Origin of the sequence: Streptomyces sp. NBC_00984 (assembly GCF_045162475.1) — a bacterium.
Taxonomy (GTDB): domain Bacteria; phylum Actinomycetota; class Actinomycetes; order Streptomycetales; family Streptomycetaceae; genus Streptomyces.
The window spans coordinates 4519977-4577647 of record NZ_CP108734.1; the positions used below are offsets into that span (position 1 = coordinate 4519977).

Annotated in this window: 54 protein-coding genes, 1 pseudogene and 1 riboswitch (1 of these 56 only partly in view); of the genes and pseudogenes, 28 read left to right on the plus strand and 27 right to left on the minus strand. The window is 68.3% G+C overall.

Annotated features, from left to right (window positions below):
- Positions 1-215: 215 nt before the first annotated feature.
- From OG520_RS20060 to OG520_RS20070, 3 genes are all read left to right on the plus strand, one after another.
- Complete coding sequence (locus OG520_RS20060; RefSeq protein WP_266416741.1) at positions 216-1328, plus strand: LacI family DNA-binding transcriptional regulator; 1113 nt, start codon at positions 216-218, stop codon at positions 1326-1328.
- A 173-nt stretch (positions 1329-1501) separates the two neighbouring features.
- Positions 1502-2560, plus strand: coding sequence for a metallophosphoesterase (locus OG520_RS20065; protein WP_406014070.1), 1059 nt, complete (start codon positions 1502-1504; stop codon positions 2558-2560).
- Positions 2561-2742: 182 nt separating this feature from the next.
- Positions 2743-3564: a hypothetical protein gene (locus OG520_RS20070; protein ID WP_406014071.1), complete on the plus strand. Its 822-nt coding sequence runs from the start codon at positions 2743-2745 to the stop codon at positions 3562-3564.
- An 83-nt stretch (positions 3565-3647) separates the two neighbouring features.
- Here the strand turns inward: OG520_RS20070 and thiC are convergent, their stop codons facing one another.
- Positions 3648-5423 carry a phosphomethylpyrimidine synthase ThiC gene (thiC, locus tag OG520_RS20075; RefSeq protein WP_399328713.1) on the minus strand — a complete coding sequence of 592 codons (1776 nt, stop codon included), beginning with the start codon at positions 5421-5423 and terminating at the stop codon, positions 3648-3650.
- Positions 5416-5549, minus strand: a riboswitch (TPP riboswitch). (Overlaps the previous gene by 8 nt.)
- A gap of 31 nt (positions 5550-5580) precedes the next feature.
- On the opposite strand from thiC, the gene OG520_RS20080 reads away from it, so the two are divergent.
- Positions 5581-6942, plus strand: a complete 1362-nt coding sequence (locus OG520_RS20080; RefSeq protein ID WP_406014072.1) for a YibE/F family protein — start codon at positions 5581-5583, stop codon at positions 6940-6942.
- Positions 6943-7022: 80 nt separating this feature from the next.
- Here the strand turns inward: OG520_RS20080 and OG520_RS20085 are convergent, their stop codons facing one another.
- The 4 genes from OG520_RS20085 to OG520_RS20100 form a co-directional block, all read right to left on the minus strand.
- A complete protein-coding gene (locus OG520_RS20085) occupies positions 7023-7460 on the minus strand; it encodes an SsgA family sporulation/cell division regulator (protein ID WP_072488197.1) in 438 nt (145 codons plus the stop codon).
- Between the two features lie 101 nt (positions 7461-7561).
- Complete coding sequence (locus tag OG520_RS20090) at positions 7562-8332, minus strand: IclR family transcriptional regulator (RefSeq protein WP_399328711.1); 771 nt, start codon at positions 8330-8332, stop codon at positions 7562-7564.
- Positions 8333-8575: 243 nt separating this feature from the next.
- The gene (locus tag OG520_RS20095; protein WP_399328768.1) at positions 8576-8788 is read right to left on the minus strand and encodes a DUF5326 family protein; all 213 of its coding nucleotides are present in this window, start codon (positions 8786-8788) and stop codon (positions 8576-8578) included.
- A 148-nt stretch (positions 8789-8936) separates the two neighbouring features.
- Positions 8937-9254 carry a cupin domain-containing protein gene (locus OG520_RS20100; protein ID WP_124719911.1) on the minus strand — a complete coding sequence of 106 codons (318 nt, stop codon included), beginning with the start codon at positions 9252-9254 and terminating at the stop codon, positions 8937-8939.
- Between the two features lie 68 nt (positions 9255-9322).
- Between OG520_RS20100 and OG520_RS20105 the strand changes: the two genes are divergently transcribed.
- The 4 genes from OG520_RS20105 (at position 9323) to OG520_RS20120 (ending at position 12527) form a co-directional block, all read left to right on the plus strand.
- A complete protein-coding gene (locus tag OG520_RS20105) occupies positions 9323-9700 on the plus strand; it encodes a phage holin family protein (RefSeq protein ID WP_266416748.1) in 378 nt (125 codons plus the stop codon).
- 68 nt (positions 9701-9768) lie between these two features.
- Entirely contained in the window at positions 9769-10899 is a 1131-nt protein-coding gene (locus OG520_RS20110; RefSeq protein WP_406014073.1) for a cystathionine gamma-lyase, read from the plus strand.
- Positions 10900-11087: 188 nt separating this feature from the next.
- Positions 11088-11984: a LysR family transcriptional regulator gene (locus OG520_RS20115; protein WP_406014074.1), complete on the plus strand. Its 897-nt coding sequence runs from the start codon at positions 11088-11090 to the stop codon at positions 11982-11984.
- A gap of 63 nt (positions 11985-12047) precedes the next feature.
- Positions 12048-12527, plus strand: a complete 480-nt coding sequence (locus OG520_RS20120) for an NUDIX domain-containing protein (protein ID WP_399328708.1) — start codon at positions 12048-12050, stop codon at positions 12525-12527.
- A 36-nt stretch (positions 12528-12563) separates the two neighbouring features.
- On the opposite strand, the gene OG520_RS20125 is transcribed toward OG520_RS20120, so the two are convergent.
- Positions 12564-13745, minus strand: coding sequence for a globin domain-containing protein (locus OG520_RS20125; protein WP_406014075.1), 1182 nt, complete (start codon positions 13743-13745; stop codon positions 12564-12566).
- Between the two features lie 324 nt (positions 13746-14069).
- Here OG520_RS20125 and OG520_RS20130 point away from each other — a divergent pair.
- Both OG520_RS20130 and OG520_RS20135 read left to right on the plus strand, forming a co-directional pair.
- Positions 14070-14609 (plus strand): annotated as a pseudogene (locus OG520_RS20130) (DUF2269 domain-containing protein).
- 5 nt (positions 14610-14614) lie between these two features.
- Positions 14615-15484, plus strand: a complete 870-nt coding sequence (locus OG520_RS20135) for a GNAT family N-acetyltransferase (protein WP_406014076.1) — start codon at positions 14615-14617, stop codon at positions 15482-15484.
- Between the two features lie 70 nt (positions 15485-15554).
- Here the strand turns inward: OG520_RS20135 and OG520_RS20140 are convergent, their stop codons facing one another.
- Positions 15555-15980, minus strand: coding sequence for a heme-binding protein (locus OG520_RS20140; protein ID WP_406014077.1), 426 nt, complete (start codon positions 15978-15980; stop codon positions 15555-15557).
- A gap of 75 nt (positions 15981-16055) precedes the next feature.
- Positions 16056-17267 carry an MFS transporter gene (locus OG520_RS20145; RefSeq protein WP_406014078.1) on the minus strand — a complete coding sequence of 404 codons (1212 nt, stop codon included), beginning with the start codon at positions 17265-17267 and terminating at the stop codon, positions 16056-16058.
- Positions 17268-17408: 141 nt separating this feature from the next.
- On the opposite strand from OG520_RS20145, the gene OG520_RS20150 reads away from it, so the two are divergent.
- On the plus strand, positions 17409-17876 hold the full coding sequence (locus tag OG520_RS20150; protein WP_399328702.1) for a MarR family winged helix-turn-helix transcriptional regulator: 468 nt from the start codon (positions 17409-17411) through the stop codon (positions 17874-17876).
- Between the two features lie 79 nt (positions 17877-17955).
- Positions 17956-18408 (plus strand): GNAT family N-acetyltransferase, encoded by a 453-nt coding sequence (locus OG520_RS20155; RefSeq protein ID WP_399328701.1) that lies wholly within the window; start codon positions 17956-17958, stop codon positions 18406-18408.
- Between the two features lie 260 nt (positions 18409-18668).
- Here the strand turns inward: OG520_RS20155 and OG520_RS20160 are convergent, their stop codons facing one another.
- Positions 18669-20051, minus strand: coding sequence for a serine hydrolase domain-containing protein (locus tag OG520_RS20160; RefSeq protein WP_406014079.1), 1383 nt, complete (start codon positions 20049-20051; stop codon positions 18669-18671).
- Positions 20052-20374: 323 nt separating this feature from the next.
- A complete protein-coding gene (locus OG520_RS20165; RefSeq protein WP_406014080.1) occupies positions 20375-20860 on the minus strand; it encodes a carboxymuconolactone decarboxylase family protein in 486 nt (161 codons plus the stop codon).
- 196 nt (positions 20861-21056) lie between these two features.
- Between OG520_RS20165 and OG520_RS20170 the strand changes: the two genes are divergently transcribed.
- Positions 21057-21983 (plus strand): RNA polymerase sigma-70 factor, encoded by a 927-nt coding sequence (locus OG520_RS20170; RefSeq protein ID WP_406016527.1) that lies wholly within the window; start codon positions 21057-21059, stop codon positions 21981-21983.
- Positions 21984-22234: 251 nt separating this feature from the next.
- Positions 22235-22981, plus strand: coding sequence for a dienelactone hydrolase family protein (locus OG520_RS20175; RefSeq protein ID WP_406016528.1), 747 nt, complete (start codon positions 22235-22237; stop codon positions 22979-22981).
- 64 nt (positions 22982-23045) lie between these two features.
- Here OG520_RS20175 and dnaB read toward each other — a convergent pair whose 3' ends face one another.
- Complete coding sequence (dnaB, locus tag OG520_RS20180; protein WP_266425630.1) at positions 23046-24506, minus strand: replicative DNA helicase; 1461 nt, start codon at positions 24504-24506, stop codon at positions 23046-23048.
- A gap of 476 nt (positions 24507-24982) precedes the next feature.
- Here dnaB and OG520_RS20185 point away from each other — a divergent pair, with 476 nt between their 5' ends.
- The gene (locus OG520_RS20185; RefSeq protein WP_406014081.1) at positions 24983-26320 is read left to right on the plus strand and encodes an MATE family efflux transporter; all 1338 of its coding nucleotides are present in this window, start codon (positions 24983-24985) and stop codon (positions 26318-26320) included.
- Between the two features lie 173 nt (positions 26321-26493).
- Here OG520_RS20185 and rplI read toward each other — a convergent pair whose 3' ends face one another.
- The 4 genes from rplI to rpsF form a co-directional block, all read right to left on the minus strand.
- On the minus strand, positions 26494-26940 hold the full coding sequence (gene rplI, locus OG520_RS20190; protein ID WP_072487612.1) for a 50S ribosomal protein L9: 447 nt from the start codon (positions 26938-26940) through the stop codon (positions 26494-26496).
- Between the two features lie 18 nt (positions 26941-26958).
- On the minus strand, positions 26959-27195 hold the full coding sequence (rpsR, locus tag OG520_RS20195) for a 30S ribosomal protein S18 (RefSeq protein ID WP_003967857.1): 237 nt from the start codon (positions 27193-27195) through the stop codon (positions 26959-26961).
- A gap of 43 nt (positions 27196-27238) precedes the next feature.
- Positions 27239-27853, minus strand: a complete 615-nt coding sequence (locus OG520_RS20200; protein WP_266416786.1) for a single-stranded DNA-binding protein — start codon at positions 27851-27853, stop codon at positions 27239-27241.
- Positions 27854-27927: 74 nt separating this feature from the next.
- On the minus strand, positions 27928-28218 hold the full coding sequence (rpsF, locus tag OG520_RS20205; protein WP_266416788.1) for a 30S ribosomal protein S6: 291 nt from the start codon (positions 28216-28218) through the stop codon (positions 27928-27930).
- 277 nt (positions 28219-28495) lie between these two features.
- Here rpsF and OG520_RS20210 point away from each other — a divergent pair, with 277 nt between their 5' ends.
- The 3 genes from OG520_RS20210 to OG520_RS20220 all read left to right on the plus strand — a co-directional run bounded on the left by OG520_RS20210 (position 28496) and on the right by OG520_RS20220 (position 31313).
- On the plus strand, positions 28496-28810 hold the full coding sequence (locus OG520_RS20210; RefSeq protein WP_266416790.1) for a hypothetical protein: 315 nt from the start codon (positions 28496-28498) through the stop codon (positions 28808-28810).
- Between the two features lie 235 nt (positions 28811-29045).
- A complete protein-coding gene (locus OG520_RS20215; protein WP_266416792.1) occupies positions 29046-30164 on the plus strand; it encodes a peptidoglycan bridge formation glycyltransferase FemA/FemB family protein in 1119 nt (372 codons plus the stop codon).
- Positions 30165-30281: 117 nt separating this feature from the next.
- Positions 30282-31313: an alanine racemase gene (locus tag OG520_RS20220; RefSeq protein WP_266416795.1), complete on the plus strand. Its 1032-nt coding sequence runs from the start codon at positions 30282-30284 to the stop codon at positions 31311-31313.
- A gap of 48 nt (positions 31314-31361) precedes the next feature.
- Here OG520_RS20220 and OG520_RS20225 read toward each other — a convergent pair whose 3' ends face one another.
- Both OG520_RS20225 and OG520_RS20230 read right to left on the minus strand, forming a co-directional pair.
- Positions 31362-32861 (minus strand): glycosyltransferase family 87 protein, encoded by a 1500-nt coding sequence (locus OG520_RS20225; protein WP_406014082.1) that lies wholly within the window; start codon positions 32859-32861, stop codon positions 31362-31364.
- 101 nt (positions 32862-32962) lie between these two features.
- Positions 32963-35680 carry a transglycosylase domain-containing protein gene (locus tag OG520_RS20230; protein WP_406014083.1) on the minus strand — a complete coding sequence of 906 codons (2718 nt, stop codon included), beginning with the start codon at positions 35678-35680 and terminating at the stop codon, positions 32963-32965.
- 389 nt (positions 35681-36069) lie between these two features.
- On the opposite strand from OG520_RS20230, the gene OG520_RS20235 reads away from it, so the two are divergent.
- From OG520_RS20235 to OG520_RS20245, 3 genes are all read left to right on the plus strand, one after another.
- Entirely contained in the window at positions 36070-36777 is a 708-nt protein-coding gene (locus OG520_RS20235; protein ID WP_266416801.1) for a PadR family transcriptional regulator, read from the plus strand.
- 62 nt (positions 36778-36839) lie between these two features.
- The gene (locus OG520_RS20240) at positions 36840-37922 is read left to right on the plus strand and encodes an inositol-3-phosphate synthase (RefSeq protein ID WP_266416802.1); all 1083 of its coding nucleotides are present in this window, start codon (positions 36840-36842) and stop codon (positions 37920-37922) included.
- Between the two features lie 124 nt (positions 37923-38046).
- Positions 38047-39315, plus strand: a complete 1269-nt coding sequence (locus tag OG520_RS20245) for an MFS transporter (RefSeq protein WP_406014084.1) — start codon at positions 38047-38049, stop codon at positions 39313-39315.
- A 142-nt stretch (positions 39316-39457) separates the two neighbouring features.
- Here the strand turns inward: OG520_RS20245 and OG520_RS20250 are convergent, their stop codons facing one another.
- Positions 39458-40900 (minus strand): CCA tRNA nucleotidyltransferase, encoded by a 1443-nt coding sequence (locus OG520_RS20250; RefSeq protein WP_406014085.1) that lies wholly within the window; start codon positions 40898-40900, stop codon positions 39458-39460.
- A 183-nt stretch (positions 40901-41083) separates the two neighbouring features.
- Between OG520_RS20250 and OG520_RS20255 the strand changes: the two genes are divergently transcribed.
- From OG520_RS20255 to trxA, 7 genes are all read left to right on the plus strand, one after another.
- A complete protein-coding gene (locus OG520_RS20255; RefSeq protein ID WP_399328690.1) occupies positions 41084-43381 on the plus strand; it encodes a DUF6049 family protein in 2298 nt (765 codons plus the stop codon).
- A gap of 49 nt (positions 43382-43430) precedes the next feature.
- A complete protein-coding gene (murJ, locus tag OG520_RS20260; RefSeq protein ID WP_406014086.1) occupies positions 43431-45590 on the plus strand; it encodes a murein biosynthesis integral membrane protein MurJ in 2160 nt (719 codons plus the stop codon).
- A gap of 127 nt (positions 45591-45717) precedes the next feature.
- Positions 45718-47421 (plus strand): protein kinase family protein, encoded by a 1704-nt coding sequence (locus OG520_RS20265; RefSeq protein WP_406014087.1) that lies wholly within the window; start codon positions 45718-45720, stop codon positions 47419-47421.
- Between the two features lie 168 nt (positions 47422-47589).
- Positions 47590-48288 carry an RNA polymerase sigma factor SigM gene (gene sigM / locus OG520_RS20270; RefSeq protein ID WP_399328687.1) on the plus strand — a complete coding sequence of 233 codons (699 nt, stop codon included), beginning with the start codon at positions 47590-47592 and terminating at the stop codon, positions 48286-48288.
- Positions 48285-49241: an anti-sigma factor family protein gene (locus OG520_RS20275; RefSeq protein WP_406014088.1), complete on the plus strand. Its 957-nt coding sequence runs from the start codon at positions 48285-48287 to the stop codon at positions 49239-49241. The genes sigM and OG520_RS20275 overlap by 4 nt, the downstream gene beginning before the upstream one ends.
- A 134-nt stretch (positions 49242-49375) precedes the next feature.
- Positions 49376-50338, plus strand: coding sequence for a thioredoxin-disulfide reductase (trxB, locus tag OG520_RS20280; RefSeq protein ID WP_399328685.1), 963 nt, complete (start codon positions 49376-49378; stop codon positions 50336-50338).
- Between the two features lie 47 nt (positions 50339-50385).
- Entirely contained in the window at positions 50386-50718 is a 333-nt protein-coding gene (trxA, locus tag OG520_RS20285; protein WP_266416822.1) for a thioredoxin, read from the plus strand.
- Positions 50719-50797: 79 nt separating this feature from the next.
- On the opposite strand, the gene OG520_RS20290 is transcribed toward trxA, so the two are convergent.
- The 9 genes from OG520_RS20290 to rpmH form a co-directional block, all read right to left on the minus strand.
- Entirely contained in the window at positions 50798-51415 is a 618-nt protein-coding gene (locus tag OG520_RS20290) for a GNAT family N-acetyltransferase (protein ID WP_385337500.1), read from the minus strand.
- Positions 51416-51715: 300 nt separating this feature from the next.
- Entirely contained in the window at positions 51716-52816 is a 1101-nt protein-coding gene (locus OG520_RS20295; RefSeq protein ID WP_406014089.1) for a ParB/RepB/Spo0J family partition protein, read from the minus strand.
- The gene (locus tag OG520_RS20300; RefSeq protein WP_406016529.1) at positions 52813-53889 is read right to left on the minus strand and encodes a ParA family protein; all 1077 of its coding nucleotides are present in this window, start codon (positions 53887-53889) and stop codon (positions 52813-52815) included. Before OG520_RS20300 ends, OG520_RS20295 begins: the two co-directional genes overlap by 4 nt.
- A 291-nt stretch (positions 53890-54180) precedes the next feature.
- A complete protein-coding gene (gene rsmG / locus OG520_RS20305) occupies positions 54181-54897 on the minus strand; it encodes a 16S rRNA (guanine(527)-N(7))-methyltransferase RsmG (RefSeq protein WP_399328682.1) in 717 nt (238 codons plus the stop codon).
- Positions 54898-55006: 109 nt separating this feature from the next.
- Positions 55007-55516 carry a R3H domain-containing nucleic acid-binding protein gene (locus tag OG520_RS20310; RefSeq protein ID WP_124719874.1) on the minus strand — a complete coding sequence of 170 codons (510 nt, stop codon included), beginning with the start codon at positions 55514-55516 and terminating at the stop codon, positions 55007-55009.
- Positions 55517-55530: 14 nt separating this feature from the next.
- The gene (yidC, locus tag OG520_RS20315) at positions 55531-56793 is read right to left on the minus strand and encodes a membrane protein insertase YidC (protein ID WP_406014090.1); all 1263 of its coding nucleotides are present in this window, start codon (positions 56791-56793) and stop codon (positions 55531-55533) included.
- 3 nt (positions 56794-56796) lie between these two features.
- Complete coding sequence (gene yidD, locus OG520_RS20320; RefSeq protein ID WP_266416835.1) at positions 56797-57156, minus strand: membrane protein insertion efficiency factor YidD; 360 nt, start codon at positions 57154-57156, stop codon at positions 56797-56799.
- Positions 57153-57524 (minus strand): ribonuclease P protein component, encoded by a 372-nt coding sequence (gene rnpA / locus OG520_RS20325; RefSeq protein ID WP_399328679.1) that lies wholly within the window; start codon positions 57522-57524, stop codon positions 57153-57155. Before rnpA ends, yidD begins: the two co-directional genes overlap by 4 nt.
- A gap of 18 nt (positions 57525-57542) precedes the next feature.
- Positions 57543-57671, minus strand: partial view of a 50S ribosomal protein L34 gene (gene rpmH, locus OG520_RS20330; protein ID WP_030930485.1) — the 3' portion only. It continues 9 nt past the right edge of the window; 129 of the gene's 138 nt are visible here — the last part of the coding sequence; its start codon lies off the right edge, out of view; its stop codon occupies positions 57543-57545.

Sequence of the window (57671 nt, forward strand, 5' to 3'; positions counted from 1 at the left end):
CGCGCATCCCTCGAAGAGGTGAGATGAGACCTCTTCGAGACATCGACCCTTTAGTAGGCCCATCGACTTCGACACATGACACACTACGGTCAGGCCCCTCAACATCCTTGGTTTGCAAGGCATTTGCCTCTGAATGATCATGCAAAAACGTGCCTGTCAACGAGTGAATATGCGACCAGGCCAACCGCCCTTCCGAGCCCTACTATCGGCTCGCCATGACAGCAGCAGGGAAGCACCAGGTGAGCCGGACGGACACACCCCGGCGCGGCGGCCGACAGGGACGAGCGGGAATCCGGGACGTGGCCGCCGCGGCCGGAGTCTCCATCACGACCGTCTCCGACGCGCTCAACGGCAAGGGCAGGCTCCCGGACGCCACCCGCCGCCATGTCCGCGAGGTCGCAGAGCGCCTGGGCTACCGCCCTTCCGCCGCGGCCCGAACCCTCCGTACCGGCAAGTCCGGCCTCATCGGCCTGACCGTGACGACCTACGGGGACGAACCCTTCACCTTCACCGAATTCGCGTACTTCGCCGAGATGGCCAGAGCGGCCACCTCCGCCGCGCTCGCCCGCGGCTACGCCCTCGTCATCCTGCCCGCCACCTCACGCCACGACGTCTGGTCGAACGTCGCCCTCGACGGCACCGTCGTGATCGACCCCTCCGACCAGGACCCGGTCGTCACGGAACTCGTACGCCAGGGGCTGCCCGTCGTCTCGGACGGACGTCCGGCCGGCACCCTCCCGGTCACCGCCTGGGTCGACAACGACCACCGGGCCGCCGTGCTCGATCTGCTCGACCATCTCGCCGCTGCCGGAGCCCGCCGCATCGGCCTGCTCACCGGCACCACCACCGACACGTACACCCGCCTCTCCACCACCGCGTACCTCCACTGGTGCGAGCGCGTGGGACAGGACCCGGTGTACGAGTCGTACCCCGCCCACGACCCGTGCGCGGGCGCGGTCGCCGCCGACCGCCTGCTCGCCCGCCCTGACCGGCCCGACGCCGTCTACGGGCTCTTCGACCCCAACGGCACCGATCTGCTGGCGGCGGCCCGCCGGTACGGCCTGCGTGTCCCCGAGGACCTGCTGCTGGTCTGCTGCAGCGAGTCCACCGTGTACGCGACGACCGAGCCCCCCATCACCACCCTCTCGCTCAAGCCGCGCAGAATCGGCACGGCGGTCGTCCAGCTCCTGATCGACGCCATCGAGGGCGTGGATCAGGACGGACCGGTGGAGCAGGTCATACCGACCGAACTCATCGTGCGGACCTCCTCGCAACGCCGTCCACCCCGCACCACGGTCAGCGCACCCCGCTCTCCGGCAGGGGATTGATCAGGCGATTTCGGACCAATCGGCCGGTGAACCCGACGTGCGTCCGGATTCACCACCCCTGGTGCGTCACAGAGCACGATCCGCATTCCTATGATGGGCGCACGACACCGCGGACCACCCCGACCAGCAGGGCCCGTCAGGTGTACGGCGGCGCGACGGTGGTGGAGGGGTCGATGACACAGGGGGCCGGTCAGGAACCCGTGGTGCGGACTGCGACGTTGCGCGACTTCCGCGTACCGCCCTATGCCCAGAACCCGGTGCCGCCATCGGCACCGCACCCGGGCAATGCCGTCCCCGGTGCCGAGCCGCCGGAGGGGTACACCCCCACCGCGCGCGATCTTCCCGTGATCAACCGCGGTGACACCCTGCAGGTCGCGGCCGTCCCCGACCCCCGGCCCGTCCCGGACCAGGGCCTCGGACCGCTGTACGTCGTCGGCGACGTCCACGGCTATCTGGACGAGCTCCACGCCGCCCTCGCCGAACAGGGCCTCATCGACGCCGACGGCAAATGGTCGGCGGGCAATGCCCGGCTCTGGTTCCTCGGCGACTTCACCGACCGGGGCCCCGACGGCATCGGGGTCATCGACCTCGTGATGCGCCTGTCCGCCGAGGCCGCGGCCGCCGGCGGCTACTGCAAGGCCCTGATGGGCAATCACGAACTGCTGCTCCTCGGCGCGAAGCGGTTCAGCGACACCCCGGTCAACTCCGGCGCGGGCACCGCCACTTTCCAGGCGGCCTGGCTGCTCAACGGCGGCCAGAAGAACGACATGGAGCGGCTCCAGGACGTCCACCTCCAGTGGATGTCCCGGCTCGACGCGATCGTCGAGGAGGACGGGCATCTGCTGATGCACTCCGACACGACGGCCTACCTCGAATACGGCACCACCATCGAGGACGTCAACGACACCGTGCACGCCATCCTCACGCGTAACGACGCCGATGAGTGCTGGGACCTCTTCCGGAAGCTCACCAAGCGGTTCGCCTTCCGTGACGAGTCGGGTCCGCAGGCGGTCCGGGAGCTGATGTCGGCCTACGGCGGACAGCGCATCGTCCATGGCCACAGCCCCATTCCGTACCTCCTCGGAGAGGTCGGTTCGGAGGACGGCGAGGACGGCTCCGGCCCCGTGGTCGAAGGTCCGCACGTATACGCGGACGGGCTCGCCATCGCCATGGACGGCGGAGTGACCATGGCCGGAAAGCTGCTGGTCGTCCAACTGCCCCTGCATGACTGACGTTCTTCTGGGCAGACGCATCCACGAACCGACCACGCCGTCCACTGCGCCTATTTCCGGAAACCCCCTGTCACCCCGTGCCGTGGGCGCTCTACCATCGGCGTATCAGTAGCAGGCTCTCCTCCGTTTCCGCCCAACTGCCCGTTCCGAGCGGGCATTCAGGCCCTACGGAGCATCGGGGGATGCACATGAACAGCGCTCCGCACCTGCTGGCCGAGGACCGCCCCGAGTACGAGCGGATCCTCGACGACGCACTGCGCCATGCCCATGAACGGCCGGATCTGGCCGCGGTCGGCGAGCGGCTCAACGCCGTGCAGCTGCGCACCATGGCGCTGGACGCCACGGAGCTGATCACCTCGACGGCCGCCACCGAGTACAGGCACTATGTGCAGGCCCGCGAGGAACTGCGCGGCCCCGCGGAAGAGGCGGACCAGGACACGGGCCCCGGGTCCGACACCACCCGTCCGCATCAGTCGGGCGCCGGCGTAGGAGCCGTCGTCACGGTCCTGGCACCCGTGCTCGCCGGAACCGCCGCGTTCGTATTCCTGCTGGCGGGCTACCTGCTGAGGCTGCTCGACCCGCCGCCGTCCTTCGCCTCCGCCATGGTCTCCGCGGGCTGGTTCTTCGCGGCGGTCACGGCCGCCGCCATCCTGGTCGCCGCCGCCGGGCTGCTCATCACCGCGCTGCGCAACGGATCGACGTCGCAGCCCGTCGAGGACCCCGAGGAAGAATTGCCGGAGGACGTGGCACGGGCCAGAGAGGCGTGGCGCCACGCCCTGCTGGAGCGCGGCATACTGCCGTTCCTGCGGGACGCGCTCGCCGATCCCGGAGCCGCTCCCGCCTCCCGCACACCGCTCCGCTCGGCGAACCGCATCCCGAAGATCGGCTACAGCCGGCCGGACTTCTCCAGCCCGGACGACGGCCCGGCGGGCCCCCGCCCGACGTTCACCTCACCGGACTTCACCAGCCCCGACTTCGGCGGTCCCGAGCACGAACTGGACTGACCGGGCCCACACACCGGCCGGACGGCAGGAGCGGTCGCCCCGGAGACAGGAGTCCCCGGGGCGATACCTCCTCCCGGATACGGTCAGTCCGCAATCGGCAGATAGACCCGGTTGCCGGCCGCCGCGAACTCCTTGGACTTCTCCGCCATGCCCGCCTCGATCTCCGTCTGCGAACCGCCGTGCTCGCGCCGGATGTCCTGGGAGATCTTCATCGAACAGAACTTCGGACCGCACATCGAGCAGAAGTGCGCCGTCTTCGCCGGCTCGGCGGGCAGTGTCTCGTCGTGGAACTCCCGTGCGGTGTCCGGGTCGAGAGCCAGATTGAACTGGTCCTCCCAGCGGAACTCGAAACGGGCGTCGGAGAGGGCGTCGTCCCAGTCCTGCGCCCCCGGGTGCCCCTTGGCGAGGTCCGCCGCATGCGCCGCGATCTTGTAGGTGATGACGCCGGTCTTCACATCGTCCCGGTTGGGCAGGCCGAGGTGCTCCTTCGGCGTGACGTAGCAGAGCATCGCCGTCCCCCACCACGCGATCATCGCCGCGCCGATGCCCGAGGTGATGTGGTCGTACGCCGGAGCGACATCGGTGGTCAGCGGGCCGAGCGTGTAGAACGGCGCCTCCTCGCAGATCTCCTGCTGAAGGTCGATGTTCTCCTTGATCTTGTGCATCGGGACATGGCCCGGCCCCTCGATCATGGTCTGGACGCCGAACCGCTTGGCGACCGTGTTCAGCTCGCCGAGCGTGCGCAGTTCGGCGAACTGGGCCTCGTCATTGGCGTCGGCGATCGAGCCGGGACGCAGCCCGTCGCCCAGCGAGTACGTCACGTCGTAGGTCGCGAGGATCTCGCAGAGCTCCTCGAAGTGCTCGTACAGGAAGGACTCCTTGTGGTGCGCGAGGCACCACGCCGCCATGATCGAGCCGCCGCGGGAAACGATGCCGGTCTTGCGGCGGGCGGTCAGCGGTACGTACGGCAGGCGCACGCCGGCGTGGACCGTCATGTAGTCGACGCCCTGCTCGGCCTGTTCGATGACGGTGTCCTTGTAGATCTCCCACGTCAGTTCCTCCGCCCGGCCGTCGACCTTTTCAAGGGCCTGGTAGAGCGGAACCGTGCCGATCGGCACGGGTGAATTGCGCAGAACCCACTCACGGGTGGTGTGAATGTTGCGGCCGGTGGACAGATCCATGACGGTGTCGGCGCCCCAGCGCGTCGCCCACGTCATCTTCTCCACCTCCTCCTCGATGGAGGACGTCACCGCGGAGTTGCCGATGTTGGCATTGACCTTCACCAGGAACCGCTTGCCGATGATCATCGGCTCGATCTCGGGGTGGTTGACGTTGGCCGGCAGCACGGCCCGGCCGGCCGCGATCTCCTCGCGCACCACCTCGGGCTCGACGTTCTCCCGGATGGCCACGTACTCCATCTCCGGGGTGATCTCGCCCCGGCGGGCGTACGCGAGCTGGGTCACCGGCTGCCCGTCCCGGCTGCGGCGCGGCAGGCGCGGGCGGCCGGGGAAGACCGCGTCGAGGTTGCGCAGTCCACCGCGCGGCGAGGTGTGCTTGAGCCCGTCGTCCTCGGGGCGGGCGGGGCGGCCCGGATACTCCTCGGTGTCACCGCGGGCGACGATCCAGTTCTCCCGCAGCGGTGCGAGCCCGCGGCGGACATCGGTCTCGACGGTGGGATCGGTGTACGGCCCCGACGTGTCGTACAGCGTCACGTCCTTGCCGTTGGTGAGGTGCACCTGACGGACCGGCACCCGGAGGTCCGGGCGCGAGCCCTGGACGTACCCCTTGTGCCAGCCGATGGACTTCCCGGCCTCGTCGCTCTGGTTCGAGGCAGGCGTGCGTGCGTCCGCTGTGGTCATGAGACCTACTCCCTACGCCGGCATTACCCGGTAACAGGTTCGGCGGTCGGCGCAGCCTGTCCCGTACGGACGTACGGATATCAGCGCCCTCTCAGCCCGGTGCTCCGAGCTCCCGCGTGTGCAAAGGTTCCTCCACGCTAGCGCCCCGTCCGGCGTAATGAACAGAGGGCCCGTCCCTTCTTGCGATGATCGGCCGGTGACGTCCCTCGATATCGAGCATGAACCGCAGGGCCATCAGCACGGCCACTCGCACAGCCACGGCCCTGCCGCGCCCGTCTCCAAACATCTGCGCAAGGTCATCGCGGCCGTACTGATCCCGTTCGCCACCGCCGTCGTCGTCGGTCTGGTGGCGCTCTGGCCGGGTGGTGCGCCGCCGCACGAGCGGACCGGCGTCGGATTCGACCGGCAGACCCAGCAGGGAAAGGTGGTGAATGTCGACATGGTGGGCTGCAAGGACGTGAACGTGGTCCAGATGCCCGTCGGCGGGGACACCTCACCGCCCTCGGGAAGCGGAAAGGGACTGTGCAAGAAGTCCACGATCGAGGTGACGACCGGTCACGACAAGGGCCGGACCTTCACCGAGGTCGTCCCGCCGGACGCACCGCGCCAGTTGCGCGAGGGTCAGGGCGTGGTCGTGGCGTACGCCCCCGACGCGCCCCATGATCTGCAGTATTCGGTGACGGACGTGAACCGGAAGTTCCCGATGGCCCTGCTGGCCGGGATCTTCGCCCTGGTCGTGGTCGCGGTGGGCCGCATGCGCGGGGTGATGGCGCTGGTCGCGCTCGCCGTGTCCTTCGCCGTGCTGACCCTGTTCATCCTCCCGGCCATTCTCCAGGGCTCGAATCCGCTGCTCGTCGCGGTGGTCGGGGCCAGCGCGATCATGCTGATCGCGCTCTACACGTGCCACGGCCTGACCGCCCGCACCTCGGTCGCGGTGATCGGCACGCTGATCTCGCTGCTGCTGATCGGGCTGCTCGGATCGCTCTTCATCGGCTGGGCGAGCCTGACCGGCAACACCGACGACAACACCGGCCTCATCCACGGCCTGTACCCGCACATCGACATGAGCGGTCTGCTGCTGGCCGGTGTCATCATCGGTTCGCTCGGCGTCCTCGACGATGTGACCGTGACCCAGACATCGGCGGTCTGGGAACTGCACCAGGCGAACCCGACGTTGGGTGTGCGGGGCCTCTACCGGGCAGGCATCAGGATCGGACGGGACCACATCGCCTCGGTCGTCAATACGCTGGTGCTCGCCTACGCGGGCGCCGCAATGCCGTTGCTGCTGCTGTTCTCCATCGCGCAGAGCAGCGTGGGGACGGTGGCCAACAGCGAGCTGGTGGCGGAGGAGATCATACGAACGCTGGTCGGCTCGATCGGACTGGTCGCCTCGGTGCCGGTGACGACGGTGCTCGCTGCGCTGGTCGTCTCCGCGGACCGCACAGGGCTCGGCGCGGAAGCCGGAGCTTCGGCACCCGTACGGGCCGGGAAAGGCCGTCGTCGTAGGACGAAGCCTTGAACGTCTCCGTCAGGTGAACAATTCACCCATTCGGCAGGTACCGTGTTCGACCGGCGAGCCGGTCGGCGGCGCCGTTCTTGTCAGCCGGCGTTCTGTTCCTCGGCAAGGATCCGGCCCAGGGCGTCCTCCAGGTTGCCCTCGAAGTCACCCAGCGTGCACTCCTGCCCAAGCGGCACAAGCTTGTCGGTCCGGTCGAGAAACGCCACAAGTGGTGCCGTACCGGCCCTGAAGAGGGCCCGGTCCTCGCCGACCTGGAGCCGGATATGTACGTCGGAAAGCCCCTCGGGCTCGGTGGGTCCGATGTGCACATCACCGTCACCACTGGGGCTGTTGAGGCCGTCGAGCAGCAGCTCACGGCCGAATGCCCAGGTGACGGGGGCGTCACCGGGCAGATGGAAGGTCATCCGGATCGCATACGGATCGCAGACCTCGTACCGGAGCTCCACCGGGATCCGGAAAGAGAGCTCCTCGGAGACGAGGAAGCTCATCATGACCTCAGCTTGAACCGACTCGCGCATCGTTCAACCCCGCAGTAGATGAATCTGGCCAGGAATGATCCCCCGTGGCCCTATTGACGCCATCGTGGTGCACGCGATAGCAGATCACAAGGAGTGATTTTTCAGATACTGATAGAGAACACGAGCGAACGCAAGAGGTTGGCCACTTCGCCACGTAGTTGTTCGACTGCGGGGAGCAACCGGCTTTCCTGTTCCAAGGGTACGGAAATCGCCATCGCGGCGGCGGTGAATCCGGCTGTGATCGGGATGGCCGCACAGACCGTGCCCAAGGCGTATTCCTGCCGCTCGATGACGGGTTCCATCCGTTTCATCGAGCGCAGTCGTTCCAGGAGCGCCGCACGGTCCTTCACCGAGTAGCGGGTGAGCGGACGCACAGGGTGACGGTCCAGGTGGTCCTCGCGGGCCTTCTCGTCGAGTTGGCTCAGCAGACACTGGCCGATCGCGTGGGCATGCCCGGTCTCCCGGAAGGACGCCCACTCGTCGACGGCGGGGTTGGCGGGGGTGTCGGCGACCGCGATGAGTTCGATCTCGCCCTCGCGGTAGACGGCGCAGTACACCGGTGCGCCGATGATGTCGCGCCAGCGGCCGAGCGACTCGGCCATTCTGCCGCGGCGACTCTGCAGCGTCCTTTCCCCGACCAGGCGTTCGGCCGCGGTCCCGATGAGGAAGACGCCGTTCTCCCGGCGCAGATAGCCCTCATGCGTCAGGGTGCGCAGCAGATGGTAGGCCGTGGGAAGAGGAAGGCCCGCTTCCCTGGCCAGTTGCTTCGCGGGCGCCCCGTCACGATGGGCGACCACGGCTTCCAGCAGCCTCAGCGCTCGCTGCACCGAACCGATCAGCGTCGGGGCAGCAGTGCTCGATGCCGTGGTCAACAGTCACCCCCAGGCATGGTGACGGGTGGTCAGCCCGCCTGTGGGGGCCGCCCCCACGGGCTGCCGCATGGCTGGGGTCCGGAGACCGAACGCCGTACAAACCACTGGTCAGCGTGGTGACGGACTGTTAATTCCCAGGTGGTGGCAGCGAACTGCCACTGTATCGGCCGGGTCCGCGAGGGGCGTCGTTTCGCCTTCCGCTTAGCTCAGCTGGGCTAACGCCCCGGCCGGTCTCCGATCGTCCTACCAGTCGCCGCGCGAAGAGGACGACGACATGAACTTGCGTACGACGAAGACGAGCCCACCGATCAGGATCACGAAGATCAGGACCTTGAAGAGCAGCCCGATCACGAACCCGATCACGCTGGCGATCAGACCGCCGAACACGACGATCGCGATGACCGGCACCGCGATCCACTTCACCCACCAGGGCATCCCAGCGAATATCTCCCGCACGGCCATCGTCGCTACCTCTTCTCCTTGGGTTCCTGCTTCGATGCTAGAGCCGCGGAGGGGGCCGACGGGGGCCGCGCAGCCCTTGAAGTCCCCTGACCGACCCCTGAGGGATCCCTGAGACCGGACCCCCGCCCTCCGGCGGTTCGGCTCAGCTCTCCGGCGGGGAGAAGACCACCATCACCCGCAGGTCCTCGGTGATGTGGTGGAACTTGTGGGCGGCACCGGCCGGTACGTACACCACGCTTCCTCTGCCCACCTGCGTGGTTTCCATGCCGACCGTGATCGAGGCGCGGCCGCTGACGACGAGGTAGACCTCGTCCTGGTTGTGCGGCTGCTGCGGGTCGAGTTCACCGGCGTCCAGCGCGTACAGGCCGACGGACATGTTCCGTTCCTTCACGAACTGCAGATACGCGCCGTCGTTGGCGGCCCGTTCCGCCTCCAGCTCGTCCAGTCTGAATGCCTTCATGGCCTGTCCGCCCCTTGCCTCTGTACTGCCGGTGTCCGCCACCGATCACGTCTGCCACGATCAGACACATGAAGAATTTCGTAGTCAAGACGATCGCCAACGCAGGTGCGCTGGCCGTGGCCATCTGGCTGATCCAGGACATCACGCTGACCGGTGGCAGCACCGGGCGCAAGGCGCTCACGCTGGTCGTGGTCGCCCTGCTCTTCGGCCTGGTGAATTTCGTGGTCAAGCCGATCGTGAAGCTGCTGACCCTGCCACTCTTCATCCTCACGCTCGGGCTGATCACGCTGGTGGTCAACGCGCTCATGCTGCTGCTGACCTCCTGGCTGGCCGGGCTGTTCGACCTGAGCTTCCATGTCGAGGGCTTCTGGACCGCCGTGCTCGGCGGCCTGATCATCTCGATCGTGTCGTGGGCCCTGAACGTGGTCCTGCCCGACGAGGACTGACCCGGCACCTACTGGAACAGTGCAGGCAGGACCCGGTGGCACGCCGGAGAGAGAAGTGAGGAAGCGGTATGAGCACCATGGGTGACGGAACCCGGGCGGTACGGGCCGGGCTGCCCGAACCGGAGCAGTTCGAGCCCACCCTGCCCGGTCCGGTCTTCGCCGCGCACTTCCACCTCTCCGGTGAACCGACCGGTCCGTACACCTACGGCCGGGACACCAATCCGACCTGGACCCTTCTGGAACGCGCCATCGGTGAACTGGAGGCACCGGGGGAGCCCGTCGAGACCACGGTCTTCGCCTCCGGGATGGCGGCGATCTCGGCCGTGCTGCTGTCCCGGGCACGTACCGGCGACGTGGTCGTGCTGCCCGACGACGGCTATCAGGCACTGCCGCTGGTGCGGGCGCAGCTGGAGGCGTACGGCGTCGAGGTGCGGACCGCGCCGACCGGTGGCGATGCCCAGCTCGCGGTCCTCGAAGGCGCGAAGCTGCTGTGGATCGAGACCCCGTCCAATCCGGGGCTCGACGTCTGCGACGTGCGCCGGCTCGTCGAGGCGGCGCACTCGGCCGGCACTCTGGTGGCCGTCGACAACACCCTCGCCACACCGCTCGGCCAGCGCCCGCTGGAGCTGGGGGCCGATTTCTCGGTGGCCAGTGACACCAAGGGCCTGACCGGACACGGGGACATCCTGCTCGGCCATGTGACCTGCCGTGATCCGGAGCTGGCAGCGGGAGTACGGCGCTGGCGCAAGGTGGTCGGCGCCATCCCGGGCCCCATGGAGGCCTGGCTCGCGCACCGGTCGCTGGCCACGCTGGAGCTGCGGATCGACCGGCAGTGCGCCACAGCCCTGACGCTGGCGGAGGCACTCGGCAAACGGCCGGAGGTGACCGGGCTGCGGTATCCCGGGCTGCCCACCGACCCTTCGTATCCGAAGGCCGTGCGGCAGATGCGGCGCTTCGGCTCCGTGGTGTCGTTCGTCCTGCCCGACCGCGAACGGGCCGAGCGCTTCCTGACCGAGCTGCGGCTGGTCGACGACGCGACGAGCTTCGGTGGTGTGCGCTCCACCGCCGAGCGCCGGGCGCGCTGGGGCGGTGACGCCGTACCCGAGGGCTTCATCCGCCTCTCGGTCGGCGCGGAGAGCCCGGCGGACCTGGTGGCGGATGTGGAACGGGCGCTGGACGCGGCGCTGGGCGAGCACTGAACGACCCGGGTACGGCGGTCCGAGCCTCCCCCCTCGTGGCTCGGACCGCCCCGGTTCCTCCTGCGAAGAACCGCCTGAACCAGGCTAGTTGACTCTCCGTCAGTGTCCAATCACGGTAGCGACAGCGACCTATCGACATATTTATAGTTGTACGGGTCCGAAGCGTCGCGAGGGTGGGAGGACAGGACATGGACCTGGCCCTGCTGCGCACGTTCGTCACGGTGCACCGGGCCGGCTCCTTCACCCGGGCCGCTGCCCTGCTCGGTCTCTCCCAGCCCGCGGTCACCTCGCAGATCCGGACCCTGGAGCGGCAGCTGGGCCGCCCCCTCTTCCTGCGCAGGGCCCGCGGCGTGACCCCGACGACCATCGGCGACGAGCTCGCACACCGGGCAGCGCCGCATCTGGACGCGCTGATCGAGATCACCGAGACGGAGCTGGACGAGGAGTCGGGCGTACGGACCCTGCATCTGGCCGGACCTCCCGAGTTCACCTCGATGCGCGCCCTGCCCGCGCTCACCCCGCTCGTCGGCCAGGGCCTGGCTCTGCGCAGTTCGTTCTTCGCCGACGCCGAGGAGACGCTGGAGGGGCTGGCCGCCGGACACCATGATCTGGCCATCGCGACGACCCGCCCGCGCGGTGGGCTGCTCACCGCGACTCCGCTCTGCGACGAGGAACACGTCCTGGTCGCCGCGCCGCGCTGGGCCGGGCGCCTCGGGCCCGGGACCCTGCGGCACAAGGGACCCGTGGTGCTGGACCAGCTGCCGATCGTGGAGGTCCACGAGAGCCTGCCGCTCGTCTCCCGCTACTGGGCCGCCGTCTTCGAGAGCCGGCCCGCCGTCGCGGGGACCGTCATCGTGCCGGACCTCCGGGCGGTCCTGGAGTGCACCGCGGCGGGCGCCGGGCTCGCCGTGCTGCCGCGCTATCTGTGCGAGAGGGCACTGGAGCGGGGTGAGGTCGTGGCCCTCCTGGACCCTCCCGTACCTCCCCTGCGCACCTACTTCCTGGCCGTGCGGACCGGCACGCTCGCGCTGCCCCACATCGCGCGGGCGCACGAGTGGCTGCTGCGCGCCGCCGCCGACTGGTGAGCGCAGGACGGCCCGGCACCGGTCCGGTGTTTCAGAACCGGTCCCGCGGGCCACGCTCTTGCCATGACCGAACGTCCTGTGGTCAAGCGCACCGCACGCGCCATCCTGCTCGACGGCAACGACCTGATCCTCATCAAGCGCACCAAGCCCGGGGTGGATCCCTACTGGCTCACGCCCGGTGGCGGGGTCGAGCCCGAGGACGCGACCGTGGTCGACGCCCTGCACCGCGAGGTGGACGAGGAGCTCGGCGCCAAGATCACCGATGTGGTCCCCTGCTTCGTCGACACCGTGGAGCACATCGAGGGCGGCGGGGTGAAGGGCGTGAAGGTCCAGCACTTCTTCGTCTGCCGGCTGGACTCGATGGACCCGTCCCGGCGTCACGGCCCCGAGATCGACGCTCCCTGCGGGGAGTACGACATCGTGCGGGTGCCGTTCAGCCGGGTGGGCATCGCCGCCGTCCACCTCGTGCCGCTGTCGCTGCGGCACTACCTGGACGGCAACATCGAGGGCGTACGCGCGATGCACGCGCCCGACCTGGGCTGACCGCCGCCGCTCCGGGGCCGATGACAGCCGCCGCGGTCAGGCGGGGCCGGTCGCGGCCAGGTCCTCCACGAAGTCGTGCCGGATGCGCTCGGCCGGCATGCCGATGCCTCTGAGCGTGTCGACGCCGCTGCGGATCATGCCGGGCGGGCCCGAGAGATAGGCCTCGTACTCGTGCCACGGGCCGCACTCCCGCACCGCCTCGGGCAGCAGTCCCCTCATCAGGCCCCCTCCCGTTCGCGGTCCGGTGGAGACCACCGGCCGCACCGCGAGCCAGGGATAGGTGCTCTGGAGCCGCATCATCGTGTCGATGTCGTACAGGTCGTGATCGCTGCGTGCCCCGTAGAAGACCTCCACGGGGCGCCGGTCGCCATGCTCCGCGACATCCTCGACGAGCGCCTTGATGGGTGCGATGCCCGTGCCTCCGCCCAGGCAGAGCAGACCGTTGTGGGTGGAGTGGTCGACCGTCATCGATCCTGTGGGCGGGCCGAGTCGCAGGATGTCCCCGGGCCGGGCCCGGTGCACCAGGGCGTTGGAGACCCAGCCGGCCGAGACCGCCTTGATGTGGAAGGTGAGCAGACCGTCGGGGCGGGGTGCCGAGGCGAAGGAATAGTGCCGCCAGTTCCGGGGCCACCACGGGGTCTCCACGGCCGTGTACTGGCCTGCGAGGAAGGGGTAGGCCTGGTCGGGGCGGAGCGTGAGCACCGCTATGTCACGGGTCCTGAGGTCGTGGGACACCACTTCCGCGTGCCACCAGGCAGGGGCCTGCTGCTCGTCCTCGGCGGCGGCGTCGATCATGATCTGCGATATCGCGGTGTAGGCGCGCGCCCATGCCGCTTCGGTCTCCCCGTCCCAAGTGGTGGTCGCGTAGCGGCTCAGGGCGCCCATGAGCGCCTCCCCCACTGCGGGATAGTGCACGGGCGACGTGCCGTACTTGCGGTGCCCCCGGCCCAGTTCGCCGAGGTACTCGGCCAGCGCTCGCGGATCGTCCAGCCGGTCGGCCGCGGTGAGGATCGCGCGGAGAAGGCGGTCGCGCTGAACGTCCATCGCTACCGGGAACAGGTCACGCAGCTCCGGGTGCCGCACGAAGAGCAGCGCGTAGAAGTACGAGGTCGCCTGATCCGCTACGGGCGATATCTCGGTCAGGGTGCGATGGATCAGGGCCGCGTCGGGAGATCTGTCCGTTCCGTCTTCGGTCCACCCGGTGGCCGGAGCATCCATACTGTGCCTCGCCTCGTACATCTCGTGATCGCCTTACGCACCAGCGCGGCCCGCAGCCCCCTTGCCCGCGGACGCACTCGAGTCCTGCTGACGATCGCCGGTCGGCCACTGCCCGCAGTCCCTCGGCCCAGGATGCCTTGCGACGGACAAGGGCCGGCCGTGAACCCAGGACAGCCACCCATGAACGCATCAGTACCCGACGAGGCGGCAACTCACCTGCCGGAGGCAGCAGCAGAGGAGTGCGTGCTGTACGCCGAGGCTAGTACGCGCGATTACTCCCGCGGTCAGACGCCCGATCGCTCCGCTCCCGGCACCGTGTTTCACGTGAAACCACTCAAACGCTCCGCCCGCCGCAGCCTCCTGGTGGCGCACGTCGCGGTATCCGTGGGCTGGCTGGGACTGACCGTCGGACTGCTGGCGCTCGGCATCACGGCCTTCTCCACCGCGGACCCCACCACCGCACAGGCCGCCACCCGCGCCATGAAGATCTTCGGCGACTGGCTGGTCGTACCGGTCGCCCTCTTCTCGCTGTTCAGCGGTCTCGTCCTGGCACTCGGCACACCATGGGGGCTGGCCAGGCACCGGTGGGTCTGAACGAAGTTCTGGCTCACCCTGATCACCGTGGCACTGTCCGTCTTCTCCCTGCGGCCCGGCATCGACGAGGCCGCGGCACGTGGCGCCGTCGATATCGACCTGGTGGTCGCTCCGTCAGTGGCAACGGCGACGTACCTCTTCATCACCGCGATATCAGTGCTGAAGCCCTGGGGGCCCACCCGGCGCGGCCGCCGGCTGCGCCGCTCGGCCGGAGCCGGTAAAGGAGCCGGTAAAGGAGTGGACGAGCGAACACCTCGTCGGACAGCCTGACCTCCATGCCCAGCTCACTGCCCCGTCCGATCGCCGAACTGCCTGTCCGGCGCCTCACCCCGGGTGACCTGGTCGCCTGCGCCGATCTCTGCGAGGACCGTGGCTGGCCACGCGATGAGCACAGGTGGGGCCTGCTTCTTGCCGCCGGAACCGGCTACGGCGTGGACGACCCCGGGGGCAAGGGGCTGGTGGCCAGTTGCGTGGTGACGTCCTACGGCCCACGGCTGGCCGCCATAGGCATGCTGCTCGTCGCGGAGCGATACGCGCGGCAGGGCATCGCGCGGCATCTGATGAACCATGTGATCGCCGAGTCCGGAGGCACACCGCTCAGCCTCTACGCAACATCCGCAGGGCAACCGCTCTACGAGCAGATCGGCTTCTCGGTCGTGGGCCGCTCCCAGCGGGTCACCGGCTCCTTCCGGCCGGCCGGCGACAGGTCCTCCGCCGTGACCGTCCGCCCGGCCACGGCGGAGGACCTGCGCGCCATGGTCCGGCTGGACTCGGACGTCTTCGGTACCGACCGGACCCATGTCCTCGCCCGGCTGCCCGCGTACGCCGACCACATCCGGGTCGCACAGGACGAGGGGCGTCTGATCGGTTACGCGGCGGCGTGGCCGAGCGAACGGACACATGTGGTCGGTCCGCTGATCGCGCGCGACACCGCGACGGCTCAGGCGCTCGTCGCCTCTCTCGCGGAGGCGACGGATCTGCCCCTGCGCGTGGACGTCGACGCGCGCCATACCGAGCTGCTCGACTGGTTCGAGGAGCGCGGACTGCGGCCCGGCTCCTCGACCACGGTGATGACGCTCGGGGCCTCGGACCTGCCGGGCGACTGGACCCGTCGCTACGCCCCGCTGACCGTGGCGACGGGCTGACCGCCGGCACCCGCGCGGCCGGATGCCGTCATCGGAGGCCAAGGGCTCGGCGAGTGCGTCAGGCGATGCGTCAGGCGAGATCCCTCACGGCGGCCGTCGCAAAGCCGTGGTCCTGGTCGGGAGCACCTCCGCCGACGCCGATGGCACCGATGAGCCGGCCGCCGCGGTGCACCGGAACGCCGCCGGCGATGAAGAGCAGCGGCCGGTCGAGGGCGGTGGGCAGTGTGTGGAAGGGCCCGCCGGGCTGGACCGCGTCGACGAGGTCGGCCGTGGGGGCGTTGAGCTGGAGGGCCGTGTACGCCTTGCGGGTGCTGGTCTCGCCGGCGATGAGGACGGCCCGGTCGTCCCGCCGGAAGGCCAGCAGGTGGCCACCCGCGTCGAGGACGGTGACGGCGACCGCGACGCCGGCGGCCTCGGCGGCGGTCCGCGCCGCGTCGATCAGTGCTTCGGCGTCCGGGGTCGTCAGCGGGGCGACAGCGACGGTGGTGGTGCTCATGGGGTGACTCCTTGGTGCGAGGTGGTGCGAAATGATGCGCCGCGGTGTGGCGCTGTGCTCTGCGGGGAGGGGACATCAGCTCCGGGACGCGGGGGTCAGAGCCGGCTCAGGGCTGTGCCGGGCGACCAGTCGGCTGGGCGTGACCGTGCGGCGTTCCAGCACACCGGAGACGACCGCGAGGGCCAGGGCGGAGGCTGCCAGAGCTGCGCCGATCCAATTGGGAGCGGTGTAGCCGAGGCCTGCCGCGATGGTGATGCCACCGAGCCACGCCGAGAGCGCGTTGCCGAGGTTGAAGGCACCGATGTTGGCCGCGGAGGCGAGGGTCGGAGCGTCGGCCGCCTGGTCGAGCACCCGCTTCTGCAGCGGCGGTACGGTCGCGAAGCCCAGGCCGCCGATCAGCACGATGGTGACGGCCGAGGCGATCTTGTTGTGAGCGGTCAGGGTGAACAGGGAAAGTACCACGGAGAGCGCGCCCAGCGACACGTACAGCAGGGGCATCAGACGACGATCGGCGAACTTGCCGCCGATCAGATTGCCGCCCACCATGCCCAGTCCGAGCAGGACCAGCAGCCAGGTGACGGACGACGTGGAGTATCCGGCGATCTCGGTCATCATCGGGGTGATGTAGGTGATCGCGGCGAAGACCCCGCCGAAGCCCAGCACGGTCATCGCCATGGCGAGCAGGACCTGCACATTGCGGAACGCGGCCAGTTCGTCGCGGAGCCGTACGCCCTCGTTCCGCGGCTGTTCGGGGACGAGCCTGGCGACGCCGAGAAGACCGATGACGCCGATCGCGGCGACGGCGAAGAACGTGGTCCGCCAGCCGACACTCTGTCCGATGTAGGTGCCCAGCGGTACACCGACGACATTGGCCACGGTGAGGCCGGTGAACATCATGGCGATCGCGCCGGCCTTCTTCCGAGGAGCGACCAGATCGGCCGCGACGACCGTTCCGATGCCGAAGAAGGCGCCGTGGGCGAGTGAGGCGATCACCCGGCCGACGAGCATCACACCGAAGACCGGGGCGACCGCGGAGACGACGTTGCCCACCACGAACAGCCCCATGAGCAGCACCAGCATGCGTTTGCGGGTGACCCGGGTACCGAGGGCCGTCATCACCGGGGCACCGAGGACGACGCCGAGGGCGTATCCCGTGACGAGGAATCCCGCGGTCGGGATCGAGACCTGGAAGTCCGCAGCAACCTCGGGGAGCAACCCCATGATCACGAACTCGGTGGTCCCGATACCGAAAGCCCCGATGGCGAGGGCTAGGAGCGCGAGCGGCATGGGTTTCACCTTCCCTGAAGATTGCGTCTGCGCCTTACGAGCGTCCACAATAATTGCAGACGCCAATTAATTGCAAGCGCGGGCTATTGCGGCAGTCGCCTATCCTGGTGGCAAGCGGCTCCGACACGGAGGAGAGACCCCATGACAGCGACAGACCCCGCACTGACCGCCCTCTCCCAGGGCTGGTGCGCTCTCTCCTTGCTCCACGGAAAGATCGAGGCCCGTATCGAGCGGGCGCTGCAGTCCGGGCACGGGCTCAGCGTGCGGGAGTTCTCCCTGCTCGGCGTCCTGAGCAGACAGCACAACGGCCCCGGTGGGCATCTCCAGATGAAGCAGGTCGCAGACGCCGTCGTGCTCAGCCAGAGCGCCACCACCCGCCTGGTCACCCGCCTGGAGGACCGCGGACTGCTGACGCGGTATCTCTGCGACACCGATCGCCGCGGCATCTACACCGATGTCACCGAGGCCGGCCTCACCCTGCTCGCCGAGGCCCGGCCGACCAATGACAGCGCGCTGCGTGCCGCGTTGGACGAAGCCGCGAAGAGCCCCGAACTGGCTCCGCTGGTCAGGGCGGTCGAGGAGTTGAAGGCCCCCGTGCAGATCGCGTGAGTCACGCGTGGTCGCGGAGGGGCCCACGAGGCCCGATGAAATCCCGCACCACCCGAATGATCTGCGTACCCTGCCGATCATGAGCGATCTCGAAATACGTCCGGCCGCCCTCGACGACATCCCCGCGATCGTGGCCATGCTCGCCGACGATCCGCTGGGTGCACAGCGTGAGTCGCCGGATGAGCTCACCCCGTACCACGCCGCGTTCCGGCGGCTGGTGGACGATCCGAACCAGCATCTGGTTGTCGCGGTGCGCGAGGGCCGCGTCGTCGGAACCCTTCAGCTGACCGTGATTCCCGGGCTTTCCCGGCGCGGCTCGACCCGCTCGGTCATCGAGGGCGTACGCATCCACGCCGACGAGCGCGGCAGCGGCCTCGGCACCCTGCTGATCGAGTGGGCCGTGGACGAATCCCGCCGCCAGGACTGCCAGTTGGTCCAGCTGACGTCCGATGCGACCCGGACCGATGCCCATCGTTTCTACGAGCGGCTCGGATTCACCGCCAGCCATGTGGGCTTCAAGCTCGCGCTCTGACCCCGTCCGTACCGCATCCCCGGTGCCCGTGGCCGACGCGGCCGTCGTACGGCTGGGCCCAACGAGCCGATGTGAGCCGGTCCGGCGGCTGCTGTCCGACGTCGGCCGGGATGCCTCCGACCGCGATCGAGACGGCAGCATCCTGGCTTTCGCGATGGGCGGGGCAGGCACGGGTCGCGCCACGCTTCCGTACCCCGCCGGAAAGGGAGTTGGCGTCCCGAACCGGCCCGCCCCCTCCCGTTTCACGTGAAACGTGATGCTCAGGCCCCCAGGCCCCGCCATCCGCCCTCGTCCACACCGCCGGGAACGGCCGCTGCCGGGTCGTACGGCTCCCGAGTGAAGACGAACGAGCCCAGATCGAGATGGTTCACGCTGCCGTCGCTGTTCCGGACCACACGCAGCGTCTCCCCCGCGTAGTAGCCGTCAAGGCCGATCCAGGTGCCATCGGACTGTGCGGTGAACCGGGCACCGCGGCCGGCGCCCTGCAGGGGCCCAAGCTCCAGCCCACCGTCCGAGGCCATCCGCAGGACGTTCGAGCGCGTGCCCCAGTACCAGGGACCGGTCAGCGCGAGAAGCTCGGCATCCACCTCCGGCAGCGGGCGCCAGGGCTCCGGAATGCGGGGTTCGGCCTCGGCCACGATGTCCACGAGGTCGGCGGCCACACCACCGATCATCGGTCCCGCCGTCGTGTTGGTGAGCGCGACCGCCACCACGTCGTCCTCGATGCTGATCCACAGGGCGGCCAGGAAGCCGGGCAGCGAGCCCGTATGCCCGAAGAGCGTGCGGCTGCCGCTGCGCACCACCTGAAGGCCCAGACCGTAATTGGACTGCCAGTCGCCGGACTCGGTCGGCGCGGACGGCTCACGCATCTGCTCCACGGAGGCGGCACAGAGCACCCGGTCGTTCCCCTCGGCCAGAAGGGTCGCGAAGCGCAGGAGGTCATCGGTGGTGGACCAGAGCTGACCGGCCGGAGCCATCAGCCCGAGGTCCTCGGCCGGTTCGGGCAGCATGACATCGGCCCAGGGATGCACGGCCCAGCCGCCTGCGTGCGGTGACTGCGGGTGGAGGCCGGTGCGGTGCATGCCGAGCGGTTCCAGGATCTCGCGTCGCAGCACCTCCGCCCAGCTCGCCCCGCGCACCTGCTCGACCAGCGCGCCCAGCAGCGTGTAGCCGGGGTTCGAGTAGTGGTGATGGTGACCCGGACGGTGCATCCGCGTCTGCTCGCCGAGGACGTCGGCCAACTCGGGCCGCAGCGTGCCCGGGGTCCGCTCCCACCAGGGCCCGGGTGACTCGGCACCAAGTCCCGCACTGTGTCCCAGTAGTTGGTGGATGGTCACGCCACCGACGCCGGTTCCGGGCAGATGCTTCTCCAGCGGATCGTCCAGGTCCAGAAGGCCCTCGTCACGCAGGCGCAGGACCAGCACCGCGGTGAAGGTCTTGGTGAGGGACCCGATCCTGAACTGCGTGTCCGCGTCCGGGGCATGCCCGTCCACGCAACTGCGGGAGCCGTTCCAGACGGTCTGCCCCTGCCTCTGCACCGCGGCGACGAGCGAGGGCGCGCGGCCCTCCGACTGCGCGGTGGCGATGCGGTGCAGCAGAGCACGCTGCGTCCCGGGGAGCAACTGTTCGGGTGAGAAGGTCATGCTCAAACAACTACCCGCAGAACGAGGCGGTGGCGAGTCCATTTCACCGCACCCGGACCGTGCCCGGCGATGGCGGAGCGCATCCCGTCGGCGAGCCCGCGTGTGCCCACTCGCTCATCGGAGCTGTACCGGCCGCAGGCTGAACGAGATCGGGGAATGTGCCATGGTCACCAACTCTCCTACGTCAGCTGCACTTGAGGCCAAGTGCACGGGCTCGAACACGAGTCGTCGCAGGGGATCGACGTCGGCGGGGTGAGGCGGCCCTGCCGCTGGGCCGGTCCGGATCGAGTGATCGAGGGCCGGCCCGGCGGCATCGATGGTGTTCAGCCGGCGACGGTGGCGAGATCGCCGGGCTCGTAGGCGCCGCCCTGGTTGTTGAGGATCACGCCGAGCCGGTTGGTCGCGTTGATCATGGCGATCAGGGAGACCAGTGCGATGGCCTGGTCGTCGTCGTAGTGCTTGCGGACCTGGGCCCAGGTCGCGTCGGAGACGCCCTCGTAGCTGTCGATGATGCGGGTGCCCTCCTCGGTGAGGGCCAGCGCGGCGCGCTCGGCCTCGGTGAACACGGTGGAGTGACGCCAGGTGGCGACCAGGTTCAGCCGGGCCGCGGTCTCGCCGGCGGCTGCGGCGTCCTTGCCGTGGATGTCGACGCAGAAGCCGCAGCCGTTGATCTGGCTGGCGCGCAGCTGCACCAGCTGCTGGGTGGGCTTGGGCAGCGGCGACTCCTGGATCACCTGACTGACCGCGTAGATCCGCTTGCCGATCTTGGCGCCGGTCTCGTTCGCGAACAGGTTCATACGGGGTTCCATCACAACGTCCTCGCTCGTGGAAGCGTGTACCGCGCGGATCGTCCGCGCAGCGCCCTGATGCCCATGAGTCGCCTGCCGCCCCGGCCCTGTGACAGCACGGCGGTGTGACGAAGGCCACCGGGCTCCTGTGTCACAGGAGAGCGAGAAGCGGCGACTTGTGCGTGACACGGAGAAGAGACGCGACAGGCGGGAGCCGATGATGGACGAGCGCACCGAGCGAGCGACCGGCGTGACCGGGCACGGCCCTCGCGCCGGGGGTACGGACTCCGCCACCGAGGCGTTCGTCGCCCATCGCAACCTGCTGTTCACCGTTGCCTACGAGATGCTCGGCTCCGCCGCCGAAGCCGAGGACGTCCTTCAGGAGACCTGGCTGCGCTGGGCGGACATCGACCACGACACGGTTCGGGACCCACGCGCCTTCCTTGTCCGCATCACCACGCGCCAGGCGTTGACCCGGCTGCGTATGCTGCGTCGGCGCAAGGAGTCCTACATCGGCCCCTGGCTGCCCGAGCCCCTGCTGACAGCGCCCGATGTCGCCGAGGACATCGAGCCGGCCGACAGCGTCTCCATGGCGATGCTGCTCGTGCTGGAGACCCTCGCACCGACCGAGCGGGCCGTATTCGTGCTGCGCGAGGTCTTCGATCTCGGGTACGACGAGATCGCGCAGGCCGTCGACAAGACTCCCGCCGCGGTCCGGCAGATCGCCCACCGCGCACGAGCCCACGTCGCGGCACGCCGACCGCGCGAGGTCGTCTCCCCGGCCCAGACGCGCAGCGCGCTCGCGGCTTTCCAACAGGCGGTCGAAACGGGCGACCTTCAGCGACTGCTCGACATGATCGCCCCGGACGTCGTACTGCTGACCGACGGCGGCGGAGTCGTACAGGCCGCACTGGAGCCCGTCGTGGGTGCTGGAACGGTGGCCGACGTGCTGAGCAGGCTCACCTCCGCAAGCTTGCAGTCGGCCCAGGTCAACGGCTACCCGGCCTTGATCCTGCGTACGGGCGGCGCGATCGACGCCGTCCTGGCGGTACGCCTCGAAGGTGGCCTCATCACCGGGCTCTACGCCGTCCGCAATCCCGAGAAGCTGTCACGCATCGACCGGGAGACCGCAGTGGGCCGCTGAGCCGGGCACGTCCGGCGAGCCGTTGTCCGGAAAGATGGATGCGCTGAACCGCGAGTCCCGTCACCGCCGCGCAGGCCCGAGGTGCTGTCTCGGGGACGTGTCATCTCCTCTGCCTGCGACCGGCACGGCCGCCTCGGGCGAAGTGGCTGTGGTCGGACAGGACTCCCTCGATGGCGGCCCGCACCCGCGCTGTTCTGCCGACGGTGAAGACCGGCCCGGCCGGGCTCGACAATCACCTACAGTCCAGCCTCATGGCGACGGTCACCACGCGCACGGTCGAATACCCCGCCGACGGCCTGACGATGATCGGGCACCTCGCGCTCCCCGCCGGTGCCGACCGCCGGCCCGCAGTCCTGATCGGGCCCGAAGGGCCGGGCCTGAACGACTTCCAGCGCCGCCGGGCCGACGCCCTCGCCGAACTGGGGTACGTGGCGCTGGCCTTCGACATCAACGGCGGGCGCTGGTTCACCGACCCACAGGAGATGCTGGCGCACGTGACCCCCCTGCTAGCCGACCCCGACCGGATGCGGGGCATCGGCCATGCGGCACTCGATGTGCTGCGTGCCGAACCGCGGACCGACCCCGACCGGATCGCCGCCATCGGCTACGGCACCGGGGGCGCGATCGCGCTGGAACTCGGGCGCGACGTCGTCGACCTGCGGGCGATCGGGACGGTCAACGCACTGACCACGGGCCGACCTGGCGAGGCGGCGCGCATCCGTTGCCCCGTGTGGGCCGGGGTCGGATCGGAGGACCCGATCATGCCCGCTGAGCAACGGGACGCCTTCACCGCCGAGATGCAGGCCGCGGGCGTCGACTGGCGTCTCGTGCTCTATGGCGGAGCCCTGCACGCCTTCCACCACCCGCCGGTCGACCAGACCGTGCTCCCCGGCGTCGGCTACCACCCGCAGCACGCGCAGCGAGCCTGGCGCGACGTCGTCGACCTGCTCGCCGAGTGCCTGCCCGCAACCCGCCGGTCTCAGGACCGTGTCCTGTAGGACTCCACCTGAACATCGCGTGTGAGATCAGGACACGAAATCTGAGCCCCTGCAACAGGTGCCGTCAGGTCTGCGCCATGTCCACGAAGCGCGAGTAGTGGCCCTGGAAGGCCACCGTGATCGTCGCCGTCGGACCGTTACGGTGCTTGGCCACGATCAGGTCGGCCTCACCGGCGCGGGGGGACTCCTTCTCGTACGCGTCCTCGCGGTGCAGCAGGATCACCATGTCGGCGTCCTGCTCGATGGATCCGGATTCACGCAGGTCGGAGACCATCGGCTTCTTGTCCGTGCGCTGCTCGGGACCACGGTTCAGCTGGGAGAGCGCGATGACCGGGAGCTGAAGCTCCTTCGCCAGCAGCTTGAGGTTTCGGGACATGTCCGAAACTTCCTGCTGACGGCTCTCGGCACGCTTCGAGCCACCGGACTGCATCAGCTGCAGATAGTCGATGACCACGAGTTTGAGGTCGTTGCGCTGCTTGAGACGACGGCACTTCGCCCGGATCTCCATCATGGAGAGGTTCGGGGAGTCGTCGATATAGAGCGGGGCGGCCGAGACATCCGGCATCCGGCGGGCCAGTCGCGTCCAGTCCTCGTCGGTCATGGTGCCGGAGCGCATGTGGTGCAGCGCCACCCGCGCCTCGGCGGAGAGCAGACGCATCGCGATCTCGTTGCGCCCCATTTCGAGGGAGAAGATCACGCTGGGCAGGTTGCTCTTGATCGAACAGGCCCGTGCGAAATCGAGGGCCAGCGTGGACTTACCCATGGCGGGACGGGCCGCGATGACGACCATCTGGCCCGGGTGCAGGCCGTTCGTCAGAGCGTCGAGGTCGGTGAAGCCGGTCGGCACCCCGGTCATCTCGCCGCTGCGCGAGCCGATCGCCTCGATCTCGTCGAGCGCGCCCTCCATGATGTCGCCGAGCGGGAGGTAGTCCTCGCTGGTGCGCTGCTCGGTGACGGCGTAGATCTCGGCCTGCGCGGAGTTCACGATGTCGTCGACATCGCCGTCGGCCGCGTATCCCATCTGCGTGATCTTCGTACCGGCTTCGACGAGCCGCCTCAGGACCGCCCGCTCGTGGACGATCTCCGCGTAGTACGAAGCGTTGGCCGCGGTCGGCACGGACTGGACGAGGGTGTGCAGATACGGCGCTCCGCCCACCTTGGTGATCTCACCGCGCTTGACCAGCTCGGCAGCCACCGTGATCGGGTCGGCCGGCTCGCCCTTGGCGTAGAGGTCGAGGATCGCCTGGTAGACGGTCTCGTGCGCGGGGCGGTAGAAGTCGTGGCCCTTGATGATCTCCACGACATCGGCGATGGCGTCCTTGGACAGGAGCATGCCACCGAGGACCGACTGCTCGGCATCGAGGTCCTGGGGCGGTACCCGCTCGAAACCGGGAGAGCCGCCCTCCCAACCGCCGCTCTCCCTGCCGCGATCGTGCTGCTCGCCGCGGTCCCGGCCTTCACCGCGGCGCTGCCGGGAAACAGGCAGACGGTCGCTGGGACCGGTCTCGGCCCAGGGGTCGTCCAAAGGCTCGGGAATGCTCACCGGGCCACCTCCTCCCGTCCGCTCCGCGGACCTCGCCATGCCACTCTTTCTTACGGCACAGCACCGACAAACAAGACGCCCGACTCCGGTTCCGGCGCGTCGAGTTCTGCTGGTTCCAAGACGGGAACGGGGTGCGGGCGCCGGTCCACGGTAGGCCGCCCGGCACCGTCAGCCAATCTGGTTATCCACAGGGCATGTGGACGACCGACCAGATGCTGTGGAGAACTCTGCAGAACCTGTGCACGGAGCGGGGGACAGCACTGTGGACAAACTCATAGCACCTACACCATCAGCGCGCTGACCTGGGCTTTCCCCATCCACGGGCTGTGGGGGAGAAAAACTTTCCGAGTCAGCACAAGATCACGACAAACGGCACACGGGAGAACGCCGACCCTCAACAAGTGTAAGGACTACTAGTCCATTGCATCCATTACCTGTGGAAGATTAGATTGACCCCCATGATCCAGGCCCCGGCACCCCCGCCGCCCAGTCGTCGACGGCACGACCGCGAGATCATCTCGCTCGCCGTCCCTGCCTTCGGCGCACTCGTCGCCGAGCCGCTCTTCGTGATGGTCGACAGTGCGATCGTCGGCCATCTCGGCACCCCGCAGCTGGCCGGCCTGGCCGTCGCCGCGGCTCTGCTGACCACCGCCGTCAGCGTCTTCGTCTTCCTCGCCTACGCCACCACCGCGGCGGTGGCACGTCGGGTCGGGGCGGGCGATCTGGCCTCCGCGATCCGACAGGGCATGGACGGCATCTGGCTGGCGCTCCTGCTGGGCATCGCCGTCATCGCCGTCGCTCTTCCCACGGCCCCCTGGCTGGTGGACATCTTCGGAGCCTCCGACACGGCAGCCCCCTACGCGACCACGTATCTGAGGATCTCCAGCCTCGGCATCCCGGCCATGCTCGTGGTGATGGCCGCGACCGGAGTTCTCCGTGGCCTGCAGGACACCAGGACACCGCTGTACGTCGCCGTCGGAGGCTTCGCGGCCAACGGAGCCCTCAACGCGGGACTGGTCTACGGCGCCGGTCTCGGTATCGCCGGATCGGCCTGGGGCACCGTGATCGCGCAGATCTCGATGGCCGTCGCCTACCTGATCGTGGTGGTACGGGGGGCGCGACGGCATGGCGCCTCGTTGCGTCCCGATGCCGCGGGCATCAGGGCCAGCGCCCAGGCAGGCGTTCCGCTGCTGGTCCGTACGCTGTCGCTCCGTGCCGTCCTGATGATCGCCACAGCCGTCGCCGCCCGCCTCGGCGACACCGAGATCGCCGCGCACCAGATCATTCTCTCCCTCTGGAGCCTGATGGCCTTCGCTCTCGACGCCATCGCCATCGCCGGTCAGGCGATCATCGGCCGCTGTCTGGGAGCCGATGACGCCAAGGGCGCACGCGAGGCATGCCGGCGCATGGTGCAGTGGGGCATCGTTTCCGGGGTGGTGTTCGGGGCGCTGATCGTGCTTGCCCGCCCACTGTTCGTGCCCTTGTTCACCAGCGACCGGACCGTGCAGGACACCCTGCTCCCGGCGCTGCTGGTGGTGGCGCTGTCCCAGCCAATCGCCGGCGTGGTCTTCGTCCTGGACGGAGTGCTGATGGGAGCCGGAGACGGGCGGTACCTGGCGTGGGCCATGCTCGTCACTCTCGCGGTCTTCGCCCCGGTCGCTCTGCTGGTGCCGGTGATCGGTGGCGGCCTGACGACACTGTGGTGGGCGATGGCTCTGATGATGACCGTCCGCATGGTGACGCTCTGGCTGCGCACCCGCTCAGGCAAGTGGATCGTCACCGGTGCCACCCGCTGACCCACCGGCCGTGGTCCATTCGCTGGGCCACCGGCCGTGGTCCCGTTTCACGTGAAACCGTAAAACCGTGAAACGGGACCACGTGAAGCCGGACCAGGACGGCGGAGCCCGAAACGCTGAAGGGCCGCACCCCGTGGGGTGCGGCCCTTCAGCTGCTCAGGTGAGCTGTGCCCTTAGGCAGCAACGACCTCGATGCCGAGGTTCGCAGCGACCTCGGGGTGCAGACGCACGGACACCTGGTGTCCGCCGAGCGTCTTGATCGGCGAGCCGAGCTCGACGCGACGTTTGTCGACGTCGGGGCCACCGGCGGCCTTGATCGCCGAGGCGATGTCGGCCGGGGTCACGGAGCCGAAGAGACGGCCGGCGTCGCCGGAGCGAACAGCCAGACGAACCTTCACGGCCTCGAGCTTGGTCTTGATCTCGTTGGCCTGCTCGATCGTGGCGATCTCGTGGATCTTGCGGGCGCGGCGGATCTGCGCCACGTCCTTCTCGCCACCCTTGGTCCAGCGGATGGCAAAGCCACGCGGAACCAGGTAGTTACGGGCGTACCCGTCCTTGACGTCGACGACGTCGCCCGCAGCACCGAGGCCGGAGACCTCGTGGGTGAGGATGATCTTCATGATTCGGTCACCCTTCCCTTATCGCGCGGTGGACGTGTAGGGCAGCAGCGCCATCTCACGGCTGTTCTTGACTGCCGTGGCGACGTCACGCTGGTGCTGCGTGCAGTTGCCGGTCACGCGGCGGGCACGGATCTTGCCGCGGTCGGAAATGAACTTCCGCAGCATGTTCGTGTCCTTGTAGTCCACGTACTGGGTCTTGTCCTTGCAGAACGCGCAGACCTTCTTCTTAGGCTTGCGCACAGGCGGCTTCGCCATGGTGTTTCTCCTGTGTGATCAAGAAGTGGGGGTACGAGCTGCCCTAGAAGGGAGGCTCGTCCGAGTAGCCGCCGCCGGAGCCGCCGGAGCCACCGGAGCTTCCGCCCCAGCCGCCTCCGCCGCCCTGCTGGCCCCCGCCCTGCTGACCGCCGGACGGCGCGCTCGTGGCCCACGGGTCGTCGGCGGGAGCGCCGCCACCACCCTGCTGGCCACCGCCACCGGGACCGCCGCCCCAGTTACCGCCGCCCTGCTGGCCACCGCCGTATCCACCCTGGCCGCCCTGGCCACCGCGACCGGTGGTCTTGGTGACCTTGGCCGTGGCGTTCTTCAGGCTGGGGCCGACTTCCTCGACATCCAGCTCGTAGACCGTGCGCTTGACGCCCTCGCGGTCTTCGTACGACCGCTGCTTCAGCCGGCCCTGCACGACGACGCGCATGCCTCGCTGGAGCGACTCGGCGACGTTCTCCGCCGCCTGCCGCCAGACCGAGCAGGTGAGGAACAGGCCTTCGCCGTCCTTCCACTCATTGGTCTGCCGGTCGAAGATGCGGGGAGTGGACGCGACACGGAACTTCGCGACCGCCGCACCGGACGGGGTGAAGCGCAGCTCGGGGTCGTCGACGAGATTGCCGACGACCGTGATGACGGTCTCGCCTGCCATGGATGAACCTCTCGGCGGGGATTGCTTCTGGCTGCTTGCTGCTACTCGAACCCGATGACCACTGAGCTAGATGCTCAGTGGGACTCGGGACGGAGGACCTTGGTCCGGAGGACCGACTCGTTCAGGTTCATCTGGCGGTCGAGCTCCTTGACGATCGCAGGCTCGGCCTGCAGATCGATGACCGAGTAGATGCCCTCGGGCTTCTTCTTGATCTCGTAAGCGAGACGACGACGGCCCCAGGTGTCGACCTTCTCAACCTTTCCGTTGCCCTCACGGACGACGGAGAGGAAGTTCTCGATCAGCGGGGAGACAGCGCGCTCCTCGAGATCGGGGTCGAGGATGACCATCACCTCGTAGTGACGCATGTGGAACCCACCTCCTTTGGACTCAGCGGCCACGGTCGTTCCGTGGCAGGAGGGTCGTGATGCGTAAGCAACAGTGTCTCCGAGTAAAACAGCCGCCACTGACAACGCCCTCCATCGAGAAGGGGCTGATGTGCTGGCCTGGGCAGACACCGCCGCAGACCGTACAGAGTACCCGCACACCGGCTTCCGGTTGAAATCCGGTGGCCAGGAGACGCAATCTGGACACATCGGGTGTGACCGGCGACACGGCGCGCCCCTTTCGGCCAGGAGGTACTCCATGGCACAGGCAATACGACCCCGTCCCCCCGTCTCCCTTCTCGCCACGGACGGCAAGACCCACCCGCTCCAGGAGACCCTGGTCGCGGTGACGCTGATCCTCGGCGTGCTGGCCTTCGTGACGGCGATGTTCCACAACCTGCATCTGATCAGCTCGTGGGCCGGACTCATCGGGATCCTCACGGGTGCGTACGGGCAGTACATCTCGGTGACCACGCGCGAACGGTTCCCGCTGATCATCGGCATGGGCGCAGCCGCCATCGGCTTCTTCCTGGGCATGGCCCACGGCGGCCTCTTCGGCGGCCTGGTGGGCTGACGCACTGCAGACAGCAGGTGATCCACGACCGGCACACGACAAACGGACGGCGCGAGGAACCACACAGGGGCCTCGCGCCGTTCCCCGTACAAGGACCCGGCGACCCGGGTCGCGACGGCGGCGGAGCCGCAAGGTCCCATAGGGCCAGACGGCGCACTCGTCGGTCACAGTAGGCTTCGGCGCGAGAGCCGGAGCCCCTGACCGATGGGGACACACCTGCCGAGGAGCGCCCCGCATGAGCCTGACCCTGAGGACCATCAGCCGAGAGCAGCATCTGGCATACATCCAGAGCCTGCCCGCGGCGAGTCACATGCAGGTCCCGGCATGGGCGGACGTGAAGGCGGAGTGGCGCTCGGAGAGTCTCGGCTGGTTCGACAAGAACGGACAGCTCGTCGGCGCCGGCCTGGTGCTCTACCGGCAGTTGCCCAAGATCAAGCGGTACCTCGCCTATCTGCCCGAGGGCCCGGTCATCAACTGGTACGCCCCGAACCTGGACGACTGGCTGCGGCCGATGCTGGCGCATCTCAAGCAACAGGGCGCCTTCTCCGTGAAGATGGGCCCGCCGGTCATCATCCGTCGCTGGGACGCGGCCGCCATCAAGTCGGGCATCCAGGACCCGGAAGTGAAGCGTCTGCGCGACGTCGAGGCCACCCACATCGAGCCGCGTGCCTTCGAAGTGGCAGACCGGCTGCGGAAGATGGGCTGGCAGCAGGGCGAGGACGGCGGCGCCGGATTCGGTGACGTACAGCCCCGCTACGTCTACCAGGTGCCGCTGGCGAACCGGTCGCTCGAAGACGTCCACAAGGGCTTCAACCAGCTGTGGCGACGCAACATCAAGAAGGCCGAGAAGGCCGGCGTCGAGGTCGTCCAGGGCAGTTACGCCGAGCTCGACGAGTGGCAGCGGCTGTACGAGATCACGGCGGAGCGCGATCACTTCCGGCCGCGTCCGCTGGGCTACTTCCAGCGCATGTGGACGGCCCTCAACAACGAGGACCCCAACCGGATGCGGCTCTACTTCGCCCGGCACGAGGGCGAGAACGTCGCGGCCGCGACCATGCTGATCGTCGGCGGGCACGTCTGGTACTCCTACGGCGCGTCCGCCAACCACAAGCGCGAGGTCCGGCCCTCGAACGCGATGCAGTGGCGGATGCTGCGCGACGCATACGCCATGGGGGCCACCGTCTACGACCTGCGCGGCATCTCCGACTCGCTGGACGAGACCGACCACCTCTTCGGCCTGATCCAGTTCAAGGTCGGCACCGGCGGGCAGGCGGCCGAGTACGTCGGGGAGTGGGACTTCCCGCTGAACAAGCTGCTGCACAAGGCGCTCGACATCTACATGTCGCGCCGCTGATACGCGTAGTCCGATACGCACCGCCCCGCTGACGAAACCGGCTTCATTGGTTTCAATGGGGACTTCGGCTCCACACACCTCCCACACAGCAGCCACCAGAAGGGTTCCGGACCGGCCATGGCGCTCTCCCTGTACGTCGACACCGCGCGCTGGCGGGCGCACCAGAAATCCGTCCTCGACCAGTTCCCCGGCCTCGTCCCGGTCTGCAAGGGCAACGGCTACGGCTTCGGCCACGAGCGGCTGGCCGACGAGGCCATCCGCTTCGGCTCCGACACGCTCGCCGTCGGAACCACCTACGAGGCCGCCCGCATCAAGGACTGGTTCAGCGGCGACCTCCTGGTCCTCACCCCGTTCCGCCGGGGCGAGGAGCCCGTGCCGCTGCCCGACCGGGTCATCCGTTCCGTGTCCTCCGTGGACGGCGTGCACGCCCTGGTGGGCGCACGGGTCGTCATCGAGTGCATGAGCTCGATGAAGCGCCACGGCGTCAAGGAGGAGGAGCTCGGGCAGCTGCACGCCGCCATCGAGGACGTACGGCTCGAAGGCTTCGCCCTGCACCTGCCGCTGGACCGGACGGACGGCTCGGACGCGGTCGAGGAGGTCATCGGCTGGATGGACCGGCTGCGCGCGGCCCGGCTGCCACTGCACACCATGTTCGTCAGCCATCTGCGCGCCGAGGAGCTGGGCCGGCTCCAGCAGCAGTTCCCGCAGACCCGTTTCCGCGCCCGCATCGGCACCCGGCTGTGGCTCGGCGACCACGAGGCGACGGAGTACCGGGGTGCCGTCCTGGACGTCACGCGCGTGGCCAAGGGCGACCGCTTCGGCTACCGCCAGCAGAAGGCCGCCTCGGACGGCTGGCTGGTGGTCGTCGCCGGCGGTACGTCGCACGGCGTGGGCCTGGAGGCCCCGAAGGCCCTGCACGGTGTGATGCCGCGCGCCAAGGGCGTCGCCCGCGCGGGCCTGGCCACCGTCAACCGCAACCTGTCGCCGTTCGTCTGGGCGGGCAAGCAGCGCTGGTTCGCCGAGCCGCCGCACATGCAGGTGTCGATCCTGTTCGTCCCGTCGGACGCCCAGGAGCCGAAGGTCGGCGACGAGCTGGTGGCCCATCTGCGCCACACGACCACCCAGTTCGACCGCCTCGTCGACCGTTAGGTCCTCTCCGGCGCGTCGGGGTCTCTCCGGACGGGAGAGACCCCGGCCTCAGTCGGCGACCGGTCCGCGCGCCGCGCCCCATTCCACCCGCGGCACTTCCACCGCGGGGTGGGCAGGCTGCGACGGATGCGCCGCCCGCCCCAGCACGAACACGTCCGGGGCCCCGTCGAGCACCCCGCCGGACGGATCGTCCGACCCGTCGCGCCGTACGACGTCCCGCTCCGGCGTGAGGATGTCCCGTACGACCACGGCGCAGAGGTACAGCGTGCCCAGCAGATGCAGGGCGATCGCCAGCTGATACCCCTCCGTGGGCAGCCCCTGGTGCTTGTCCCCGCTCGTCGTGTACGCGAGGTACATCCAGATCCCCAGGAAGTACATGACCTCGCACGCCTGCCAGATCAGGAAGTCGCGCCACCGCGGCCTGGCCAGGGCGGCCAGCGGGATCAGCCACAGCACGTACTGCGGCGAGTAGACCTTGTTGACGAGGATGAACGCCGCGACGACGAGCAGGGCGAGCTGCGCGAAGCGCGGCCTGCGCGGCGCCATCAAGGTGAGCGCGCCGATGCCCGCGCACAGCAGGACCGTCGTCAGGGTCGAGACGGTGTTGACGGTCGACACCTCGATGCTCTCGCCGGTGCGCTGGGTGATGATCAGCCAGAACGAGCCGAAGTCGATGCCCCGTTCCTCGCTGAATGTGTAGAACTTCTTCCAGCCCTCGGGTGCGAAGGCCATCACCGGCAGATTCACCACCAGCCAGGACACCACGGCCCCGAGCGTCGCCATGCCGAACTCCCGCCATTTGCCCGCCCGCCAGCACAGGACGAACACCGGCCCCAGCAGGAACACGGGGTAGAGCTTGGCGGCCGTGGCGAGCCCGATGAGGATGCCGAACGCCAGTGCCCGTCCCCGGGACCACATGAGCATCGCCGCGGCTGTCAGCGCGACGGCCAGCAGATCCCAGTTGATCGTCGCGGTGAGCGCGAAGGCCGGCGCGAGGGCGACCAGCAGTCCGTCCCAGGGGCGGCGCCGGTGCGTACGGGCGACGCAGACGGCGATGATCACGGCGCAGATCATCAGCATGCCCGCGTTGACCATCCAGTACATCTGCTCGCGGTGCTGAATGGACCCGCCCGGCGTCAGCCAGGAGGCGACCTGCATGAACACCCCCGTCAGGACGGGGTACTCCAGGTACTGCATGTCACCGGGCAGCCGGTCGAAGTACGGCACGAGGCCGTCGGAGAAGCCACGTGCGGCGAAGAGATGCGGAATGTCCGAGTAACAGGCGTGCGTGTACTGCGAACCCGCGCCCCTGAACCACGCCCAGTTGTAGCAGGGCAGCTTCTGCACCATGCCCAGCGCGAACATCCCGAGGGCCACCAGTGCGACGACGGCCACGGGTGTGAGCGCCGCGCTGCCGGGCCGTGTCCAGCGTCCCGACCGCCCGCCGATCAGCTCGCTGCCGGCCGCGGCGACCTCGTCCTGGTGCGTGGGCCGCACGACGGACCGTTCCTGCTGCTGGTGCACACTCGTGTCTTCTGCGCTTGGCATGCGCTCATCCTGCCGTACGGGGTTGTGGAAACGACGAGGGCCGCCGCACCGTGTGGTGCGGCGGCCCTCATGACCGGTCGGCCCACCGGGCCGTGCGGATGCTATCCGCCCGTCCCGCCGAAGATTCCGCCGTTGCCGTTCCCGCCGTTCCCGCCGTTCCCGTTGCCGCCGTTCCCGTTGCCGCCGTTCGCGTTCCCTCCGGTCGGTGGCTCGGGGGTCGTCGGCGGAGTGCTGCCACCACCGGTGTCTCCGCCGTTCGCGCCGGTACTGCTCCCGCCATTGCTGTGCTGGCAGTCCCAGTCCCACGTACCGCAGGTCTCGCCGGGGTCGGGCGGCGACGGAGTGGTGCTCGTCGAGGGCGACTCGGTCACCGACTTGGTCGGCGACGGCGTCGTCGGCGCGGTGGGCGTCGGCCTGGGGCTCTGCGCACCGCCGCCGTAGACCGTGTCACCGATCGGGCCGGGCTCCGGGAACGTCAGGGCCGGCTTCCCCTTCAGCGCACCCAGCATGTAGTCGTGCCAGATCTGGGCCGGGAACGACGCACCGTGGATCGTCTTCTCGCCACCCGTGCCGTACATCTTTTCGAACTTGCGGTTCTTGTTCGTCGCATCGTCGTCGAGCCGGTACATGCTGATGGCCGTGGACAGCTGCGGCGTGTAGCCGACGAACCAGGCCGACTTGTTGTCGTCCGTCGTACCCGTCTTGCCCGCCACGTCCCGGCCGGGGAGCTGCGCGGGGGTACCGGTCCCCTTCTCGACGACGTTCTTCAGGACGTCGGTGACGTTGTCGGCGATCGCGGGATCGAAGGCACGCTTGTCGACGTCCTTGTGCCGGTAGATCGTCTTGCCGCCCTTCTTCGCCTCGGTGACCGAGTAGGGCTCGCGCTGCATACCGCTGGCGGCGAAGGTCGCGTACGCGCCGGCCATGCGGATCGCACTGGGCGAGGACGTACCGATGGAGAACGACGGCACATGCGAATCCGCCATCTGTTCGTCGTCCTTGAGCCCCGCGGCCATGGCGACGTCCTTCACCTTGTCGGTGCCGACGTCCATGCCGAGCTGTACGTACGGGGAGTTGGCGGACCACTGCATCGCCTCGCGAAGGGTGATGTTGCCCTTCGACTCACCGCCGTCGTTGGCCTGCAGCCACTCCTTGCCGTTCTCGTCGGTCCAGATCTCGCCGTTGTACTTCTTGATCTTCAGTTTGTTGTCGGCGTTGTAGATGCTGAGCGGCGAGACCTGCGTACGATCCGACGGGCCCTGGTCCTCTCCGAGCGCGGGGTCCCGCTTGCCGTACTCCATCGCCGCCGCCAGTACGAACGGCTTGAAGGTCGAACCGACCTGCGCACCGGTGGGGTTGGCGTTGTTGGTGAAGTGCTTGGTCGCGTCCTGGCCGCCGTAGATCGCCACGATGGCCCCGGTCTTGGGGTCCACCGACCCGCCGCCGAACTGGACGTGGGTGTCCGTCTCGGGGCGCCGCTTCGGATCGATCTTGCTGTCGTAGACCTTCTTGACCGCGGCGTCGAGCTCCTTGACCTTCTTCTTGTTGAAGGTGGTGCGGATCTGGTAGCCGCCCTGGGCCAGCATCTCCGCCGTGACGCCCTTGTTGTTGCTGAGGAAGTACTGCCTGGCGAGTTCGACCAGATAACCGGTCTGACCGCTCAGCTGGGCGTTCTTCTTCGGCTGGAGGGGCATCGGGAACTTGGTGTACTTGTCGCGCTCCGCTTTCTCGAGGCGCCCGTCCTTCACCTCCTCGTCGAGGATCCACTTCCATCGCTTGATGGCCCGCTCGGTGTTCAGCTCCGGCGTCGCCTGCTTGGGGTCGACATCGACAGCACCCGCCGGGTCGTAGTAGGACGCGCCCTTGAGCAGCGTGGCCAGGAACGCGCACTCGCTCGGATTCAGATCGACGGCGTCCTTGCCGTAGTACGTACGGGCCGCCGCCTGGAGCCCCGAAGCACCTCGCCCGTAGTACGAGACGTTGAGGTAGCCCGCGATGATGTCGTTCTTCTTCATGTCATTGCTGACCTTGAGCGTGATGAAGAGTTCCTGGAACTTCCGGCTCAGGGTCTGCTCCTGGGACAGACGCGAGTTCTTCACGTACTGCTGGGTGATCGTCGAACCACCCTGCGTCTCGCCTCCGGTCGCCATGTTGAACAGGGCTCGGGCGATACCCATGGGGTCGATGCCCCGGTCGTGCTCGAAGGACTTGTTCTCGGCCGAGATGACGGCGTTCCGCATCGCCTCGGGGATCTGCTCGAAGCTGATGATCTGGCGGTTGACCGCACCGCCCGTGGCGACCATCTGCGAGCCGTCGTCCCAGAGGTAGACGTTGTTCTGAGCCTCCGCGGCATCCTTCACCGTGGGCTTGCCGACCATCGCGTACGCGATGCCGGCGATGCCCATGAGCAGGCCGAGAAAGCCGATGCAGAGGCTGGAGACCAGCTTCCACGACGGCACCCAGCGCCGCACGCCGTACTTCCCGGCCCGCGGGTAGTCGATGAAGCGCTTCTTCGCGGGGCGCTTGCCTGCGCGGCCACGCCCCCTGCCGGGCCCCTCCTGACCGCCGTCGCCGCCACCACCACCGCGGCGACGTCCACCGGCCCCGCCGCCGCGGCCCGCGCCACCGCGCTGGGCGGCTCGTCTGGCCTCGGCACGTCCGCCGTACGGGCTGTCCCCACCATGCGAACCGGAAGGTGACTCAGAAGTTACTCCGCGTGACGGAGCGGCGCGGCGTCCTGAGGACTGCTGGGCGGCTCGTCTGGCCGCTGCGCGCCCACCACCTTGCGGTTGCGGCGTTTTGCGACGGTGCTCGCTCATCGAACGACTACTCCTCGGGCAGGCGAGAACGCCTGGAAGCGGCAGTTGAGATCCGGTCCCCCCGAATTACGGACAAGCCTTGCGACAGGCTCGTCCGCCATGCGTCCGGCTGGCCCGCGAAGACTGACGCGCGCGGGCGTCGCACGGTTCCCGGTGGTCTGCATGCCGCACAGACTACGCACGGTCAAAACCCTCCTAGGGCCGAACTTCACCTCAAACAACGCAAGTCGGTGCCTACGAATTCACGATGTGACGCCGTTCACGATGGCCCCCCTTGTCGCATCGCGACGACCGATCTATCGTCGTGATGTATCGAGTCGATACATCAGCTCGGTACATCAGCCCGGCACAGGGCCCCGTAGGAGCACTCGGAGAAGGAGGAGGCGAAGTTGAGCAGACGCTCCGGCATCCTCGAATTCGCCGTTCTCGGCCTGCTCCGCGAATCCCCGATGCACGGCTACGAGCTGCGCAAGCGCCTCAACACCTCGTTGGGGATTTTCCGCGCCTTCAGCTACGGCACCCTCTATCCCTGCCTCAAGACGCTGGTCGCCAACGGCTGGTTGATCGAGGAGCCGGGGGCCGCCCCTGCCGACCTTCCGCCCACCACCGGCCGTGCGGTCGCCCCCGCCTCCTCACTGGCCGGGCGCCGCGCCAAGATCGTCTACCGGCTGACAGCGGAAGGTAAGGAGCACTTCGAGGAGCTGCTCTCGCACACCGGCCCCGACTCCTGGGAGGACGAGCACTTCGCAGCCCGCTTCGCCTTCTTCGGGCAGACGGAGCACGAGGTGCGGATGCGCGTGCTGGAAGGCCGGCGCAGCCGGCTGGAGGAGCGGCTGGAGAAGATGCGGGCCTCTCTGGCCCGCACCCGCGAGCGCCTCGACGACTACACACTTGAGCTGCAGCGACACGGCATGGAGTCCGTGGAGCGCGAAGTGCGCTGGCTGAACGAGCTCATCGAGAGCGAGCGGTCGGGACGGGATCAGCGACGGTCCTCGCCCGGGAGCGAAGCTCAGCAGAACACAGCAGGAGAGACGGGCGGCCTGCCCCGGCGCAGGGGTGACACCCCGCCGGATCCGTCCGACGACACCGCAAAGTGAGGTCCCCGCAGATCCGCGGGGCCTTCATCGGGAACATCCAAAACACACAGGGAGCAACCGGAATGGGTTCGGTTCGCGTAGCCATCGTCGGCGTGGGCAACTGCGCCGCCTCGCTGGTCCAGGGCGTCGAGTACTACAAGGACGCCGATCCGGCCGGCAAGGTGCCCGGTCTGATGCACGTCCAGTTCGGCGAGTACCACGTGCGGGACGTCGAGTTCGTCGCCGCCTTCGACGTCGACGCGAAGAAGGTCGGTCTCGACCTCGCGGACGCCATCGGTGCCAGCGAGAACAACACCATCAAGCTCTGCGACGTGCCGAACGCCGGCGTCACCGTCCAGCGCGGCCACACCCACGACGGTCTCGGCAAGTACTACCGCCAGACCATCGAGGAGTCGGCCGAGGCCCCGGTCGACATCGTCCAGGTCCTGAAGGACCGCAAGGTCGACGTTCTCGTCTGCTACCTGCCGGTCGGCTCCGAGGTCGCTGCGAAGTTCTACGCGCAGTGCGCCATCGACGCCAAGGTCGCGTTCGTCAACGCTCTCCCGGTCTTCATCGCCGGCACCAAGGAGTGGGCGGACAAGTTCACCGAGGCCGGTGTCCCGATCGTCGGCGACGACATCAAGTCGCAGGTCGGCGCCACCATCACGCACCGCGTGATGGCGAAGCTCTTCGAGGACCGGGGCGTCATCCTGGACCGCACGATGCAGCTGAACGTCGGCGGCAACATGGACTTCAAGAACATGCTCGAGCGTGAGCGCCTGGAGTCCAAGAAGATCTCCAAGACGCAGGCCGTCACCTCCCAGATCCGTGACCGCGAACTCGGGGCGGACAACGTCCACATCGGCCCGTCGGACTACGTGGCCTGGCTGGACGACCGCAAGTGGGCGTACGTGCGTCTTGAGGGCCGCGCCTTCGGTGACGTTCCGCTGAACCTGGAGTACAAGCTCGAGGTCTGGGACTCCCCGAACTCCGCCGGTGTCATCATCGACGCCGTCCGCGCCGCGAAGATCGCCAAGGACCGCGGCATCGGTGGCCCGATCCTCTCCGCTTCCTCGTACTTCATGAAGTCCCCGCCGGTCCAGTACTTCGACGACGAGGCCCGCGAGAACGTCGAGAAGTTCATCAGGGGCGAGGTCTCCAACTGACGCAGCCGGACACGGTGCGTCCACGCGGCCGAGCACTGAGCGGCAACGCTCCTTCCTCCCCGCGCTGTTGAGGGTCCCCGGGCTATCTGCCCGGGGACCCTCAACGTATGTGACTCTTGATCACATGGCCGTCGTGGGTGATCTGCACGTTCTTCTATGCCTTCGGAGCTTCCGTCGTCTGCTGGCCGTACGACTCCTCTCCCAGTCGGCCGACGGTGTCTTCCAGGTGGCGTTGGCGGCTCACGTCGTCTTCTCGCCGGAGAAACAGGCTTCGGCGGGTGCCATCGCCTCCGCGATGGCGGTGCTGCTGCTGCCCTACTCGCTCATCGGCCCCTTTGCCGGCGTCCTGCTGGACCGCTGGCCGCGCCGCCAGGTCTTTCTGTACGGAAACCTGCTGCGTGCCGCGCTCGCCTGTTGCACGGCGCTCCTCATCCTCGGTTCCGTACCCGACTGGCTCTTCTACGCCTCGGCGCTGTGTGTCACCGCGGTCAACCGCTTCGTCCTGGCCGGCCTCTCGGCCGCGCTGCCGCGTGTCGTCGACAGCGACCGGCTGGTGCTGGCCAATTCGCTCTCGCCGACCGCCGGGACGCTCGCGGCCACGGCGGGCGGCGGTCTCGCCTTCGCCGTACGACTACTGCTCGCGGACTCCGATGCCGCAGTGGTACTGCTGGGCGCGACCCTCTATCTCGCTTCGGCGCTGGCCTCCCTGACCCTTGCCACCGGACTCCTCGGGCCGGATCCGGACGGACACCGGATCGGGCTGAGGGAGGCCCTGGCCGCCACCGCGCGGGGACTGGCCGACGGGCTGCGCCATCTGGCGGAGCGGAAGCAGGCCACCCGGGTGCTGGCCGCCATGACCGTGATGCGCTTCTGCTACGGAGCGCTGACCGTGATGGTGCTGATGCTGTGCCGGTACGCCTGGACCGACAGCGAATCCGAAGGCCTGGCTCTTCTCGGACTGGCCGTGGGGGTCTCCGGTGCGGGGTTCTTCGCGGCGGCCGTACTGACGCCCTGGGCAGCGGGACGGCTCGGCCGATTCCGCTGGATGGCGGTGTGCGCGACGGGGGCCGCCGTCCTCGAACCCGCACTGGGGCTGTGGTTCGTCCCCGTACCGATGCTGGTCGCGGCGTTCGTTCTCGGGCTGGTCACCCAAGGGGCGAAGATCGCGACCGACACGGTGGTACAGACGTCGGTGGAGGATTCCTTCCGCGGCCGGGTCTTCTCCCTCTACGACGTGCTGTTCAACGTTGCTTTCGTGGGAGCCGCCGCGGTCTCCGCACTGCTGCTGCCTCCTGACGGGCGATCAACCGTGGTGGTGATCGGAGTGGCGGTTCTCTACGCGGTCGTCGCCGTTCTGCTGTTCCGATGGGACCGCACCGGAGAGGCTCGCTAGCGCCCGAGGCAGCAAAGCGAGGGGCGCTGTTTCACGTGAAACAGCGCCCCTCGTCAGTTCGGAGCGCGGCACCGGAGGGTGCTCATGTTTCACGTGAAACATGAGCCCGTTCCCCTGCCGGCAGACCTGGCCTCCAGGGGCCTCAGCCCTGCGCGGCCCACCACTCCTTGAGCTTCTCGACCGCCCTGTCGTGCTCCATCGGGCCGTGCTCAAGGCGCAGCTCCAGCAGGAACGCGTACGCCTTGCCGATGACCGGCCCGGGACCGACGCCCAGGGTCTTCATGATCTCGTTGCCGTCCAGGTCGGGGCGGATGGCATCCAGCTCCTCCTGCTCCTGCAACTGCGCGATGCGCTCCTCCAACCCGTCATAGGTCCGGGAGAGGGCGGCGGCCTTGCGCTTGTTCCGCGTGGTGCAGTCCGAGCGGGTCAGCTTGTGCAACCGCTCCAGCAAGGGGCCGGCGTCGCGTACATACCGACGGACCGCGGAGTCCGTCCACTCGCCGTCGCCGTAGCCGTGGAAGCGCAGATGAAGCTCCACCAGCTTCGAGACGTCCTTGACCATGTCGTTGGAGTACTTGAGCTCGGTCATCCGCTTCTTGACCATCTTGGCGCCCACCACCTCATGGTGGTGGAACGAGACGCGCCCGTCCTTCTCGAAGCGTCGCGTCCTCGGCTTGCCGATGTCATGGAGGAGGGCGGCAAGGCGCAGAACCAGATCAGGACCGTCCTCCTCCAGGTCGATCGCCTGCTCCAGGACGGTCAGCGAATGCTCGTAGACGTCCTTGTGACGGTGATGCTCGTCACTTTCCAGACGCAGCGCGGGAAGCTCCGGCAGCACCTGCTGCGCCAGCCCCGTGTCGACGAGCAGCGCCAGCCCCTTGCGGGGGTGGGTGGAGAGCAGCAGCTTGTTGAGCTCCTCCCTGACCCGCTCGGCGGAGACGATCTCGATCCGCCCGGCCATCTCCGTCATCGCGGTGACCACATCGGGGGCGACATCGAAGTCCAGCTGGGCCGCGAAGCGGGCCGCGCGCAGCATGCGCAGCGGGTCGTCGGAGAACGACTCCTCGGGTGTTCCGGGGGTACGCAGAACGCGCTCCGCCAGGTCCTCAAGACCACCGTGCGGATCGATGAATTCCTTCTGCGGAAGTGCGACGGCCATCGCGTTGACCGTGAAGTCACGGCGGACGAGGTCTTCCTCGATGGAGTCGCCGTAGGACACCTCGGGCTTGCGCGAGGTCCTGTCGTACGCCTCCGACCTGTATGTGGTGACCTCGATCTGGTAGCCGTCCTTCTGCGCGCCCACGGTGCCGAAGGCGATCCCGACCTCCCACACCGAGTCGGCCCAGGGCCGGACGATCTTCAGTACGGCCTCGGGGCGGGCGTCCGTCGTGAAGTCCAGGTCGTTCCCGAGCCTGCCGAGAAGCGCGTCCCGGACCGAGCCTCCGACCAGGGCGAGACTGAACCCGGCGTCCTGGAAACGGCGAGCAAGGTCGTCGGCGACCGGGGACACCCGCAGCAGTTCGCTGACTGCGCGGTGCTGCACCTGGGTCAGGGCACGGGAGCTGTCTTCATTGGCGTTCGACACAACAGAAAAGGGTACGTGCCCGGACCGGCCCGGTCGCCCTGGTTTCGTCCCGCCCTGCAAGACTCTTCCGATCATGTAGCGAACTCCCCAGCACTTGGCACCCGCGCACATCGTTACCATGCGTGGACGCAACAACCGACAACCATCGACACCAGCTGACGACGACGAGGGACGGGTAAGCGCGTGGCCGAGCCGGCAGACATTCAGGGGATCGGTCCCTCTCCTGCCCGCCGGTGGCTGCGGCGCACAGCCGCCCTGATCATCGGGGCGCCGCTCATCGCAGCTCTGCTGGCCGGCCCGACCGCACCCGCGGCGCAGGCCGGCGGGACCGGCAAGGCCCCCACCGGGTCCGAAACGGTCGACGTGTCCCTGAACACCCTGGCTCCGAGCGCGCCGGTCAAGGGGGACACCCTGACCGTCTCCGGCACCCTGACCAACAGGGGCAAGAACACGATCACGGGGGCCACGGTCGACCTTCGGGTGGGCCCGAAGCTCCGCAGCAGGACGGAGATCGACACCGCTGCCAGACGCACCGGGTACGTGCTCGGCAGCGACCCCGCCCCACTCGGCGGCAAGTACACCGTGAAGGTCGCGAAACTCCCTTCCGGGATCAGCCAGGACTTCACGCTGTCCGTCCCGGTCGACAAGCTGGAGCTCGGCGACGACGGCGTCTACCAGCTCGGTGTCTCGCTGTCGGGGCAGACCTCCCGGGCCCCGTACCCCCAGGTGCTGGGGATCGAGCGCACCTTCCTGCCCTGGCAGGAAGAGGAGCGTGACTCCAGGACGAAGGTCACCTATCTCTGGCCGCTCATCGCATCGGCCCATGTGACAGCCGAAACCGGCACCGACGATCAGCAGACGCCCGTGTTCGCGGACGACAACCTGGCCGCCGAGCTGGCTCCGGGCGGACGGCTCGAACAGCTGGTCTCGCTGGGCAGCCAACTGCCGGTGACCTGGGTGATCGACCCGGATCTGCTGGCCAGTGTCGACGCGATGACGGGGAGCTACCGCGTCAAGTCCGGCGACACCACCGTCGCCGGGACGAACCAGGCCGTTGCCAAGCAGTGGCTCACCTCGCTCGAGGCCGCGGTGTCGGACGGGAAGGTCGTCGCACTGCCGTTCGCCGATCCCGATCTGGCGTCCATCGCACACCGTGGCAAGAACGTCTCCGGCACCCTCAGCCATCTGCAGACCGCCACCGAAGTGGCCGGGACGACGGTACAGACCATCCTCCATGTGAAGCCGTCGACCGACTTCGCGTGGCCCGTCGACGGGGCGATCGACCCGTCGGTCGTCGATGTCGCCACCTCGGCCGGGGCCCACAAGGTGATCGCCCGCAGCGACAGCCTCCAGGAGACCGGCGGTCTCCCGTACACGCCGACCGCTGCCCGGCCGATCGGCGGCGGCACCACCGCGGTGGTCGCCGATGCCCGGCTCTCCACGGCCTTCCAGGGCGATATGTCGAAGGCGGGGAACTCCACCCTCGCCGTGCAGAAGTTCCTCGCTCTGACTCTCGCTCTGACCGAACAGGACACGGACGCGGAGCGCAGCATCGTCGTCGCACCGCAGCGGATGCCCACCGTGGCCCAGGCCCAGTCGATGGCCCGTGCCCTGCACGGACTCGACGACGAGCGCTGGACACAGCCCCTCGGGCTGGTGGAAGCGGCCGGTGCGAAGCCCGACGCGGACGCGACGACCAGCGTCCCCGGGGCCTCCCAGTACCCGAGGAAGCTCCGCAGCCAGGAGCTGCCCACCCAGGCCTTCCAGGACATCAAGTCCACCCAGGCCTCGCTGAACAACTTCCAGGTCATCCTCACCCAGCCCGAGCGGGTGGTGACCCCCTTCGGCAACGCGCTCAACCGGTCCATGTCGATGTCGTGGCGTGGCAGGCCGCTGGAGGCCCAGCAGTACCGGGACTCGGTCCGCACCTATCTGCAGGACCTCACCAACGAGGTCCAGCTCATCTCGAAGTCGGACGTCACCCTGTCCGGCCGCAGCGCCACGATCCCGGTGACCGTGCAGAACAGGCTGTTGCAGGGCGTGGACCATCTCGTCCTCCGACTGAAGTCGGAGAACGCGACACGCCTCAAGCTCAACGACGGCGGGGCCGTGGCGGAGCAGCCGATCCGGATCGGCGCCGGCCACAGCCAGTCCGTGAAGTTCGACGCGGCGGCCAACGTCAACGGCCAGGTGCAGATGACGGCGCAGCTCTACACGGAGGACGGCACGCCGTACGGCGGAGAGATGACCTTCACCGTGAAGGTCTCCGAGCTCACCCCGACCGTGCTGCTGGTCATCGCCGGCGGGCTGCTGCTCCTGGTCCTCGCGGGCATCAGGATGTACACCCATCGCAAGCGCGCCAACGCGGGCGGCGCGACCGGGGACGACGGCGGCGAACCCGGGCAGCCGAGTGACCCGACTCCGGACACCGGTCCGGAAAGCGGGGAGCCGTCGGGCTCGGGTGAGAAAGTGGAACGTTGAGCGATGTCTGTCGTGGCCGGTCGGCCGGGGACGATGAGGTGGGGTTTCGATGAACGCGCCGTACGACGGTGACCGCGGTCAGGGTGCGGGCGGAGCCGGGTCTTCCGGCGGGCCCCCGATGCCTCCGGGGCCTGGCCAGGTTCCGCCGACGCCCGATCCGTACCTGCAGGACGCCTACGACCGCGATCCCTACCGCGCCCAGGATCTGTCGGTACAGGACCCGGTGACCGAGGCCCTGTACGACCGGGCCGCGCACCCGCCGCCGCCCCCGGGCACGTACCAGCAGCCCCAGCCGCTCTACCAGCAGCCGGCCGCGGCCCAGTACCCGCCCGATCCGCGCATCTGGGCGCAGACCCCGCCTCCCGAGCCCGGTGGCCCGTCGCGGCACCTGCCGTACGGCGACAATCCGGCGACCACCCAGTTCGTCGGGGTGGACGACCTCGTCAGCCAGGCTTCCCGGGACGACGAGCAGCCGGATGCCTTCGCGCACCTCTTCCGGGACCAGGAGGGCCCGGCAGGGTCCGCCCCTGTCCCTCCGGAACCCGAGCCCGCTCCGGCACCCGCTCCGCCCAAATCCGGCGGCCGGGCCTCCGGAATACTGAAGTCCAGCGCGCTGATGGCGGCCGGCACGCTCGTGTCCCGCCTCACCGGATTCGTCCGCAGCCTCGTGATCACCGCCGCGCTCGGTGCCGCACTGCTCGGCGACAGCTTCACTATCGCCTCCGCACTGCCGACGATGATCTACATCCTCACCGTGGGCGGCGGACTGAACTCGGTCTTCGTTCCCCAGCTCGTACGCTCCATGAAGGACGACGAGGACGGCGGGGAGGCCTACGCCAACCGGCTGCTGACTCTCGTCATGGTCGCGCTCGGTGTGATCGTCGCGATCGCGGTCTTCGCCGCTCCGTGGCTGATCCACGTGATGTCGCCGACGATCGCCAACGACGTGGCGGCCAACAGCGTCGCCGTGACCTTCGCCCGCTACTGCCTGCCGACCATCTTCTTCATGGGCGTGCACGTCGTGATGGGCCAGATCCTCAACGCCCGCGGCAGGTTCGGCGCGATGATGTGGACCCCGGTCCTCAACAACATCGTCATGATCTTCACGTTCGGCATGTTCATCTGGGTCTACGGAACGTCCGCCGAGTCCCAGATGGGCGTCCAGACCATTCCGCCGGAGGGCGTCCGGCTCCTGGGCATCGGCACGCTGCTCGGGCTGGTCGTACAGGCCCTGGCCATGATCCCGTACCTGCGCGAGGCCGGTTTCCGTTTCCGCCCGCGCTTCGACTGGAAGGGACACGGGCTCGGCAAGACGGTCAAGCTGGCCAAGTGGACCGTCCTGTTCGTGCTGGCCAACCAGGCAGGTGTGATCGTCGTCACCCAGCTCGCGACCTCGGCGGGCAAACTGTCCGGCAAGGACGGCGCCGGTTTCCTCGCCTACTCCAACGCCCAGCTCATCTGGGGCATGCCGCAGGCGATCATCACCGTCTCCGTCATGGCGGCCCTGCTGCCCCGCATCTCCCGCGCCGCCCACGACGACGACCCGGGCGCCGTCCGTGACGACATCTCCCAGGGGCTGCGGAACTCGGCCGTCGCGATCGTGCCGGTGGCCTTCGCCTTCCTCGCACTCGGCCTGCCGATGTGCACCCTCCTGTACGCCTCCGCGGGCACCGAGGCCGCCCGCTCCATGGGCTTCATTCTCATGGCCTTCGGTCTCGGCCTGATCCCGTACTCCGTGCAGTACGTCGTGCTGCGCGGCTTCTACGCCTACGAGGACACCCGCACGCCCTTCTACAACACGGTCATCGTCGCCGCGGTCAACGCGGCAGCCTCGGCCCTCTGCTACGTGGTTCTGCCCGCCCGCTGGGCAGTGGTGGGCATGGCCGCCTCGTACGGGCTCGCCTACGCCGTCGGCGTGGGCATCGCCTGGCGACGGCTGCGCAACCGCCTGGGCGGAGATCTGGACGGTGCCCATGTCGTACGCACCTACGCCCGGCTGTGCCTGGCCGCGATCCCGGCAGCGGTGCTCGGCGGCGGCGTGGGCTTCGCCGTTCTCCTGGGTCTCGGCGAAGGCGCCTTCGGTTCGCTCACCGCTCTGATCTGTGGTGGAGCCGTTCTACTGGGGATCTTTTTCGTCGCCGCCAAGCGGATGCGGATCGAGGAGATCAACGGCATGGTCGGCATGGTCCGAGGGCGACTCGGTCGCTGAGGATCAACGGCCGCACAACCATCACCGCCCCTTGCGTGTCGTGCATAGCGCCGGAGTGTGGGCACAATTGGCGTGACTGTGCAGAGCTGGCTGGCATCGCGCAACGGATGGGGAGGCAGGAACGACGGTGGCGGAACGTAGCACGGCTGCCGTCGACGTGGCCGACAACAGTGGTGATGAACCGCTGGCGGACGAGGCCACGACCGACGGGACGGCAGAAGCCCAGGACACCACAGGCACGAAGCCACAGGATACGGATGGTGAACGCATCGGTTCCGAGGCCACCCTGCCGAGCCCCGATCTGCACAGCGGGCACAAACTTGCCGGACGCTACCGGCTCGAGGAATGCGTCACCCGTCTGGACGGCTTCAGCAGCTGGCGCGCCGTCGACGAGAAACTGCGCCGCGCGGTGGGCGTCCACCTGCTCCCGGCCGACCACCCGCGTGCCCGCTCCGTGCTGGCCGCAGCCCGGTCCTCCGCGCTGCTAGGCGACCCACGCTTCGTGCAGGTCCTCGACGCGGTGGAAGAGGACGACCTCGTCTACGTCGTCCACGAATGGCTCCCCGACGCCACCGAGCTCACCTCCCTGCTGGCCTCGGGGCCGATGGACGCGCACGACGCGTACCAGCTCGTCGGCCAGGTCTCCCAGGCCATGGCGGCAGCGCACCGGGAAGGCCTCGCCCATCTGAGGCTCACCCCGGGGGCGGTGCTGCGGAGCTCGACCGGGCAGTACCGGATCCGCGGCCTCGCGGTGAACGCCGCCCTGCGCGGTATCACCGCCGACAGCCCCCAGCGAGCGGACACCGAGGCGATCGGCGCCCTGCTCTACGCCGCGCTGTCCCAGCGCTGGCCGTACGAGAGCGATGCGTACGGCCTGGCCGGGCTGCCCAAGGGAGTGGGGCTGATCGCCCCCGACCAGGTGCGGGCCGGCGTCCACCGCGGCCTTTCCGAGCTCGCCATGCGCGCGCTCGCCAACGACGGCGCCACTGCCTCCCGGCAGGAGCAGCCGTGCACCACGCCGGACGAGCTGGCCAAGGCCGTTGCCGCGATGCCTCGCATCCGTCCTCCGGAGCCCGCCTTCACAGCGCCTCCCGAGTACCAGCGCACGACCTACCAGCAGGGTTCGTACGGGCGTCCGCCGACCGGTCCCATCGCCGCACCGCCCACGATCGCCGTGCCCCTGGCACCGCTCCAGAGCCGCACCGGCAAGGCCCTCAAGTGGGCCGTGTCCGCGCTGCTCATCGCCGCGCTGGGCCTCGGCAGCTGGCAGCTCGCCGAGGCGCTCATCGACCACAACAAGGGCTCCGACCCCGGGGACAGCACACAGACCAACCCGGAGAACAGCGACAACAAGCCTCGGCAGCCCACCGAACCGCTGCGCATCGCCGGTGCGACGGAGTTCATGCCCAGCGGCTCGGGGATCAAGCAGAACGAGGTGCCGAACTCCGTCGACGGCGATGCGAGCACGGCGTGGGTCACCCCGCGCTATGTGGGCTACGCGAACTTCGGCAACTACTCGAACCGCAAGGACGGCAGCGGCATAGTCGTCGACCTGGGCAGCGTCAAGGACGTCGCGGGAATCACGGCCAAGATGTACCGCAGCGGACAGAAGACCGAGGTACTGGCGGCCGATCCGAGCGCCTCCGCCCCGTCGTCCCTCTCGGACTTCCCGCAGCGCCTCACAGAGCTCGGAACGGTGGGAAGCGATCTGAAGGAGACCTTCTCCAAGCCGGTACGGACGCGCTATGTCCTGATCCATCTCACCGAACTGCCGTCGGACGGAACAGGTGGCTACCGGGGCGGAATCTCGGAGATCTCCGTACTCAAGTGACGGAGAGGCCGGTGGGGGTGCCTCCACCGGCCTCCCGCACTTCCGGCGCTCCCGTGCCTGAAGTTCTCGTTCCCGCATCGGACAGTGCCTCTTTCGCCCCCTGCCCCCGCACGCTCGAATCGTGATAGACAGACGCACCTTGACGCAGCAAAAGGGAGGGAGGGGGAGGTGGCCGCCGAGCCGTCGGAACCACTCAGCGACTCAGACCTCCTCGCTCGCCATGTGGCCGGCGAACCGGACGCCTTCGGCGAGCTGGTACGGCGCCACCGCGACCGGCTGTGGGCCGTGGCGATACGGACCCTGGGTGACCGCGAGGAAGCCGCGGACGCCGTCCAGGACGCCCTTGTCTCCGCCTTCCGGGCCGCCCACACCTTCCGCGGCCAGTCCGCCGTCACCACCTGGCTGCACCGCATCACCGTCAACGCCTGCCTCGACCGGGTCCGCAAGGCAGCCACCCGCAGGACCGCGCCGGTCGACGACACCGAACGGTTCGAGCAACTCCTCGAACCGCACGAATCCGCGGAGGCACCGGCGGAGCGCCAGGACCTGCATCGCGAGCTCCTGGCCGCACTCGCCACTCTCCCCGCCGAGCAACGGGCCGCACTCGTCCTCGTGGACATGCAGGGCTACCCCGTGGCCGAGGCGGCACGCATCCTCGACGTACCGACAGGCACCGTGAAAAGCCGCTGTGCGCGGGGGCGGGCCCGGCTGGCCCCGCTGCTCACCCACCTCCGCAGCGAGGTCACCGACGGGACAGCCACGAAAAGGAACCGGACGCCGCGTACATCCGTCCCACCGGCATCGGGGCCGAGAGATGCGGGCACAAGCGATCCCGCTGCAGTGAAGGGCGGAGGTGGGCGCACATGACATCAACGACCGACACGACCCAGCACCCGGACGTCACAGAGATCTCCGACCTGGCGGAGGGGCTGCTCCCACCGTCACGTGCGGCAGAGGTACGCGACCATGTGGACGGCTGCGCACTCTGCGGTGAGGTCCATGCCTCTCTCCTGGAGATCCGCGAGCTGCTCGGCACCGTGCCCGTGCCGCAGCGCATGCCGGACGACATCGTGGACCGCATCGATGCCGCACTCGCCGCCGAAGCGGCTCTCGGCACCACGCCACCATCCGGCTCGCTGCATGTTTCACGTGAAACAGAGCCGCCCGCAGCGGAGAAGCCGAAGGCAGAGCCCAGCCCCTCGGACCGTCCCGCAGGGCGCCCCCGGGCGACCACCGGCCCCGGCCGCCGGCCGCTCCGGCGCCGCCGTCGCACGGCCGTGCTCGGGGCCGCTCTCGGTGCGGCCGTGGTCGGCGTGAGCGTCTTCCTGCTGCAGAGCGTCCAGCCGTCCCAGAATTCCGGGAGCCTCAAGGCAGCGGACCGTAGTTCCAGCGCCGGGGAGAACGGCGGAGGGACGTTCTCGGAGTCCACGCTTGAGGACCGGGTACACACGCTTCTTCTGAGCACCGGCTCGAAGCCATCGAAGTCGGCGGACGGTGTGGGGGCCGAGGAGCAGACGCCGTCCATCGGGGCGCAATCGACGCCCAAGAGCGCCTCTGCCGGATCCGGGTCGCCCCAGACGCCCTTGCGCGCACCCACCGTGTCCGTCCCGCCCTGTGTGGAGCAGGGCACCGGGCGCAATGCCGCGGCCCTCGCAGTGGAGGAAGGCACCTACCAAGGCACGGATGCCTTCCTCGTCGTCCTTCCGCACCCGTCCGACGCGACCCGCGTCCAGGCGTACGTCGTCGACGCGTCCTGCGTCCAGAAGCAGCCCACGGGCAAGGGTGAGCTCCTGCTGACCCGCACCTACGCACGCCCCTGAGAATCGTGCCGGACGCCGCCCCGGCACGCCGGGGAATGCATCCCCCGTAGGATCCGTTGGGTGGGGTGGGAGTCGTTGAACCGACCCCAGTAGGCGTGGACAGTAGGCAGTCTGCAGAGACGAGGAAGAAACCCGTGAGCGACGTCCGTAATGTGATCATCATCGGCTCCGGCCCCGCGGGCTACACGGCCGCCCTTTACACCGCACGCGCCTCGCTGAAGCCGCTGGTGTTCGAGGGCGCCGTCACCGCCGGTGGCGCGCTGATGAACACCACCGACGTGGAGAACTTCCCGGGCTTCCAGGACGGGATCATGGGCCCGGAGCTCATGGACAACATGCGCGCCCAGGCCGAACGCTTCGGTGCCGAGCTCGTCCCCGACGATGTCGTCTCCGTGGACCTCACCGGAGACATCAAGACCGTCACCGACACGGCCGGCACGGTGCACCGCGCCAAAGCCGTCATCGTGACGACGGGTTCCCAGCACCGCAAGCTCGGCCTGCCCAACGAGGACGCCCTCTCCGGACGCGGCGTCTCCTGGTGCGCCACCTGTGACGGCTTCTTCTTCAAGGACCAGGACATCGCCGTGGTCGGCGGCGGCGACACCGCGATGGAGGAGGCGACCTTCCTCTCCCGCTTCGCCAAGTCGGTCACCATCGTCCACCGCCGCGACACGCTGCGCGCCTCCAAGGCGATGCAGGAGCGCGCCTTCGCCGACCCGAAGATCAAGTTCGCCTGGGACAGCGAGGTTGCCGGAGTGCACGGCGAACAGAAGCTGTCCGGCCTGACCCTTCGGAACACCAAGACCGGCGAGACGTCGGAGCTCGCGGTGACCGGCCTGTTCATCGCGGTGGGCCACGACCCGCGCACCGAACTCTTCAAGGGCCAGCTCGACCTCGATGACGAGGGCTACCTCAAGGTCGCTGCTCCCTCGACGCGTACCAACCTGACCGGTGTCTTCGGCGCCGGTGACGTCGTCGACCACACCTACCGGCAGGCCATCACCGCTGCCGGCACCGGCTGCTCGGCCGCACTGGACGCCGAGCGCTTCCTCGCCGCGCTCGCCGACGACGAGAAGGCCGCCGCGGCCACCGCCTGACTCACGACTCGCACCCCCACACACCCCAAGAAGTTAAGGAGGCCGCCGTGGCCGGCGCCCTGAAGAACGTGACCGACGACTCCTTCGACGAGGTCGTCCTGAAGAGCGACAAGCCTGTGCTGGTGGACTTCTGGGCTGCCTGGTGCGGCCCGTGCCGTCAGATCGCCCCCTCCCTGGAGGCCATCGCCGCCGAGCACGGCGACCAGATCGAGATCGTCAAGCTCAACATCGACGAGAACCCGGCCACGGCCGCCAAGTACGGCGTCATGTCCATCCCGACCCTGAACGTCTACCAGGGCGGCGAGGTCGCCAAGACCATCGTCGGTGCCAAGCCGAAGGCCGCGATCCTCCGCGACCTCGAAGGCTTCCTCGGCGAGTAGGGCCGCAACTCGCTGTTTCACGTGAAACGGGTCCATCCCTCGGGGATGGACCCGTTTCACGTTGTCATGGGCTCTCGGATCACAGCGGCCTCAACGCCGGCTCCTTCTGCACTGCACCGAGCAACCGGTCCAGTGCAAGCTCGACGTCCTCCTTCCAGGACAGCGTCGTACGCAGTTCCAGCCTCAGCCTCGGATGAACGGGATGCGGCCGCACGGTCTTGAAGCCGACTGCCAGCAGATGATCCGCGGGAAGCACACAGGCAGGCTCCTTCCACCGAGCATCACCGAAAGCCTCGATCGCCTTGAACCCCCGACGCAGCAGGTCCTTGGCAACGGCCTGCACCATGACCCGGCCCAGTCCCTGCCCCTGGTAGCCCGGCACGATCCAGGCAGTCATCAACTGCACGGCATCGGGGGAGACAGGGCTGGTGGGAAACGCGGTCGAACGCGGCACATAGGCCGGCGGCGCATAGAGAACGAAGCCCACCGGCACATCGTCGACATAGACAACGCGGCCGCACGACCCCCACTCCAGGAGAACGGCCGAGATCCAGGCCTCCTTCTCCAGCTCGGGTGTCCCCGCCTTTACCGCAGCTTCCCCGCTGACCGGATCAAGCTCCCAGAAGACACACGAGCGGCAGCGTCCGGGGAGATCGGAAAGGTTGTCCAGTGTGAGCGGTACGAGCCGACGCCCCATGAAGGCTGTTCCTCGCTTCCTTCGCCCGCCGCGTCGCGTGCGACAGTCAGTGCACTCCGTTCGAGGAGCAGGCTGCCGACGAACCCTCCGACAGCCCCCAGGCCCAGCCCCACTGTCATCAGTCGGCTGCGGCTCACTGATCGCATGGCCCTCCCTACCGAGGTGGCCCAAGCCGGATGTGCCATACCAGAACGCATCGTATCCACCCAGGGATGAAGCCGACACCGAGAGAAAGCAAAGGGCGGGCTGTGTTCCGGTAACCCCCGGAATACAGCCCGCCCCACAACCCTGTCAGCAGGGTCAGCCCTCGTCGTCCTCCGCGGAATCCTCGGAGGGTGCCTGATCCAGCACGCGCCCCTCACCCGGTGCCAGGCTGCCGAGAATGCGGTCCAGATCCTCCATCGACGCAAACTCGACGACGATCTTCCCCTTCTTCTGACCGAGGTCGACCTTCACTCTGGTCTCGAAGCGGTCCGAGAGCCGGGTGGCGAGGTCCGACAGTGCGGGCGACACCCGACCACCGGCCCGCGGCCCCTTGGACTTGGCAGGGCTCGTGGGGCTGGAGCCCATGAGGGTCACGATCTCCTCGACCGCACGCACCGAAAGCCCCTCGGCCACAATGCGATGAGCCAGCCTGTCCTGCTCCTCCGAGTCGTCCACGGACAGCAGCGCCCGCGCATGACCGGCGGACAGCACCCCGGCCGCCACCCTCCGCTGCACCGGGGCCGACAGCCTCAGCAGTCGCAGCGTGTTCGACACCTGCGGCCGGGAACGCCCGATCCGGTCGGCCAGCTGGTCATGCGTGCACTTGAAGTCCTTGAGCAGCTGGTCGTACGCGGCTGCCTCCTCCAACGGGTTCAGCTGAGACCGGTGAAGGTTCTCCAGGAGTGCGTCCAGGAGAAGCTTCTCGTCATCCGTGGCCCGGACGATAGCCGGGATCCGCTCCAGACCCGCCTCCCGGCAGGCCCTCCAGCGCCGCTCGCCCATGATGAGCTCATAGCGCTCCGGCCCCACCTTCCGCACGACAACGGGCTGGAGAAGGCCCACCTCCTTGATGGAGGTCACCAACTCCGCGAGTGCATCCTCGTCGAACACCTCACGGGGCTGGCGGGGATTCGGCGTGATGGAGCCGAGAAGAACCTCGGCGAAGTACGCCCCGGCGGGTCCCACCGATTCGGCGGCCGCTCCGGACTCCGAAACCGGCGCACTCGGCTCCGGCACAACCGGAGCGCCCCCGAGAGCGGCCACCTTTGCCGCAGCCACCCCCCGCTCCGCCGTCATCACAGGACCCGCCCCGGCAGAGGTCGATCCCACCCCTGAGGACGGCACCTGCTTCTCCTGCGGAGCGGCGGGGATCAGGGCACCCAGCCCACGCCCCAACCCTCTTCGACGCTCACTCACTGAATCCCCTCCGAAATGCTCTGCTGGCTGTTCCCGCTGCCCGTTCGGGCGTGCTGGGACTCGTAGTGGACCCCGACACCCCGCAGGGCGATCTCACGCGCCGCTTCGAGGTACGACAGCGACCCGCTGGAACCCGGGTCGTAGGTCAGCACGGTCTGCCCGTAACTGGGCGCCTCCGAAATCCGCACCGATCGCGGAATACTCGTCCGCAGCACCTCTTTGCCGAAGTGGCTGCGCACCTCCTCCGCGACCTGCGAAGCGAGCCTGGTCCTGCCGTCGTACATGGTGAGCAGGATCGTCGACACATGAAGATCGGGGTTGAGATGCCCCCGCACCAGGTCCACATTGCGCAGCAGCTGCCCCAGCCCTTCCAGCGCGTAGTACTCGCACTGGATAGGGATCAGCACCTCTGCGCCGGCGACCATCGCATTGACCGTCAGCAGGCCGAGCGAAGGCGGGCAGTCGATGAGGATGTAGTCCAACGGCTGCTCATACGCCTGGATCGCTCGCTGCAGTCGACTCTCCCGCGCCACCAGCGACACCAGCTCGATCTCCGCACCGGCGAGATCGATGGTGGCGGGGGCGCAGAAGAGACCTTCGACGTCCGGTACGGGCTGAACCACCTCGGAGAGCGGCCTGCTCTCCACCAGGACGTCATAGATGGAGGGGACTTCGGCATGGTGATCGATACCCAGAGCCGTAGAGGCGTTCCCCTGCGGGTCGAGGTCGACGACCAGAACACGTGCGCCGTGAAGCGCGAGTGAGGCAGCAAGATTGACCGTCGTGGTTGTCTTGCCCACTCCACCCTTCTGATTGGCCACCACCATGACGCGCGTCCGGTCAGGACGGGGCAGGCCCTCGCCGGCGCGGCCGAGGGCCTCAACCGCCAGCTGGGCCGCGCGACCGATGGGTGTGTCGTCCATCGGCGGCGGTGTTTCACGTGAAACACCCTCCCCCGCCGATTCGGTTCGGGGACTGGGGACCGGATCGGTCATCGGTCCCGCGATGTTGGCGTCGGACCGCAAGGATTCACTCTCCTCGACTTCAGGCTCGCAATGAACAGAGCCTGCCATGCTTTCGGGGTCGTGAACCAGCGAGGCCCGCTCTTCTGTGGATGAATCCACTTCTGTGGACAACTCCGTAGCCCTAACGGGCCTGCGATGCCGCGGCGCGGCAGCCACGCGACCGCGGCTGATGATTCCATGCAGCAGAGAGCGACGTTTCACGTGAAACACGATGCCCCTGCAGCCTAGCTACAGGGGCACGACACTCCGCATGGGGACGTACGGCTACATACCGGAAGCACAACCGGCAGACGGCATGAACCGCACGTAGCACTCGCCCCCGCGGCGCGACCAGAGACGTCAGCGACGGCGCCTCGTACGACTCGTCCTGGCGGCCTTGGCCCTCTTTGCGGCGAACCTCACACCACCCGGACTCTCACCGACCACCACACGCACCACCGTGGACATCGGGTCGACAACGCCCTCCCCGACATGCAGCACCTCGGTCTCCACCACACCGAGCTTGCTCAGCGCCGCACGAGCCCCGACGATCTCCTCCTCGGCGGTGTCCCCCTTGAGCGCCAGCATCTCTCCGTACGGACGCAGCAGCGGAACGCCCCAACCGGCCAGCCGGTCCAGCGGCGCCACAGCACGAGCCGTCACCACATGTACCGGCTGAAGCGAGCCCAGAACCTCCTCGGCCCGGCCACGCACGACCGTCACATGGTCCAGACCCAGCAGCTCCACGACTTCCTGAAGGAAATTCGTGCGCCGGAGCAGTGGCTCCAGCAAGGTGATCTTGAGATCCCGGCGCACCAGCGCCAGCGGGATACCGGGAAGACCCGCACCCGAACCCACATCGCAGACCGTGACTCCCTCGGGCACGACCTCGGAGAGCACCGCGCAGTTCAGCAGATGCCGCTCCCACAGCCGCGGGACCTCACGCGGGCCGATCAGCCCCCGCTTCACCCCGGCGTCCGCCAGCAGCTCCGCGTACCGGACGGCCTCCGGGAAGAACTCGCCGAAAACCGCCCGCGCTCCTTGGGGCGCCTGGGGAAGCTCTACTTCCGCCGTCACGGGGACCGTCCTTCCATACCGCACTACCGCACTGTGGGTGGCTGACTATCAGGCTGACAAAGATCGGCCCCGCCTGCGAACAGACGGGGCCGGCAGAACTAGGGTCCGGTCAGGCCGGGAGGACGACGACGAAGCGCTCCGGCTCCTCGCCCTCGGACTCGCTGCGCAGACCGGCGGCCGCGACCGCGTCGTGAACAACCTTGCGCTCGAACGGCGTCATCGGGTCCAGCTTCACCGGCTCACCGGTGCTCTTGACCTCATCCGCGGCCTTGGCACCCAGCTCGGCGAGCTCCGCCCGCTTCTTGGCCCGGAAGCCCGCGATGTCCAGCATCAGCCGGCTGCGGTCTCCGGTCTCCCGGTGAACAGCAAGCCGCGTCAGCTCCTGGAGCGCCTCCAGCACCTCACCGTCGCGGCCCACGAGCTTCTGCAGATCACGTGCCGAGTCGCTGATGATCGAGACCGCGGCCCGGTCCGCCTCGACATCCATGTCGATGTCGCCGTCCAGGTCGGCGATGTCGAGCAGACCTTCGAGGTAGTCCGCTGCGATCTCGCCCTCCTGCTCAAGGCGGGTCAAGGTGTCGCTGCCCTCAGCGGCCGTGGAGGTGGTGCCTTCCGTCACGGATGGACTCCTTCTTACTTCTTGGACGGGTGCTTGGGCCGCTGCGGACCCTTGCGCTGTCCGGACTTGGCTTGGCGTGAGGAGCCGGACGCGGGCTTGCCCGCCGGCTTGGACTTCTCGTCCTGCGATGCGTCCTGCTTCTGCAGGGAGGTCTTGGAACCCGACTCGGTGGAATCGGCGTCCTTGGCCCCTGCCTGCGTGACACCGGTCTGACGCTGGGACTTGGTCTGGCGCTTGGGCTGCTGACGCCGCTGCGCGGCTCCGCCCTCGGCCTCGGAGGCAGCGGCCTCGCCCTTGGTCACCGTGCCGTCCTCCTGGGCGACGAGGCCCAGCTTGGCCAGCCCGGTGACGAACTTCCGCTCGATGTCATTGCGGTCCGGGCCCTTGGCCACGATCCGCTTGACGGTGTTGCGCCGGGTCCTGCCGCGAACCTCACCATGAGCGGTGACGCTCTTCAGCAGACGTCCCAGGTACTGGTCCTGCGCCTTGCTGCCCGGGGTCGGGTTCTGGTTGATCACGTACATCTGCTGACCCATGGTCCAGACGTTGGTGGTCAGCCAGTAGACGAGGACACCGACGGGGAAGTTGATGCCCATGCCGGCGAAGATCAGCGGGAAGATGTACATCAGCATCTTCTGCTGCTGCATGTACGGCGTCTTGACCGTCAGGTCGACGTTCTTCGTCATCAGCTGGCGCTGGGTGAAGAACTGCGACGCCGACATCATCACGATCATGACCGCGGTGACGACCCGGACATCGGTCAGAGAGGCGCCGAGAGCGCTGACCTCCGACGAGCTGTTCATGAACTTGGCGGCGAGCGGAGCACCGAAGATGTGTGCCTGACGGGCGCTGTCGAGCAGCGACTGATCGATGACACCGATCTTCTTGTTCGAGGCGATGGCCGACAGCACGTGATACAGGGCGAAGAAGAACGGTGACTGCGCCAGGATGGGAAGGCACGAGGAGAGCGGGTTGGTACCCGTCTCCTTGTACAGCTTCATCATCTCTTCGGACTGACGCTGCTTGTCGCTCTTATAACGCTCCTGGATCGCCTTCATCTTCGGCTGGAGCACCTGCATGTTGCGGGTCGACTTGATCTGCTTCACGAAAAGCGGGATCAGGCAGATCCGGATCAGCACCACCAGGGACACGATGGACAGGCCCCAGGCCCAACCCGTGTCATCGCCGAAGATCGCTCCGTACAACGTGTGGAACTGGACGATGACCCATGAGACGGGCCAGGTGATAAAGCTGAACAGACTGGCAATCGTGTCCACTAATCAGGCTCCTTGAGCATTGGGCGAAGTCTCTGCGGCCTGACTCGGGGCTTCGGAAGCCGATCCCCGGACAGACGCATCAGCGGCGGAGTCCCCGCCCTTGCCACCGCGCATGGCATTACGCAGGAGTTCATGCCAACGCGGACGTTTGCGTGGTGGAACATGGTCCACGCCACCGGGTGACCACGGATTGCACCGCAGGATGCGCCAGGCCGTCAGCGCGGTTCCCTTGATCGCTCCGTGCCGGTCGATCGCCGTATATCCATAGTGGGAACACGACGGGTAGTAACGGCAGACAGGCCCGAGAAGTGGGCTGATCGTCCACTGATACAGCTTGATAAGAGCCAGCAGCGGGTACTTCATCGCGCGCCCCCTCCCAGCAGCCGCTGCAGAGCGGCGTCCAGGTCTCGGGCCAGCTGTCCATGGTCGGCGTCGCCCGCTCCGGGCAACGCTCGTACGACAACCAGGCTACCGGGGGGCAGCAGGGCAAGCCGTTCTCGGACCAGGTGGCGAAGCTTCCGCTTCACCGCTGTGCGTACAACCGCTCCACCCACGGCTTTGCTGACAACGAAACCCGCACGCGGCGGGGGAGCATTCTCCCCAGTCACGTGCGGGTCCGTTGCACCGCTGCGTAGATGAACGACGAGTAGCGGGCGGCCGGCCCGGCGTCCTCGACGTACTGCGGTCGCGAAGTCCTCGCGCCGCCTCAGCCGATTCTCGGTAGGCAGCACGTCATGACCTGTAAGCGATCAGGCGGACAGGTTGGCGCGACCCTTGCCACGGCGGGACGCGAGAATCGCGCGGCCGGCACGGGTGCGCATACGCAGCCGGAAGCCGTGGGTCTTCGCGCGACGACGGTTGTTCGGCTGGAAGGTGCG

Coding starts and splice junctions, on each gene's coding strand:
- OG520_RS20060 (WP_266416741.1), top strand. CDS start 216: ATGACAGCAGCAGGGAAGCACCAGGTGAGCCGGACGGACACACCCCGG.
- OG520_RS20065 (WP_406014070.1), top strand. CDS start 1,502: ATGACACAGGGGGCCGGTCAGGAACCCGTGGTGCGGACTGCGACGTTG.
- OG520_RS20070 (WP_406014071.1), top strand. CDS start 2,743: ATGCACATGAACAGCGCTCCGCACCTGCTGGCCGAGGACCGCCCCGAG.
- thiC (WP_399328713.1), bottom strand. CDS start 5,423: ATGACCACAGCGGACGCACGCACGCCTGCCTCGAACCAGAGCGACGAG.
- OG520_RS20080 (WP_406014072.1), top strand. CDS start 5,581: ATGAACAGAGGGCCCGTCCCTTCTTGCGATGATCGGCCGGTGACGTCC.
- OG520_RS20085 (WP_072488197.1), bottom strand. CDS start 7,460: ATGCGCGAGTCGGTTCAAGCTGAGGTCATGATGAGCTTCCTCGTCTCC.
- OG520_RS20100 (WP_124719911.1), bottom strand. CDS start 9,254: ATGAAGGCATTCAGACTGGACGAGCTGGAGGCGGAACGGGCCGCCAAC.
- OG520_RS20105 (WP_266416748.1), top strand. CDS start 9,323: ATGAAGAATTTCGTAGTCAAGACGATCGCCAACGCAGGTGCGCTGGCC.
- OG520_RS20110 (WP_406014073.1), top strand. CDS start 9,769: ATGAGCACCATGGGTGACGGAACCCGGGCGGTACGGGCCGGGCTGCCC.
- OG520_RS20115 (WP_406014074.1), top strand. CDS start 11,088: ATGGACCTGGCCCTGCTGCGCACGTTCGTCACGGTGCACCGGGCCGGC.
- OG520_RS20120 (WP_399328708.1), top strand. CDS start 12,048: ATGACCGAACGTCCTGTGGTCAAGCGCACCGCACGCGCCATCCTGCTC.
- OG520_RS20125 (WP_406014075.1), bottom strand. CDS start 13,745: ATGGATGCTCCGGCCACCGGGTGGACCGAAGACGGAACGGACAGATCT.
- OG520_RS20135 (WP_406014076.1), top strand. CDS start 14,615: ATGCCCAGCTCACTGCCCCGTCCGATCGCCGAACTGCCTGTCCGGCGC.
- OG520_RS20140 (WP_406014077.1), bottom strand. CDS start 15,980: ATGAGCACCACCACCGTCGCTGTCGCCCCGCTGACGACCCCGGACGCC.
- OG520_RS20145 (WP_406014078.1), bottom strand. CDS start 17,267: ATGCCGCTCGCGCTCCTAGCCCTCGCCATCGGGGCTTTCGGTATCGGG.
- OG520_RS20150 (WP_399328702.1), top strand. CDS start 17,409: ATGACAGCGACAGACCCCGCACTGACCGCCCTCTCCCAGGGCTGGTGC.
- OG520_RS20155 (WP_399328701.1), top strand. CDS start 17,956: ATGAGCGATCTCGAAATACGTCCGGCCGCCCTCGACGACATCCCCGCG.
- OG520_RS20160 (WP_406014079.1), bottom strand. CDS start 20,051: ATGACCTTCTCACCCGAACAGTTGCTCCCCGGGACGCAGCGTGCTCTG.
- OG520_RS20165 (WP_406014080.1), bottom strand. CDS start 20,860: ATGGAACCCCGTATGAACCTGTTCGCGAACGAGACCGGCGCCAAGATC.
- OG520_RS20170 (WP_406016527.1), top strand. CDS start 21,057: ATGATGGACGAGCGCACCGAGCGAGCGACCGGCGTGACCGGGCACGGC.
- OG520_RS20175 (WP_406016528.1), top strand. CDS start 22,235: ATGGCGACGGTCACCACGCGCACGGTCGAATACCCCGCCGACGGCCTG.
- OG520_RS20185 (WP_406014081.1), top strand. CDS start 24,983: ATGATCCAGGCCCCGGCACCCCCGCCGCCCAGTCGTCGACGGCACGAC.
- rplI (WP_072487612.1), bottom strand. CDS start 26,940: ATGAAGATCATCCTCACCCACGAGGTCTCCGGCCTCGGTGCTGCGGGC.
- rpsR (WP_003967857.1), bottom strand. CDS start 27,195: ATGGCGAAGCCGCCTGTGCGCAAGCCTAAGAAGAAGGTCTGCGCGTTC.
- OG520_RS20200 (WP_266416786.1), bottom strand. CDS start 27,853: ATGGCAGGCGAGACCGTCATCACGGTCGTCGGCAATCTCGTCGACGAC.
- rpsF (WP_266416788.1), bottom strand. CDS start 28,218: ATGCGTCACTACGAGGTGATGGTCATCCTCGACCCCGATCTCGAGGAG.
- OG520_RS20210 (WP_266416790.1), top strand. CDS start 28,496: ATGGCACAGGCAATACGACCCCGTCCCCCCGTCTCCCTTCTCGCCACG.
- OG520_RS20215 (WP_266416792.1), top strand. CDS start 29,046: ATGAGCCTGACCCTGAGGACCATCAGCCGAGAGCAGCATCTGGCATAC.
- OG520_RS20220 (WP_266416795.1), top strand. CDS start 30,282: ATGGCGCTCTCCCTGTACGTCGACACCGCGCGCTGGCGGGCGCACCAG.
- OG520_RS20225 (WP_406014082.1), bottom strand. CDS start 32,861: ATGCCAAGCGCAGAAGACACGAGTGTGCACCAGCAGCAGGAACGGTCC.
- OG520_RS20230 (WP_406014083.1), bottom strand. CDS start 35,680: ATGAGCGAGCACCGTCGCAAAACGCCGCAACCGCAAGGTGGTGGGCGC.
- OG520_RS20240 (WP_266416802.1), top strand. CDS start 36,840: ATGGGTTCGGTTCGCGTAGCCATCGTCGGCGTGGGCAACTGCGCCGCC.
- OG520_RS20245 (WP_406014084.1), top strand. CDS start 38,047: ATGGCCGTCGTGGGTGATCTGCACGTTCTTCTATGCCTTCGGAGCTTC.
- murJ (WP_406014086.1), top strand. CDS start 43,431: ATGAACGCGCCGTACGACGGTGACCGCGGTCAGGGTGCGGGCGGAGCC.
- OG520_RS20275 (WP_406014088.1), top strand. CDS start 48,285: ATGACATCAACGACCGACACGACCCAGCACCCGGACGTCACAGAGATC.
- OG520_RS20290 (WP_385337500.1), bottom strand. CDS start 51,415: ATGGGGCGTCGGCTCGTACCGCTCACACTGGACAACCTTTCCGATCTC.
- OG520_RS20300 (WP_406016529.1), bottom strand. CDS start 53,889: ATGGCAGGCTCTGTTCATTGCGAGCCTGAAGTCGAGGAGAGTGAATCC.
- yidD (WP_266416835.1), bottom strand. CDS start 57,156: ATGAAGTACCCGCTGCTGGCTCTTATCAAGCTGTATCAGTGGACGATC.